The following is a 55718-nucleotide window of genomic DNA, read 5'->3' as shown; positions in this document are numbered from 1 at the left end:
CGCTGGCGATAATTATCGCGCCCTGCCTAAATTTGCGGCGAACGATTGAAATCACTTTAAAAACCGTTGACTCACTTTGAACTATCCCTATAATGCGACTCCAACAAGACGGGGCGATTAGCTCAGTTGGTAGAGCATCTCCTTTACACGGAGGGGGTCGGCGGTTCGAGCCCGTCATCGCCCACCATCTTGTTGAGAAAAAATGAGAACGAATGAGGGTGATTAGCTCAGTTGGTAGAGCATCTCCTTTACACGGAGGGGGTCGGCGGTTCGAGCCCGTCATCACCCACCATCATTATCTCGTTTAGCAGTACCTGGAAGTCCTGAAGTGGGTGATTAGCTCAGTTGGTAGAGCATCTCCTTTACACGGAGGGGGTCGGCGGTTCGAGCCCGTCATCACCCACCACTTCTGCGGGTCGTTAGCTCAGTTGGTAGAGCAGTTGACTTTTAATCAATTGGTCGCAGGTTCGAATCCTGCACGACCCACCAATTCAGAGAAAAGCGCCTTTTGGCGCTTTTTTCGTTTCTGCGCCACCTAAACCCGACTTCATCTTCTTGCCGACAGAGTTCACCGAGTCGTGCAGGATGAAGAGCCGTAGAGGTTCGAGCATCGCGCAGCGATACGACAACGCGCAGCGTTGCCCGCAGGGTGAGGCCACAGGCCGAATCAATCCTGCACGACCCACCAATTCAGAGAAAAGCGCCTTTTGGCGCTTTTTTCGTTTCTGCGGTTCGCCCCCCCCTTTTCTTCTTTATCCAGCCACCACGCGCTGAGATACGAATGGTTATCATTTTGGCGACTTGAATGGTAAATTAGCGGGCATCCACCACGCAGCCAATCCGCCGCCGGATTGATACGCCTTAGTTCAAGGAAAGAAAGAGCCCGCTCATGACCCTATCCTTACGCCAGCTGTTCATTGCATTTATCGCCACTTCCAGCCTGCTGCTCAGCGGCTGCGGCCCGGACGAGAAGAACGACGGGCAGAAACCGTCCGCCCCCGCTGCCGACAGCAGTTGGCCGCGCACCATCGACAGCGCCAAAGGGAAATTCACGCTGGAAAAACCACCGCAGCGCATCGTGTCCACCAGCGTCACCATCACCGGCACGCTGCTGGCGATCGACGCCCCGGTGGTCGCCAGCGCCGCCACCAGCCCGAATCCCCTGGTGGCCGATAAACAAGGCTTCTTTACCCAGTGGAGCGAGGTGGCCAAACAGCGCCACGTCGAACGGCTGTACCAGGTGGAGCCCAATGCCGAAGCCGTCGCCGCCGCCGCGCCGGATTTGATTGTCGTCGCCGCCACCGGCGGGGATTCGGCGTTGAAACTGTATGACCAGCTGTCGGCCATTGCGCCGACGCTGGTGCTCGACTATGGCGACAAGAGCTGGCAACAGTTGGCCAGCGAGCTCGGCGAGATCACCGGCCATGAAGCCGGCGCCAAACAGGCGGAAGATCGTTTCGAACAGCGCGTGGAGCAAGTGAAGCAGGCGATCGCGCTGCCGCCGCAGCCGACCACCCCGCTGGTGTATGCCGACAACGGCCGCGAGGCCATGCTGTGGACGCCGGGTTCCGCCCAGGGCAAGCTGCTGACCCAGCTCGGCTTCCAACTGGCCACCCCGCCGGAAAGCGCCAAAGGCAACGCCAGCATGGGTAAACGCCATGACATCATCCAGATCTCCGGCGAAAAAATGGCCGAGGGCCTGAACGGCAAAACGCTGATCCTGTTCGCCACCAACGAGCGTAAAGTGCAAGAGGTGCTGACCAACCCGTTCCTCAAACATCTGGAGCCGGTGGAACAGCGGCACGTCTACGCCGTCGGCAACGACACTTTCCGTCTCGATTACTACAGCGCCACCAACATGCTGAACCAAATCGAACGGCTGTTCAAAAAGCCCTGAACCACGCCGTCGGCGGGCCAACCTCCTGCCGACGTTTGCCATAAACAGGGCAACCGTTCACATTCAATCAATTGAAATATCAATAGTTATTAACATCGTCAATGCACCTGCGCCACCAACCGGCGGGTGCATGCGGGCGTAAACTCGTGCTACTATTAGCACCCGCATGAACGCAAATAACAATGAGAATAAAAATCATACAGGAGTTACCGGTGTGAACGTACCCACTCCGACTGAGCGGACGCTTTCGTCCGCACCGCACGCAGCTTACGCCAGTGGCTTCAAACGCATCGCCGGGTTCGGTATCGGCTTGGCGCTGTTGCTGCTGTGCATCATTGCCAGCCTGATGCTGGGTTCCAAAGCCATCCCCTTCCATACCGTCTGGCTCAGCCTGCAGGGCGCCGCGAGCGGTTCCGACAGCACCATCATTCTCAACGCCCGGGTGCCCCGTACGCTGGCCGGCATTTTGGCCGGCATGGCGCTCGGCGCCGCCGGCGCGCTGATTCAGGCGTTAACGCGCAATCCGCTGGCCGATCCCGGCGTGCTCGGCATCAACGCCGGCGCCAGCTTCGCCGTGGTCATCGGCATCATGTTTTTCGGCGCGGCCACCACCGAAAGCTATATGGCCTACGCCTTCGTCGGCGCTGCCCTCACCACCCTGCTGGTCTACCTGATCGGCACGCTGGCGGGCGGGCGCATCAACCCGGTGCGGCTGACGCTGGCCGGCGTGGCGATCGGCGCGGTGCTGATCGGCATCACCACCGGGCTGTCGCTGATCGATCCGCAAACCTTCGACCAACTGCGCTTCTGGCAGGCCGGCACACTGGATATCCGCACGCTGTCCACGCTGCCGGTTACCGCCCCCGCCATTTTGCTCGGCTGCCTGCTGACGCTGCTCATCGCCCGGCCGCTGAATACCATCGGCATGGGGGAAGATCTGGCTATCGCGCTCGGCGCACGCGTGGTGCTGACTCAGATCGTCGCGGTGATCGCCATCACGCTGCTGTGCGGCGCGGCAACCGCCACCGTCGGCCCAATCAGTTTCATCGGCCTGATGGTGCCGCATATCGCCCGCTGGTGGGTCGGCCCCGACCAGCGCTGGATCCTGCCCTACTCCATGCTGCTGGCGCCGATTTTACTGCTGTGCGCCGACGTGGTCGGCCGTCTGCTGGCGGCCGGTGAGCTGCGGGTATCCATCGTGGCGGCCTTCATCGGCGCGCCGGTGCTGATCTGGCTGGTGCGCCGCAAGAAAACGCTGGGGGGTCTGTGATGAGTCTGCCGCACACGCTGCATATCGGCCGCCCGGACGGCGTCATCAACTGGCGCATGCCGCTGCGCCTGCTGTTGGTCAATCTTTCGCTGCTGGCGTTGTGCCTGGCAATGGCCGTTGCCGCGCTGTGCTACGGCACGCTGCAGCTTTCGCTGGAACAGGTCTTTGCCGCGCTCAGCGGCGAGGCGCCGAAAAACCTGGTCACCGTGGTCACCCAATGGCGCTTGCCGCGTATCGCCATGGCGCTGTTGTTAGGCGCCGCACTCGGCATGAGCGGCGCCATCTTCCAGTCGATTATCCGCAACCCGCTCGGCAGCCCGGACGTGATTGGCTTTAACATGGGGGCTTACACCGGCGCGCTGATCGCCATCACCCTGTTCAACGGCGGCTATTACTACATCGCCGGCGGCGCGCTGGCCGGCGGCATTCTCGCCGCGCTGGCCATCTACCTGCTGGCCTGGCGCCAAGGCATCGCCGGCTTCCGGCTGATCATCGTCGGCATCGCCATCAGCGCGGTGCTGGTCTCCACCAATACCTGGCTGATCATCACCGCCTCGCTGGAGCGCGCCATGGACGCCGCCATGTGGCAGGCCGGTTCGCTCAACGGCATGACCTGGCAGAAAGCCCAGCCCGCCACGGCGTTCATCGTGCTGGCGGCCGCGGCCGCGCTGCTGATGGGCAAACGGCTGCAGCTGCTGGAAATGGGCGACGACACGGCGCGCGCGCTGGGCGTGAACGCCGAAGGCAGCCGGCTGTGGCTGATGCTGTTCGGCGTCACCCTCACCGCCGCCGTCACCGCCACCGCCGGGCCGATTTCCTTTATCGCGCTGGCGGCGCCGCAGATCGCCCGCCGCCTGGCCGGACAATCCTCGGTCACCCTGACGTCCTCGGCGCTGATGGGCGCGACGCTGCTGCTCGGCGCCGACGTGGTGTCCCAACATCTTTTTGCGCCGATCCAACTGCCGGTCGGGGTTGTGACCGTCTGCATCGGCGGCCTGTACCTGATTTGGCTGCTCATCCGTGAGGCCCGCAGATAATGAAAAGTGATAACGCCATGAGCCACCGCCTGCACGCCTCGCACCTGAAGCTGGGCTACGACAATAAAATCATCGCTGACGATCTGAGCGTAGCGATCCCCGACGGCGCCTTCACGGTGATCGTCGGGCCGAACGCCTGCGGCAAATCGACGCTGCTGCGCGCCCTGTGCCGCCTGCTGAAACCCAGCGCCGGCGAGGTAATGCTGGACGGCAAGAATATCAGCAACTTCGCCACCAAGGCGCTGGCGCGCGAGCTTGGCCTGCTGCCGCAAACCTCGATCGCACCGGACAGCATTACCGTGGCGGACCTGGTGTCGCGCGGCCGCTATCCGCACCAAAGCCTGCTGAAACAGTGGACGCAGGCCGACAAACAGGCGGTGGGAGCCGCCATGGCGGCCACCAACGTCAGCCAGTTGGCGGATCGCAGCGTCGACGAGCTGTCCGGCGGGCAGCGCCAGCGCGTCTGGGTGGCGATGGCGTTGGCGCAGCAAACGCCGCTGCTGCTGCTGGATGAACCGACCACCTATCTGGACATCGCGCACCAAATCGAGCTGCTGGATCTGTTCCGCCAGCTCAACCGCGAGCGCGGCCAAACCCTCATCGCGGTGCTGCACGATCTCAACCACGCCTGCCGCTATGCCGATCATATCATCGCCATGCGCGACGGCAAGATCGTGGCGGAGGGGAACCCGGCGGAAATCATCACCGCCGAGCTGGTGGAACGGGTGTTCGGCATGCCGTGCATGATCATCGACGATCCGCTGTCCCACACGCCGCTGGTGATCCCGCGCGGCCGCTACCACTGCGACGCGCCGCAGGCATGAAAAAGGCCGGGTTACCCCGGCCTTTTCGTTACTTCTCCAGCGACACCTGCTTGAAGATGTGTTTGCCGAACGGGTCTATCTCGTAACCTTTCACTTCCTTGCGCATCGGTTCGAAAATGGTCGAGTGCGCGATCATCAGCGCCGGCATCTGATCGTGCATCATCACCTGCGCCTGCTGGTACATCGCCACACGCTTGGCGTGATCGTTCTCCTCGCGCGCCTGCAGGATCAGCTGGTCGAACGGTTTGTAGCACCATTTCGCTGAGTTGGAGCCGCCGAGCGAAGCGCAGGTGAACAGCGGACCGAAGAAGTTGTCCGGATCGCCGTTGGCGGTGGTCCAGCCCATTAGCGCCGTCTGGTGCTCGCCGTTTTTAATCCGCTGCAAATATTCGCCCCACTCGAAGGTGACGATTTTGGCGCGCACGCCGATCTTGGCCCAGTCGGCCTGGATCATCTCCGCCATGCGCTTGGCGTTGGGGTTGTAAGGCCGCTGCACCGGCATCGCCCACAGGTCGATGTCAAACCCCTGCCCCAGCCCGGCTTCCTGCAACAGCTGCTTCGCCCGCTCCGGCGAATACGGGTAGTCTTCAAGCTGCGCGTTGCTGCCCCACTGGGTCGGCGGCAGCAGGTTCTTGGCCGGCTGGCCGGCGCCGTGGAACACCGCCTCGATGATCGCCGGCTTGTTGACCGCCAGCGCCAACGCCTGGCGTACCTTGACATTATCCAACGGTTTTTTCTGGGTATTGAACGCCAGGAAACCGATATTCAAGCCGGATTTTTCCATCACCTGAAGGTTGCCGTCCTGCCGCATGCGCGCCAGATCCGCCGGGTTGGGGAACGGCATCACCTGGCATTCGTTCTTTTGCAGCTTGGCGTAACGCACCGTCGCATCCGGCGTGATCGAGAACACCAGCCGATCGATCTTCGGTTTGCCTTCCCAGTAACGATCGAACGCCTTGTAGAGGATTTTCGCGTCCTTCTGGTACTGCACCAGCTGGAACGGCCCGGTGCCGATCGGATCGTTGTCCACCCGCTGCGGCGTACCGGCCTTCAGCATCGCGTCGGCATATTCCGCCGATAATATGGTGGCGAAGTACATGCCCAGATCGGCGACGAACGGCGCCTCGGCGCGGGAGAGCTCAAAGCGCACGGTGTGATCGTCCACCTTGACAATCCGGTCGATCAGCGTGCCGAACTCCATCGACTCGAAGTTGGTGTAGGCGCCGTTGGAGACCTTGTGATACGGGTTGTTGGCGTCCTTCTGCCGCATAAACGAGAAGATGACGTCATCGGCGTTGAAATCGCGGGTAGGCGTGAAATATTTATTACTCTGGAATGCCACACCCTTGCGCAGGTGGAAGGTATAGCGCTTGCCGTCTTCGCTCACTTCCCAGCTTTCCGCCAGGCTGGGTTGCAGCTCGACGGTGCCGGGTTTGAAGTCCACCAGCCGGTTGTAGATCGCCGCCGAACTGGCGTCCACCGTGGTGCCGGAGGTGAACAGCTGCGGGTTGAAGCCTTCCGGCGAGCCTTCGGAACAGTAGACCAGCGTATTGGCCCGCGCACCGCCGGCTATCGCCAACGCCAGCAGCCCGATCGTTATTGCTTTTCTTTTCATTGCGCTATCCCCAGTGGTGAAAAAACAGCCCAACGGATAGCAATAAATCATGCAGTTAGCGATGTAAAGGACAAAATCCGCGCATAAAAACGGGCAGACGCGCAAGCGGCCTGCCCCGGTGAAACCGCCCGATGATGATGAAATTAAATCATCTGGCTGAAGTTCATCTGCGCCATCAGCTTATAGTTGTCGGCGTAGTCGACCGGAATGGCCACCACCACCGGCCCCTGGATCGCCATCGCCTTACGCAGCATCGGGCGCAGATCGTCCACCGACTGCACGGCGAAACCGACCGCGCCACAGGATTCCGCGTAGGCCTTGAAGTCAATCGGCCCAAACTCAACGCCGGATTTGCGCTGGTATTTGTTCACTTCCTGCATCTCCACCATGTTGTAGGCGTTATCGACCCAGATGACGTGTACGATGTTGTTTTTCAGCCGCACCGCGGTCTCCAGCTCCATGCTCGACTGCATGAACCCGCCGTCGCCGGAGATAGACACCACTTTATCGCCGGGGCGAACCAGCGCCGCGCCGATGGCCCACGGCAGCGCCACCCCCATGGTTTGCTGGCCGTTGGAGATCAACAGCTGGCGGGCGCGGAAGCTGTACAGGTAGCGGGCGATCCAGATATGGAAACTGCCCATGTCCACGCACAGGGTTACGTCGTCGCTGACGATGTCCTGCAGCTCCTTGACGATGCGCAGCGGGTGGATCGGCATGCCGCCGCGGCGGGCGGCGCGCTCCGCCAGTTCGGTACGCTGGCGGCCGAGATCGGTGAGGATCAGCTCCACCTCCGGCGGTACGCAGACCGCCTCAGTGAACGTTTCGGTCATCATGTTCAGCGTGGCGCTTATGTTGCCCACCAGCTCGACGTCCGGCCGATAGCAGGTATCGATATCCGCCGGCAGCACGTCGATGTGCACCAGTTTCAGCCGCCCGTGGCTGTTCCACATGCAGGGATCGTATTCGATCGGATCATAGCCGACGCTCACCACCAGATCGGCCTTCTGCAACAGCTGATCGGCCGGCTGGTTGTTGAACAGGCCGACGCGGCCGGCGAAACGGGCGAAGTGGTTGACGTCGATCACCCCAGCCGCCTGATAGGTGCCGACCACCGGCATATGGGTGCGGTACAGCAGATGGCGCACCGCCTCGCTGTTCTCCGGCCGGCTGGCCTGCAGGCCGAGCAGCAATACCGGGCATTTGGCCTGGCGGATCAGTTTCACCGCCGCCTGAATGTCGTCCGCCGCCGCGGCCCCCATGCGCGGCAAGCGGCAGCCGGCCAGCACCGGCGCGCTGACCGGTTCATTGACGATATCCATCGGCAGGCTGACGAACGAGGCCCCCGGCCGGCCGAACTCGGCGCGGCGAAAGGCGTTGGCGATCACTTCGGAAATCGCCGAACCGGCATGCACTTCGGCGCAATACTTGGTCACCGGCCGGAACATGCTGACGGTATCCATGCTCTGGTGCGTCTGCTTCAGGCTGTCGGCGCGCTTCACCGCCCCGCCGAAGGCCACCACCGCGTCCCCTTCCGAAGTGGCGGTGGCCAGCCCGGTGATCAGGTTGGAACTGCCCGGCCCGGAGGTGACCAGCGCCACCCCGGCCTTACCGGTCAAGCGGCCGACCGCCGCCGCCATAAAGGCCGCGTTGGCCTCATGCCGCACCACCACCGTTTCAATCGATGGCGCGTCCTCCAGCGAGTCGAACACCCGGTCGATCTTGGCGCCCGGAATGCCGAAAACGTGTTTGACGCCCTGCGCTTCCAGGTTTTTCACCACCAAATCGGCGCCGCATTGCCAGTCATTGCCTGTTTTTTCCTGTGCCATGGTTCCACCTCCTAAGAAAACGATCGCCGGGGTTAGCCCTCGGCGGAACGAATCGCGCGATCCAAATCCTCTGGGCAGAGGTTGGCGCGCAAGAAATCCGCATCATGCGGTAACTGAAGATTGAGACGCGTGATGACGCCGAACTGCAGACGGCCATGATCGAGCTGGTAGTCCAGCACGTGGCCACCGCCGCTGCGGTCGTCGGTCACGAAGTGTTCGTGATAGCCGGCCACGCCGATGCCCTGCATGTAATCCGGCGAGCGAAAACCAACCAGCGTTCCGCGCCGCTGATGGAACGAGAAGGTCGGCTGCTCTTCTATCGCCTCCAGCATCGGGCGGTAGGGCCGCTCCTGGCGCGGCACGGTACGGGTTTCCACGTGGCTGAACTCGCCGTCGACCCGCACCGCGCAAAACAGGTTCGGCGAGGCGACCTGCTCGTCGATGCACTGGTGCAGCTGCGCCTTGGTGATTGGCCGGTCGAATTGCTGGCTGACGCTGGGCTGGAAAAAGGTGACGACGGCGAAGGGGGTTTTCTGCTGCAGGCCGGCCGGCCGGGCGCTGCCGTCGGCGCGCAGCTGGTGTATTTCCTGATCGAAGGCGATCAGTTCGCCGTCCAGGTGATTGAAGGTGCCAAGGCCGAAATCGCCGTGCTTGAGCAGCTCGGCAATGGTGGTATCCCCCTCGTAAACCCCGTCGATGAGCGCGCTCATCAGCGAGATTTGATAGATTTCGCCCTCCCCGGCGTTGATCGACTGCCTGGCAAAACCCTGCGCCAAATGGCGCGCACAGGAACACCCGTGTTTTTCGTTCATGACTGACTCCTCCACCAGCGCGGGATCGCGGTTCCGCGCGTTCAAAAGGCCCACCGACGGTGAGCCAAGATGTCCCCCAAGGCGCGTTCATCAGTTGGAACGATTCAGCCTAAGGCGACAAAAAAACCGGCACGGCTGGCCGGCCGATAACCAGGTATCAGATCAGAATGAGATAAAGTAAAGGCTTACTAATCATTGAGACTGAACCGGTTATCAAATTGAACGGTTAATCTGGTGTTGGAGCGACAATCAACTCCGCAGGCGGCTCGCGCAGCCTGGGAAAAACATCTGCTATTTAGTGCTAAGCGCCGCGAGGTTTATGCGTTTTCTCTCTATACGGCCGGGATGGGACGGCCTTGAAGCCCGTCGTCAACCCGCAGCCAGAGTAGCCGCCGCGCCGTCGGCAGAGAAGCGGGTATTCATAAGAAACGCTTTTGCATATAATGCAAAAATGAATGACGCCCGCTATGTAGAACATCTGCCAATTTTTCTCGACGTCGCCCGCCTGGGCAGCTTTTCCGCCGCCGCGCGCCGGCTGGGCATGGTGCCCTCCTCGCTGGTGCGCCACATCGATGCCCTGGAAAGCGCGCTCGGCGCCGCTCTGTTCGTGCGCTCCACCCGTGGCCTGCTGCTGACCGACGCCGGCGAACTGCTGCTGACGCGCGCCGCCGCGCTGATGACGGACATTACCGGCCTTCGCGCCGAGCTGAGCGCGTTGAACGAAACGCCGCAGGGCACGCTGCGCATCAGCTGCCTGCCGACCTTTGGCAAAACCTATGTGCTGCCGCTGCTGCCGACGCTGGCGGAACGCTACCCGCAGCTGTCGGTCGACCTCGATCTGACCGAACGCCTGACCGATCCGACGCAGGAACGGCTCGACGCCGCCCTCCGTATCGGTGAGCAGAAGGACAGCGCGCTGTATGCCAGCCGCATCGCCACCCAACGCTGGGTGATGTGCGCCAGCCCCGCCTACGTCGCCCGCTATGGCCTGCCGGACGATCTGGAAGCGCTGCCGCAGCATCGGCTGATCGCCCGCTACCACAAGCAGCAGCCGGCCTGTTGGGCGCAGATCCTCGACGCGGCGCTGATGAGCCGCTGCACCATGGCGCTGCGCTGCGACGACTTCACCGCGCAGCGCCAGGCCGCACTGCTCGGGCTCGGCATCGCCTTCCTGCCCAACTGGGTGGTGGGGCCGGACGTGCAACACGGGCAACTGGTGCAAATGCTGGAAGATCCGCGCCATGAGCGGCAAGGCATCTATCTGCTGCGCCCGATGGCGAAGGTGTCTGCCCGGCTGGCGGCCTTCACCGCCCTGCTGCAGCAAACCATCGGTCAACCGCCCAGCTGGGGATAAAGCGGCGTCACCCGGCCGTGCAGCGCCGGGTTGTCGCTCTCGTCCTTCAGCTCGATGCCGCTCAGCCGCCGCAGGAACGCCTGCTCCAGCAGCCAGGCCAGGCGGAACGCCGCCTGTGGGTAATCCAGTCCCTCGGGGCGCACGTTGGAGATGCAGTTGCGCTCGGCGTCCGTTCTGCCCGTGTTCGGCCCCCAGGTCAAATAAACGCCCAGGCTGTCCGGCGACGACAGCCCCGGCCGTTCGCCGATCAGGACCGCCACCGCCCGGGCCTGCAGGCATTCGCCGATCTCATCCCCCAGCGCCACCCGCGCCTGATGCGCCAGCACCACCGGTGCAACGGTCAGCCCCAGCGTATCGAGATAGGGGCGCAGCGCCTGCAGCAGCGGCAGCGCCTGGCGGTGCACCGCCTTGGAGGAAAGGCCGTCCGCCACGATCAGCAGCAGATCGACGCGGCGCGATGGCGAACCGAGCAGCAGGCTGCGGCTATCCGACGCCAACCACCGCCCCAGATCCGGTCGGCGCAGATAGGCGGCGCGGTCGGCGGCCTGGCTGTGCACCGCCAGCGTGGGCCAACCGGCATCGTGCAGATCCGCCGCCAGCCGCTCGCTGTCGAAAGGCTGATGCACCGCGTCGCGCGCCTGGGCATGGGCCAGCCCGAAGCGCAGCAGCTCGTCGGTCGGCAGGCTGGCGCCGGTGCGCCCCAGCGCGATGCGAGCGTCGGTAAAGGCGCGCAGCGTCTCCCAACTGTTGACGTGCACCGGTTTGCTCATGTGCGTTCTCCCTGCAGCGCCAGCAACAGCGGATGATTGGCGGCAGCGTCGCGCAGCCGCCCGCGTTCGTCGGTAATGTTCATCGTCGCCAGCCAGGCGGCGAACTCCGGCGCGTGCTTCAGCCCCAGCAGCTCGCGGATATAGAGCGCGTCATGGAACGACGTGCTTTGGTAGTTGAGCATGATGTCGTCCGCGCCCGGCACGCCGATCAGGAACGTCAATCCGGCGGCGGCCAACAGCGTCAGCAGCGTGTCCATGTCGTCCTGATCGGCTTCGGCATGGTTGGTGTAGCAGACGTCGCAGCCCAGCGGCAGGCCGAGCAGCTTGCCGCAGAAATGGTCCTCCAGCCCGGCGCGGATAATTTGCTTGCCGTCATACAGGTATTCGGGGCCGATAAACCCTACCACGGTGTTGATCAGCAGCGGCGAGAAATGGCGCGCCACCGCATAGGCGCGCGCCTCGCAGGTTTGCTGATCGACGCCGTGATGGGCGTTGGCCGACAGGCAACTGCCCTGCCCGGTTTCGAAATACATCACGTTGTCGCCCAGCGTGCCGCGCCTGAGGCTCAGCGCCGCCTGCTGCGCCTCCGCCAGCAGCGCCAAACTGATGCCGAAGCCGCGGTTGGCCGCTTCGGTACCGGCGATCGACTGAAACACCAGATCCACCGGCGCGCCGCGCTCCATCAGCCGCAGCGTGTTGGTCACGTGGGTCAGCACGCAGGATTGGGTGGGAATGGCGAAACGCTGGATCACGTCGTCCAGCATGTAGTTGAGCTTTTCCAGCAGCGGCAGGCTGTCGCTGGCCGGGTTGATGCCGACTACCGCGTCGCCGCTGCCGTACAGCAGGCCGTCCAGCATGCTGGCGGCGATACCCTGCAGGCTGTCGGTCGGGTGATTGGGCTGCAGCCGCACGCTGAGGTGGCCCGGCAGGCCAATCGTATTGCGAAAGCGCGTCACCACCCGGCACTTCTTCGCCACCAGGATCAGATCCTGATTGCGCATGATCTTGCTCACCGCCGCCGCCATCTCCGGCGTGATGCCGGCCGCCACCTGCGCCAGCATGGCGCTGTCCGCCTGCTCGCTCAGCAGCCAGTCGCGAAAATCGCCGACCGTGAGGTGCGAGATGGGCTCGAAGGCGGCACCATCGTGGCCGTCGATAATCAGGCGCGTCACCTCGTCCTGTTCGTAGGGCACCAACGCCTGCTGCAGGAACGCCTTGAGCGGCAAGTCCGCCAGCGCGAGGCGCGCCGCCATGCGCTCTTCGGCGCTTTGCGCCGCCACCTCTGCCAGATAATCGCCGGAACGCGCCGGCGAAGCCTTCGCCATCAGCTGACGCAGATCGCCAAAGCGATAGCCGCGTTGGCCCACCGTTGCCTGATACATAGCCCCCTCCCTTGCCCCGAGTGACGAGATAAAAGCCCTGCACCAAGTGTAGTCAGTGGGAAAAGAAAATTATTTTGCACGCGATCGCCGCCATCGCGCTTTCCCCCATTTCACCCGCCGCCGCTTCGGGTTACAGTAGCCGCGAAAACAGGAGGGGTGATGGATCCGCAACGGCAAATTATCGACTGGCTGCAACAAGATGACGCTCGCATGGCCGCTCTGCGCACCGTGCGCCGGCTCGGCCTGAATGACTGGTGCCTCGGCGCCGGCTTCGTACGCAACCTGGTGTGGGATCGGCGCCACGGCTATAAGGAACCCACGCCGCTCAACGATATCGACGTGATCCACTTCGATGCGCAGCGTGCGGACGCCGAGCGCGATCGCATGCTGGAGGCGCGGCTGCACCAAAGGCTGCCGCAGCCGTGGTCGGTCAAGAATCAGGCGCGCATGCACCTGCGCGGCGGCCGGGCGCCTTACCGCGACAGCGAAGAGGCCATCAGCTTTTGGACCGAAGTGGAAACGGCGATCGGCGCGCGCCTGAACGCCGACGACAGCATCACGCTGGTGGCCCCCTTCGGGCTCGCAGCGCTGTTCGACAACACCATCACCTTCAATGTGAAAAACGGCGATCGCGCGGCCTATGCCCAGCGGGTGCTCGACAAAGGCTGGCTGCAGCGCTGGCCGCACCTGCGGCAGGTAAAGATTTAGCCACCGCTGCCGATACCCTGAACAGCGATAGCCAGACTCAGGGAGAGCATCCATGTCGACCACCATCACCATGATCGTACCGATCAAAAATACCGTTCCCGGCGTCAGCAAGGTCTTCAGCGCGCCAGGCCATCAGGGCGAATTGCTGATGGCCAAACCGGTCAACAACCAGCCGGAAGGCGGCAAGGCGAAGAAAAGCGAAGGCGCCAACGGCAATGACGAACCGGCAAATCTCAACGAAAGCCGCGCCTCGGCGCGCATCAAGGCGCTGAACCGGCAGATTCAGGCTCTGCAGCAAAAGCTGGTGGAACTGAAGGACTCCAGCGCCGATCCCAAAGAGATCGAGAAGCAGAAACAGCTGATCGAAGCGCAGATCAAGATGTTGCAGGCCGAGATCGCGCGCATCCAGAAAGAAGAAATGGAAAAGCAGCAGCAGGAGCAAATGAAGAAAGCCGCGGCGCAAGCCGGCGACGGCGTAAACCGCCCGACGCCGCTCAACGCGGTGGACGTCTATATCTGAATCAATATTCCGCGTTTTCCTGCCGGCGCTGGTGCAGCGCCGCCGCCTGTTGACGCGCGACCTGCCAGATGGCCTCCGCCGCCGGCGTCAGCGAGCGATTCTTGCGCCGCACCAGCATCAGCGCGCGATTGATCTCCGGCACAAGCCGCCGCACCCGGAGCCGCCCCCCTTCCGGCAGCGGCAGCGCCAACGCCGGGAAGATGCTGATGCCAATCCCCTCCGCCACCATCGGGAACAGCGTGGCCGGATGGCCGATTTCCTGCACCACCTGCGCTTCCACACCCTGCTGCCTCAGCGCGCTGTCGATCAGCGGCCGGCTGCCCGACGCATAATCCTGCAACACCAGGCGGCAGCCGTTTAACGCCGACCAACGCACCTCTTGCTGCGCCGCAAACGGGTGGTCGTCGCGGCACAGCAGCAAAAACGGTTCATGCAGCACCGCTTCGCACTCCAGGTCCACCGCCTGCACCGGATCGACCACGATGCCGAAATCCACCTCGGCGTTGCGCACGCTGTGCAGCACCTGCTGCTGCGCCTGATCGCGCAGCATGATGCGGATCTCCGGGTATTCGCGCTCGCCGGCGGCGATGCACTGTGGCATCAGATGGGCGGAAATGGTCTGGCTCGTCGCTACCCGGACCGTGCCACTGCGCTGTACGCCAAAGCTGCGCGCATCCAGCAACGCGGCCTGCAGTTCGTCCAGCAGCCTTTCGACCCGGTTGGCCAGCCGCAGGCCGGCGTCGGTCAACACCACTTCACGCGTAGTGCGATCCAGCAGGCGCACGCCGACCTCCGCCTCCAGCTCTTTCACGCTGTGGCTGACCGCCGATTGCGTCAGGCCGATCGCCTCGCCGGCGCGGCTGAAGCTGCCGTGGCGGGCGACAGCGACGAACACCCGCAGCTGTTTGAGTGAGTAATTCATGTGTTTTATTCATAGATGAATTAAATAAATCAATTTAATTATTATATGCCCACGCGGGAGAATAGCCCCATCGATTTTCTACCCGAGCGCATCGCCATGAGATTCCTGCCCGATCGTTTTACCCTGACGCTGATTGCCACCGTGCTGCTGGCGTCGTTCCTGCCGGCGCGCGGCGAGTTCGTCGGCTGGCTCAACGCCCTGACCATCGCCGCCATCGCCCTGCTGTTCTTCATGCACGGCGCCAAGCTGTCGCGCGAGGCCATCCTGGCCGGCAGCAATAACTGGCGGCTGCATCTGTGGGTGATGTTCAGCACCTTCATCATTTTTCCGGCGCTGGGGATGCTGTTCGCCTGGTGGGCGCCGATCGACGTCAGCCCCGAGCTGTACGCCGGTTTCATCTACCTGTGCATTCTGCCCGCCACCGTGCAGTCGGCCATCGCCTTCACCTCGCTGGCGGGCGGCAACGTGGCGGCGGCGGTGTGCAGCGCCTCCGCCTCCAGCCTGCTGGGGATCTTCGTGTCGCCGCTGTTGGTCGGCCTGCTGATGAACGTACACGGCGATACCGGTAGCCTGCGGCAGGTGGGTTCGATCGTGCTGCAGCTGCTGGTGCCGTTCGTCGCCGGCCACCTGCTGCGGCCGCTGATCGGCGGCTGGATCGAGCGCCATCGCCCGCTGATCGGCAAAACCGACCAGACCTCGATTCTGCTGGTGGTGTACGCCGCCTTCAGCGAGGCGGTCACGCACGGTATCTGGTATCAGGTGGGGATCGGCTCGCTGGCGTTTATCGTCGGCGGCAGCATCGTGCTGCTGGCGATCGTACTGGTGGTGAACACCTACATGGCGCGCTGGCTGGGGTTCAGCAAGGCGGACGAGATCACCATCGTGTTCTGCGGCTCAAAGAAAAGCCTGGCGAACGGCATTCCGATGGCCAATATCCTGTTCCCGGCGGCGACGGTGGGGATCATGGTGCTGCCGCTGATGGTGTTCCATCAGGTGCAGCTGATGACCTGTGCGGTATTGGCGAAAAGGTATCAGCGCAAGCAGCGGGCGCAACAGGCGGTGCCTAACGCCAATGCGCAGGCGTCGCGCGGGTAAAAAAAGACGGGCCAAGGCCCGTCAGATCAGCTTTTCTTCAGCGGCTTGACCAGGTGGTCAAGCCCTTCGATTTTAATCGCCAACGTCATCTCCATCAGCATGCCGAGCTTGCCTTTGGGGAATTCGCCCTTGCGGGCGAACCACAGCAGGTACTCTTCGGGCAGGTCGATCAGTACCCGCCCCTGGTACTTGCCGAACGGCATCACGGTATTGGCGATCTCCAGCAGGTTTTCCTTTTCCATCAGTCACCCAGCAGGCGGATCATTTCCGCTTCGTCGATCACGGCGATACCCAGCTCCTGCGCCTTCGCCAGCTTGGAGCCGGCCGCTTCGCCGGCGATCACCAAATCGGTTTTCTTCGACACGCTGCCGCTGACCTTGGCGCCCAGCGCCGTCAGGCGATCTTTGGCCTCGTCGCGCGACAGCTGGCTCAGCGAGCCGGTCAGTACCACGGTTTTGCCGGCGAACGGGCTGTCTATCTCTTCGGCGACCACCACCACCGGCGCCGGCCAGTGGATGCCGATCTCGGCGCCCACCAGCTCGTTGATCACCTGCTGATTGAGCGCTTCATCGAGGAAATTGCGGGTGTGTTTGGCCACCACTTCGCCGACATCCGGCACCTCTTTCAGCGCCTCGATATCGGCGGCGAACAGTTTCTCGAGCGAACCGAAATGCGCCGCCAGGTTGGCGGCGGTCGCCTCGCCGACCTCGCGAATGCCCAGCGCATACAGGAAGCGAGCGAAGGTGGTCTGTTTGGATTTCTCCAGCGCATTGACCAGATTCTGCGCCGATTTTGGCCCCATGCGATCCAGGCCGGTCAGAATGCCGGCGGACAGGCGGAACAGATCGGCCGGGTTCTTCACGTACTCTTTGTCCACCAGCTGCTCAATGATCTTGTCGCCCATGCCTTCAACGTCCAGCGCGCGGCGGGAAACGAAGTGCTTCAACGCCTCTTTGCGCTGCGCGCCGCAGATAAGACCGCCGGTGCAGCGCGCTACCGCCTCGCCTTCCACGCGCTCAACGTCGGAGCCGCACACCGGGCAGTGCAGCGGGAACACCACTTCACGCGCATCCTGTGGCCGACGATCTTCCAGCACCCCCACCACCTGCGGGATGACGTCACCGGCGCGGCGCACGATCACCGTATCGCCGATGCGCAGCCCCAAACGCTCAATTTCATCGGCGTTGTGCAAGGTGGCGTTGCTGACGGTCACCCCGGCCACCAGCACCGGCTCAAGGCGCGCCACCGGCGTAATCGCGCCGGTGCGGCCAACCTGAAACTCCACTTCGCGCACCACGGTGATCTGCTCCTGCGCCGGGAATTTGAACGCCGTCGCCCAACGCGGCGCACGCGCCACAAAGCCCAGCGTTTCCTGCAGATCGATATCGTCAATCTTGATCACCACGCCGTCGATGTCGAAACCGAGCTGCGCGCGGTCCTGCTCGACCTGGCGATAAAACGCCAGCACTTCCTCGCTGCCGGTGCGGCGTTGGGCGCGATCGCTGACCGGCAGACCCCAGGCCTTGAACTGCATCAGGCGCTCAAAATGGCTGCGCGGCAGCTCGCCGCCTTCCAGCAGGCCGACGCCGTAGCAGAAGAAGGTCAGCGGGCGTTTGGCGGTAATGCGCGGATCGAGCTGGCGCAGCGAGCCGGCGGCGGCGTTGCGCGGGTTGGCGAACACCTTGCCGTCTTTGCGCCTCGCTTCTTCGTTCATCTGTTCAAAACCGGCCTGCGGCATGAACACTTCGCCGCGCACTTCCAGCCGGCGCGGAATATTGTCGCCGGTCAGGCGCAGCGGGATGGCGCGGATGGTGCGCACGTTAGTGGTGATGTTCTCGCCGGTGGTGCCGTCGCCGCGCGTCGCCGCGCGCACCAGCTCACCGTCTTCGTACAGCAGGCTGACCGCCAGGCCGTCCAGCTTCAGCTCGCAGCAGAAGGTCAGCGGATCGCTGCTTTTGAGCCTATCCTGCACGCGCTTGTAAAACGCCAGGAAGCTTTCTTCGTCGAACACGTTGTCCAGCGACAGCATCGGCACTTCGTGACGCACCTGGTCGAACGCCGCCAGCGGCGCCGCGCCCACGCGCTGGGTCGGTGAATCGGCGGTGACCCACTCCGGATGCGCGCTCTCCAGTTCGCGCAGTTCGCGCATCAGGCGGTCATATTCCGCATCCGGCACTTCCGGCGCATCCAGCACATGATACTGGTATTCATGATGGCGCAGTGTGGCTCGTAGTTGATTGATTTGTTGGATTATCGATTCCATGGCTCACCATCAAAGATAAAAAACCCCCGGCTAGCGGGGGCTTTGTTGTTACGGATGTTCAGTGCGCGCGGCAACCCGGTCAGACGTTGTTTTCCAACACTTCACGGATACGCGCTTTGTAGGTTTCCAGCTTCTGCGGCGTCATCATGCGGCGCTCGTCGTCCAGCACCACGCCGCCCACGTCGTCGGCGATGCGCTGTGCCGACTGCAGCATCAGCTTGAAGTTCTGATTGGCATCGCCGTAAGACGGCACCATCATGAACATCGACACGCCCGGCGTGGAGAAGTCGGACATCATGTCAGGATCGAACGACCCCGGCTTGACCATGTTCGCCAGGCTGAACAGCACCGGGCCGCTGCCGGCCGGGCTGATATGGCGGTGGAAGATGCCCATCTCGCCAAACTGGAAGCCCGCCTGCAACACGCTCTGCAGCAGCACTTCGCCGCCGATTACGCCGCCCTGATGGGCCGCGACGTGCAGCACCAGCACGGTCTCTTTCAGTTTAGCCTGAATGGGCGCAGCCGCCGGTTGCGGTGCGGGTTCCTGCGCCGGCTTCACTTCCGGCGCTTGCTGCACAGGGGCCGGATCGGCGTGGAATGCCGGTTCCGCCCCCTGTGGCGCCTCGTGTTCATGTTCATGCGGCAGATCGTCGACGCGCGGCTCACGGCGCGCGGCCGGTTGCTGCGGCTCGGCCTGTTCTTCGTCCGGCGCGTAGTTGTTCAGCAGGATGTCATCATACTCCGGCCGCTGAGACAGCGGAGGCGGCGTCTGATGGGCAGCCGGTTGAACGGCGCGGGGCGCTGGCGCAGCCGCCGGAGCGGGCTTCGGCGCGGCCACGGGTTCTTCGCGTGCGGCATCGAAATGGCCGAATGACGGCTCGTCTTGCGGGTGAGCGGCGCGTACGCGCACCTCACCGACGCCTTCTTCGAGATCGTCGATCGGAGTTTGTTCACGTTCCTTTTGGGAACGTTTGGCTGGGCGATCGCGGAAGAGCGCTGACCGTTCTTTGCGACTGGTCCACAGACCGTGCAATAACAGCGCTATTATGGCGATCGCGCCAACAACGATTAATATCAGACGCAAATCCTGCATCATTGCTATCTCTGTTGTTCCAATACATTGCCACCGCGGCAAACATTCACTCTTTAACTCTATTTGCCCGCGCACACAAGTGCAAGTCCGTGCTGAACTTTATGCCAATAAAGATGATTATACTGCCTTTTTCTGCTGGTTTTTCAGCCAACCCTACCCTAGCCAGTGGAAAATCATCCCTATATGATAATGATGCCTGTTCAGACAACGAGATAACTTAAGATATGTCCTATACGCAGCCCCCTTCCCGTTCGACCAGCGGCATTCACTATTTCGCCGAAGGTTGGCGCCTGATTTCGCGCCCGGGGATTAAACGCTATGTGGTCCTGCCGTTGCTGGTCAACGTGCTGCTGATGGGTTCCGCTTTCTGGTGGCTGTTCAGCCGGCTCGGCGACTGGATCCCGACGATGATGAGCCACGTTCCCGACTGGCTGCAATGGTTGAGCTACCTGCTGTGGCCGCTGGCGGTCATTTCGGTGCTGCTGGTGTTCAGCTATCTGTTCAGCACCCTCACCAACCTGATCGCCGCGCCGTTCTGCGGCCTGCTGGCCGAGCAGCTCGAAGGCAGCCTGACCGGCAAACCGCTGCCGGACACCGGCCTGCTCGGCATCGCCAAAGATCTGCCGCGCATCATGGCACGCGAATGGCGCAAGCTAATGTATTACCTGCCGCGCGCGCTGCTGCTGCTGGCGCTCTACTTCGTGCCCGGCATCGGCCAGACGGTGGCGCCGGTGCTGTGGTTCCTGTTCAGCGCCTGGATGTTGGCGATTCAGTATTGCGACTACCCGTTCGACAACCACAAGGTGAGCTTTGTCGACATGCGTCGCGCCTTGCGCCAGCACAAAACCGACAACCTGCAGTTCGGCGCGCTGGTCAGCCTGTTCACCATGATCCCGATCCTCAACCTGGTGATCCTGCCGGTCGCCGTCTGCGGTGCCACCGCGATGTGGGTCGATCGCTATCGCTCGCAATTCGTCCGATAACCGCCGTTTTTTACCGCCGATAGCGCGGAAATTTTCGACAGGGCGCGCATTTCGCGCCCTTATCATTGTGCTTAAAACTTATTTCCTAATAACATATAGATATACCAATTCTTTACTTCCCTGCCGGTACTGTTAGCGTATGCTTTCGATGTTCCCCACATTTTCATAGAGTTAAAGGACGGGCTATGAGCAAGATATATGAAGACAACTCATTAACAATCGGCCATACGCCGCTGGTTCGTCTGAACCGTATCGGCAACGGACGCATTCTGGCCAAGGTTGAATCACGCAACCCGAGCTTCAGCGTCAAATGCCGCATCGGTGCCAATATGATTTGGGATGCGGAACAACGCGGCGTGCTGACCGCCGGCAAAGAGCTGGTAGAGCCGACCAGCGGCAACACCGGCATCGCGCTGGCCTTCGTCGCCGCCGCGCGCGGTTACAAGCTGACGCTGACCATGCCGGAAACCATGAGCATCGAGCGCCGCAAGCTGCTCAAGGCGCTCGGCGCCAATCTGGTGCTGACCGAAGGGGCGAAAGGCATGAAAGGCGCTATCGCCAAAGCCGAAGAGATCGTCGCCACCGACCCGAACCGTTACCTGATCCTGCAACAGTTCAGCAACCCGGCCAACCCGGCCATCCATGAAAAAACCACCGGCCCGGAAATCTGGGAAGACACCGATGGCGACGTCGACGTGTTCATCTCCGGCGTCGGCACCGGCGGCACGCTGACCGGCGTCAGCCGCTACATCAAGAACACCAAAGGCAAGGCCATCACCACCGTGGCGGTCGAGCCGACCGACTCGCCGGTCATCAGCCAGGCGCTGGCCGGTGAAGAGCTGAAACCGGGCCCGCACAAGATCCAGGGCATCGGCGCCGGCTTCATTCCGGGCAACCTCGACCTGGACCTGGTGGATCGCGTCGAGAAAGTCTCCAACGACGAGGCCATCAGCATGGCGCGCCGCCTGATGGACGAAGAAGGCATTCTGGCGGGCATCTCCTCCGGCGCAGCGGTTGCGGCGGCGGTGAAACTGGCCGAAGAACCGGCGTTCGCCGACAAGACCATCGTGGTGATCCTGCCCTCTTCCGGCGAACGTTACCTGAGCACCGCGCTGTTTGCCGATCTGTTCACCGAGCAGGAATTGCAGCAGTAATTCCGCCACTGCACAAATCGCTAAAAAAGCACCCTGCGGGGTGCTTTTTTGTGGACTGGATCAAACTTTATAGCAGTCCAAGATTGCTTTTGCCCGTCGGCTTTAGTATTTAACGGTGCATTATTTCGATGCGCAAAATTAATCACCCCCCGAGCCCGGTCAAGGCTGAATCGATTTACTCATCTGTCGCCGACGCGTCGAATCGGGCATAATGGGGAGCGGATTGGAACGACGTCTAAAGCCGAGTTTTTTGATCTGAAGTGCCTAACGCGTCGTTTTCTGTTGCATCAACGTTCGCCCCTGTCCATAGTCAGGCGCTATAACCAGACAAGCTAAAGTCAGGCCCCTGGGCTAAACTTTAGCTCCACAACATTAATCCAATAAGTTGGGGAAACATCAATGTTCCAGCAAGAAGTTACTATTACCGCTCCGAATGGTCTGCATACTCGCCCTGCCGCTCAGTTCGTTAAAGAAGCCAAAGGCTTCGCGTCTGACATCACCGTGACCTCCAACGGCAAAAGCGCCAGCGCTAAAAGCCTGTTCAAACTGCAAACTCTGGGGCTGACTCAAGGGACCGTAGTGACCATCTCAGCTGAAGGTGAAGACGAGCAGAAAGCCGTTGAACACTTGGTAAAACTGATGGCAGAGCTTGAGTAATCGGCCCGTCTTTTTAGTTAACACCAGTCAAGAGTAAGGTAGGGTTATGATTTCAGGCATTTTAGTATCACCGGGCATCGCTTTTGGTAAGGCTCTCTTGCTGAAAGAAGACGACATCGTCATCAACCGGAAGAAAATCTCTGCTGATCAAGTAGAGCAGGAAGTCTCGCGTTTTCTGGCCGGCCGCGCGAAAGCGTCCGAACAGCTGGAAGCGATCAAGACCAAAGCTGGCGAAACCTTCGGCGAAGAGAAGGAAGCTATCTTCGAAGGCCACATCATGTTGCTGGAAGACGAAGAGCTTGAGCAGGAAATCATAGCCCTAATCAAAGACGATCTGGCCTCCGCAGACGCCGCCGCCTACACCGTGATCGAAGGTCAGGCGAAAGCGCTGGAAGAGCTGGACGACGAATACCTGAAAGAACGCGCCGCCGACGTGCGCGACATCGGTAAGCGCCTGCTGCAGAATATTCTGGGCATGCCGATCGTCGATCTGGGCTCCATTCAGGACGAAGTTATCCTGGTGGCCACCGATCTGACTCCGTCAGAGACCGCGCAGCTGAACCTGGACAAAGTGCTGGGCTTCATTACCGATCTCGGCGGCCGGACTTCCCACACCTCTATCATGGCGCGCTCCCTGGAGCTGCCGGCGATCGTCGGTACCAGCGACGTGACCAAGCAGGTGAAAAACGACGACTACCTGATTCTGGATGCGGTTAACAACAAAATTTACGTTAACCCGACCGCTGACGTTATCGATCAGCTGAAAGCCGCCCAGAACCAATACATCACCGAGAAAAACGATCTGGCCAAGCTGAAGGATCTGCCGGCGATTACGCTGGACGGCCATCAGGTTGAAGTCTGCGCCAACATCGGCACCGTGCGCGACGTCGCGGGTGCAGAGCGCAACGGCGCGGAAGGCGTCGGCCTGTATCGTACCGAGTTCCTGTTCATGGACCGCGACTCGCTGCCGACCGAAGACGAGCAGTTCCAGGCTTATAAAGCCGTGGCGGAAGCCATGGGCTCGCAGGCCGTGATCGTCCGCACCATGGACATCGGCGGCGACAAAGACCTGCCGTACATGAACCTGCCGAAGGAAGAGAACCCGTTCCTCGGCTGGCGCGCCATCCGCATCGCGATGGACCGCCGTGAAATCCTGCACGCCCAGCTGCGCGCCATCCTGCGCGCCTCGGCGTTCGGCAAACTGCGCATCATGTTCCCGATGATCATCTCCGTGGAAGAAGTGCGCGATCTGAAAGGCGAAATCGAGACGCTGAAAGCGCAGCTGCGCGAAGAAGGCAAGGCGTTTGACGAGAGCATCGAAGTGGGCGTGATGGTGGAAACACCGGCTGCGGCGGTCATCGCTCACCACCTGGCGAAAGAAGTCGACTTCTTTAGTATTGGGACAAACGATCTAACCCAGTATACTCTGGCGGTAGATCGCGGCAACGAGCTGATTTCTCATCTCTATAACCCGATGTCCCCATCAGTGCTTGGCCTGATCAAACAGGTTATTGATGCATCTCACGCGGAAGGCAAGTGGACCGGCATGTGCGGCGAACTGGCTGGCGATGAGCGTGCTACACTGTTGTTATTGGGCATGGGGCTGGATGAGTTCAGCATGAGTGCGATTTCAATCCCGCGCATCAAGAAAATTATTCGTAACACGAATTTCGAAGATGTGAAGGCGTTGGCAGCGCAGGCCTTGGCACAGCCAACGGCACAAGACCTGATGAATTGCGTCAATAAATTCATCGAAGAAAAAACGCTCTGCTAAACTTCCACGACACTGGAACGCCGCCCAATTTAATGCTTAGGAGAAGATCATGGGTTTGTTCGATAAACTGAAATCTCTGGTTTCTGATGACAAGAAAGACACGGGCACTATCGAGATCGTCGCTCCCCTTTCTGGCGAAATCGTCAATATCGAAGATGTGCCGGACGTAGTGTTCGCTGAAAAAATCGTTGGCGACGGTATCGCCATCAAACCGGCCGGCAACAAAATGGTTGCTCCGGTCGACGGCACCATCGGCAAGATTTTCGAAACCAACCATGCATTCTCTATCGAATCCGACAGCGGCATTGAGCTGTTCGTCCACTTCGGCATCGATACCGTAGAACTGAAAGGCGAAGGCTTCAAACGCATCGCCGAAGAAGGCCAGCGCGTCAAGAAAGGTGACGTGGTTATCGAGTTCAACCTGCCACTGCTGGAAGAGAAAGCCAAGTCTACCCTGACGCCGGTCGTTATCTCCAACATGGACGAGATCAAAGAGCTGATCAAACTGTCCGGTAGCGTGACCGTTGGCGAAACCCCGATCATCCGTATCAAGAAGTAAGCGCGGATGAGCAAGAAAAACGGCGCCCTCGGCGCCGTTTTTTTATCCCCTTCGTCTTTCGAACCGCAGCGTTGTTGGCCGCACGTGCTCACCCCGGTCACTTACTGGAGTAAGCTCCCGGGGATTCCCCCCGAAACCCTTTGGGTATACCGCGGATAATAGACATTATCGGCGCAGGCAGTTTGAACATGGACAGCGCGCAACCTTCGGAGCGTACACGCAGTACGTGACGAAGGCGAGCACTGCCCTAGTTCAAAATGGCAAGTAAGATAGTCTATTATTGCCAGCGCGGGATGCGCAGGGTAATGACAAGCCCCTCTTTATCGCCGTTGCGCGCCTCAACCTGGCCGCCGTGCGCCAGCACCACTTTGCGGGTAATCGCCAGCCCCAGGCCGTAGCCCTTGCCCGACAGCGCCGACTTCACGCGCACGAACGGATCGAAGATGCTCGACAGCTTCGCCTCCTCGACCCCCGGCCCCTGATCGCTGACCGCGATCTGAAACTGGTTATCGACGCGCGTGAGCGCCACCGTCACCCGCTGGCCGTGGCTGGAAAAGCGCAGCGCATTACGCACGATGTTGTCCACCGCTCGCCGCATCAGCTCCGCATTGCCCTTGACGGTGTACTCCACGTCCGACTCGGCCTGCAGCACGATATCCACGCCGGGCACCTGCGCCTCGTAGCGCGCATCGCTCACCACCGCATCCACCAGGCCGTACAGATCGAAATACTCCTCGTCCGGCAGGCTGCTGTGTTCGGTACGCGACAGCGCCAGCAGCTCGCCGATCATTTTGTCCAGCCGCCCCGATTCGTGTTCGATGCGCTTGAGCGAGGTTTCAACGTTGCCGGCATTCTGCCGCGCCAGGCCGATCGCCAGCTGCAGGCGCGCCAGCGGCGAACGCAGCTCGTGCGAAACGTCGTGCAACAGCTGCTCGCGGGCGCTGACCAGCAGTTCCAGCCGCTCGGCCATGGTGTCGAAATCGCGCGCCACGTCGGACAGCTCGTCATGGCGGCGCCGCATCTTCGGGAACAGCCGCACCGACAGATCGCCCTGCGCCACCCGATCCAGACCGCCGCGCAGCTGACGCATCGGCCGGGTCAGGTTCCAGGCCAGCACGGCGCTGAACAGCAAACCGCCCAGCCCGCCGACCCACAGCATCGGCGCAGGAATGTTGAAGAAATGGGAGCGCCGCTCCGGCCGATACTCTTCCCGCAGCCCGCGCACGTTATAACTCAGCCAGTATCCCTGCCCTTCCCCGGTCTGCACCCAGGCAGTGATCTCTTTCGGCATCCGCCGCCCTTCAAATGCCGGTTCTTCCGGCGTGGGCGGCGGCGGTTGGGTCATTGGCGTCACGGACAGCAAACGCCTGTCGTCCTCGGGCCAGTCGCGCATCAGGGCTTCCAGCGCCGGCATGCCGCCGCTGCGCAACTGGGTGGCGGCCGAGGTCAGCTGCAGGCCGATCACCCGCCGCGCCATGGCGTTCTCCGGCGGCACATAGCGATCGCCATAGAGAGAAAACGCCACCCACAGCGCCTGCGTCATGATGAGAAAGGTCAGCCAAAAGCCGAGCAAAATTTTCCAGAACAGTCTTCCGCGCATGTCAGTTTACCGAATGCGATAGCCGATGCTGCGCACCGTCTCAATGCTGAGCTTACTGCCGGCCAACGCGCTCAGCTTCTGGCGGATATTGCTGATGTGCACGTCCACGCTGCGATCATAGGCCTCACGCGGGCGCCCCAGCCCCTTCTCAGACAGCTCGTCCTTCGACACCACGCGATCCGGCGCGCGCAGCAACAGCTCCAGCAGATTGAACTCCGAAGCGGTCAGATCAAACGCCTTACCGCGCCATTCGCTGCTGCGGGTTGAAGGGTTAAGCGTCAGCTCGCCGAAGCTGATGGCGGCCTCGTCGTCCGCCTCTTGCGGCCGCTCTTCGAAACGGCGCAGCACCGCGCGCAGACGCGCCACCAATTCGCGCGGATAGCACGGTTTGGGCATATAATCGTCGGCGCCCATCTCCAGGCCAATCACCCGATCGATGTTGTCGCCTTTGGCGGTCAGCATGATGATCGGCAGCCGGCTCTTTTTGCGCACGTCGCGCAGCACGTCGATGCCGCTCATGTCCGGCAGCATGATATCGAGGATCATCGCGGTATAATCGCCCGACAGCGCGCCCTCTACCCCCGCTTTGCCGGTCAGCACCAGCGTGGCGTCGAAACCTTCGCCCGTCAGGTATTCGCTCAGCATGGTGCCAAGCTCCAGGTCATCGTCGACCAGTAAAATTTTCATGCCTTGCTCCTTCACCGATTTTCGTTATTTTCCCGCCAATTCCGCCGGCCCGCAGCCGGTTTTACTCAATCCTTACACATCGCGGTTCGCGTCTCGCCACCGTTATTGTGGCTGCTGTCGCGCAATTTCTCTACTTCAGTCAGGGTATTGGCGCACAGGCAGGCGGGGCGGCTATGCCGTCAGTCAAAAGGAAATGGGAAGGGTTTTCCCGGCGGAACGCGCCGCCGGGAGGGCACATTCAGTCGAAAACGCCGGTGGAGAGGTAACGGTCACCGCGATCGCAGACGATCGCCACCACGACGCTGCCGGGGTGGGCCGCCGCGACGCGCAGAGCGCCGGCCACCGCGCCGCCGGAGCTGACGCCGCAGAAGATGCCTTCACGCTGCGCCAGCTGGCGCATGGTCTGCTCGGCATCGCGCTGCTCGATATCCAGCACCTGATCCACCAGCTCCGGGCGGAAAATGCCCGGCAGGTAAGCGGGCGCCCAACGGCGAATGCCGGGGATGCTGCTGCCTTCTGCCGGCTGCAGGCCGATGATCTGTACCTGCGGATTCTGGCTCTTCAGATAACCGCCCACGCCGGTAATGGTACCGGTGGTGCCCATGCTGGAAACGAAGTGCGTGATGCGTCCTTCGGTCTGGCGCCAAATCTCCGGGCCGGTGGTGGTGAAGTGGGCGTAGGGATTGTCGAGATTGTTGAACTGATCCAGCACCTTGCCCTGCCCCTGACGCTGCATCTCCAGCGCCAGATCGCGCGCCCCTTCCATCCCCTGCTCACGGCTGACCAGGATCAGCTCGGCGCCGTAGGCGCGCATCGCCGCCTGCCGCTCCAGGCTCATGTTCTCCGGCATCAGCAGCTTCAGCGTATAGCCTTTCAATGCAGCAATCATCGCCAGCGCAATGCCGGTGTTGCCGCTGGTGGCCTCGATCAGCACGTCGCCGGGCTTGATCTCACCGCGCAGCTCCGCCTGCTGGATCATCGCCAACGCGGCGCGATCCTTCACCGATCCCGCCGGGTTATTGCCTTCCAGTTTGACCCATACCTCGCTGCCTGCCTGGGCGGCCAGCCGTTGCAGTTGTACCAGCGGGGTGTTCCCGATGCATTGTTCGAGCGTTGTCACGATCTTTGCCTGTGTTGGTGTGCGTAAAGTAAAAAGGCAACCCGGGGGTTGCCTTGAAGAAAAGGGCTGCTAAAACCTATCAGGCGCTTTTGGCTAACGCAACAGGTTGCAGCAACCGATCGCCGGCATACAGCCGCGCATTGAGGCTGCCGACGTAATAACGGCCGCCGCGCACCGGCGTGGCGTTGCCTTCCGGCAGCACTAGGCTTATCGGTTCCTGATGCCAGCCGATTGGCTGCACCGTCAGCTGCCAGAAGTGGCCGCGCGGGCTGACTTCCAGCACCTGCACCGGCAGCGGGCAGCGCTCGCTGCTCTCGGTCGCCACTTCCATTTCCCACGGGCGCAGGAACAGCTCGACGCTGCCCTGGTGCATCGGCTGGAACGACAGCGGCCACTGGTGCGCGCCAACGAACAGCTGGGAGCCGCGAATTTCGCCGTTCAGGCGGTTCACTTCCCCCATGAATTCCAGCACGAAGCGGCTGGCCGGCTCGCGCATAATCTCTTCCGGCGACCCGACCTGTTCGATATTGCCCTGGCTCATCACCACGATGCGGTCGGCCACTTCCATCGCCTCTTCCTGATCGTGGGTGACGAACACGCTGGTGAACTTCAGCTCTTCGTGCAGCTGACGCAGCCAGCGGCGCAGCTCTTTGCGCACCTGCGCATCCAGCGCGCCGAACGGTTCGTCCAGCAGCAGAATTTGCGGTTCCACCGCCAGGGCGCGCGCCAACGCCACGCGCTGTTTCTGGCCGCCGGACAGCTGAGACGGATAGCGGTTGGCCAGGTGGCCCAGCTGTACCATTTCCAGCAGTTGGGTGACTTTCTGTTTGATCGCCGCGGCGTTCGGCCGCTCGCGGCGCGGCAGCACGGTCAGGCCGAAAGCGATGTTGTCGAACACCGTCATATGGCGGAACAGCGCATAGTGCTGAAACACGAAGCCCACGCGCCTGTCGCGCGCGTGCATGTGGCTGACGTCGGTGCCGTGGAAGCCCAGCTTGCCGCCGCTCTGGCTTTCCAGCCCGGCGATGATGCGCAGCAGCGTGGTCTTGCCGGAACCGGACGGCCCGAGCAGCGCCACCATCTCGCCGGAAGCAATATCGAGCGAGATATCGTTCAATACCTTGGTGCGACCGAAGTACTTGTTGATGCCGTTAATCTCAATGCTCATGATTTTCCTCCCGCTCGAGACGCGCGTTTTGACGTTCCAGACGCCACTGCAGCGCGCTCTTCAAAAATAGGGTAACGATCGCCATCAGGGTCAACAGGGCGGCAGCGGTAAAGGAGCCGACGGTGTTGTAATCCTGCTGCAACAGCTCGACCTGCAGCGGCAGGCTGTAGGTTTCGCCGCGAATCGAACCAGACACCACCGACACCGCGCCGAACTCGCCGATGGCGCGCGCGTTGGTCAGCACCACGCCATACAGCAGCGCCCAGCGAATGTTGGGCAGCGTCACGCGGCGGAACATCTGCCAGCCGGACGCCCCCAGCAGAATGGCGGCCTCGTCTTCCTGGCTGCCCTGGCTGAGCATCATCGGCACCAGCTCGCGCACCACGAAGGGACAGGTGACGAAAATGGTCACCAGCACCATGCCCGGCCAGGAGAACATGATCTGGATGTTATGTGCATCCAGCCAGCCGCCCAGCAGGCCGTTGCTGCCGTAAAACAGCAGGTAAATCAGCCCCGCCACCACCGGTGAAACGGCGAACGGGATATCGATCAGCGTCAGCAGCAGCTGGCGGCCGGGGAAGGCGAAGCGCGTCACCAGCCATGCCAGCAACGTGCCGAACACCAGGTTGAACGGCACGGTGATCAGCGCGATCAAAACCGTCAGCCAAATGGCGTGCAGCATGTCCGGATCGAGCAAGTTGTTCCACATCGCGCCGAATCCTTTGGAAAAGGCCTCGGCGAAAATCGACATCATCGGCACTACCAGCAGCAGCACCGAGAACAGCGCGCCGATGGCGATCAGCGTCCACTTGCCCCAGTTGACGCGCGGGCGCTCGGCGCCGTTGAAGGCGGAAACATCGGCCATCAGTGCCCTCCTCCCAAACGTCTGCCGAAGCGGCTTTGCAATACGTTAATGCTGAACAGCAGCAGCAGCGACGCCGCCAGGATCACCGAGGCGATGGCGCTGGCCGCCGGGTAATCGAACTCCTGCAAACGCACGAAAATCATCAGCGAGGTCACTTCCGTCTTCCAGGCGATGTTGCCGGCGATGAAAATCACCGCGCCGAACTCGCCCAGGCTGCGGGTAAAGGAGATGGCTGTGCCGGCCAGCAATGCCGGTGCCACCTCGGGCAACACCACGCGGCGGAAACTCTGCCAGCGCGTAGCGCCCAGCGTCTCGGCTGCCTCTTCGTATTCCGGCCCCAACTCTTCCAGCACCGGCTGCACGGTGCGCACCACAAACGGCAGGCTGGTGAACGCCATCGCTACCGCGATCCCAAGCCAGGTGAAGGTGACCTTGATGTCGAAGTGCGCCAGCCACTGACCGTACCAGCCGGTGGTAGAAAACAGCCCCGCCAGCGTCAGGCCGGCCACCGCGGTCGGCAACGCGAACGGCAGATCGATCAGGCCATCCAGCAGCGAACGGCCGGGAAAACGGTAGCGCGTCAGGATCCAGGCCATCAGCATGCCGAACACCGCGTTGAACAGGCTGGCGACGCCGGCCGCCAGCAGCGTCACTTTATACGCCGCCACCACCTGCGGGTTGGAAATCACTTCCCAGTATTGCGCCAGGCTCATCTGGGCCAGCTGCATCACCAGCGCGGTGAGCGGCAGCAGCAGGATCAAACAGGTATAAAACAGGCTGCTGCCGAGGCTTAGGCCAAATCCGGGCAGCACCCGCTTACTGGACGACAACGCCAACATTTACTTGCGCCCTGCAGCTAACAGCTGATCCAGCTCGCCGCCGGTGGCGAAGTGGGTTTTCATCACCTGCGGCCAGCCGCCGAATTGATCTTCCACGCGGAACAGTTGGGTGTCCGGGAATTGCCCCTTCGCCGCCGCCATCGCTTTCTGGTCATACACGCGGTAGTAGAAACTGGTGATCACCTGCTGCGCCGCCGGGCTGTAGAGATAGTTCAGATAAGCTTTGGCCGCCTGTTCGGTGCCGTTGCGCTCGACGTTTTTGTCGACCCAGGCCACCGGGAACTCCGCCAGAATATCGACCGGTGGCACGATCACTTCGTACTTGTCTTCACCGTATTGCTTGCGGATGTTGTTCACTTCGGACTCGAAGCTGATCAGCACGTCGCCCAAGCCGCGCTCGACGAAGGTGGTGGTCGCGCCGCGGCCGCCGGTATCGAACACCAGCACGTTTTTCAGGAAGCGGGTCATGAAGGCGCGGGTCTTGGCCGCGTCGTTGCCGTCGGCCTGGCTGGCGGCGCCCCAGGCGGCCAGATAGGTGTAACGGCCGTTGCCGGAGGTTTTCGGGTTCGGGAACACCAGCTTCACGTCGTCGCGCACCAGATCGTTCCAGGTGTGGATGCCCTTCGGGTTGTCCTTGCGCACCAGAAACGCCATGGTGGAATAGAACGGTGAGCTATTGTTCGGCAGGCGCGCCTGCCAGTCCGCCGGGATCAGCTGCCCGCGATCGTGCAGGATCTGCACGTCGGTCACCTGGTTGTACGTCACCACGTCGGCGCGCAGGCCCTGCAGGATCGCCAGCGCCTGCTTGGAGGAACCGGCGTGCGATTGTTTGATGGTCAGCTTGTCGTTCGGATGCTGTTGATTCCACTGCTGTTCAAAGCCGGGATTCAGCGCGACGAACAATTCACGGGAAACGTCATAAGAGCTGTTCAGCAATTCCGCCGCCGACGCGGCGCCGCTCGCCAACAGCGCAGCCGCCAGCCAACCTTTCAGCACGAGATTTTTAACCCGGTTTTGTTTCATTCTGCACCTTATCACTGAGTCATTCCTTCAGGCTTTCGCCTTATTGACGACCAGTGTATTTATAACTCGGTGCGGAGCTGTAACGCTTTTATATACCGTTTAGTGATTTACAAGCATCAAACGCTATAAGGCAGGGAATGCGAGGTGTTTTCGGGGCGGGAAAACGGGCCGAAGCCGGCACACCGGCTTCGGCAACGGCGTCAAAGTGACAGCAGGCGCGTCAGCGATGGCGCAAAGTAGTAGCTGCCGGTGACCGCGCGGCTGAAACGCAGCATCGCGTCGCGTTTACCGTCCAGATCGCCGAACATGCTCAGCAGCTGCTGCTCGATATTGTGCAGGCGCGCACAATAGGCGATGAAGAACAGGCCGTGCTTGCCGCTGGCGGTGCCGTAAGGCAGGCTCTGGCGCAAAATTTTCAGGCCCTTGCCGTTCTCTTTCAGATCGACGCGGCTGACGTGCGAGGTATCCGGGCGCTGATCGGCCGGCAGTTCTTCGCTGTCGTGCTTGGTACGGCCGATGATCTGCTCCTGCTGTTCGGTGGTAAAACGCTGCCACTGGCGCAGGTTGTGCTCGTAACGTTGCACCAGCACGTAGCTGCCGCCTGCATCTTCTTCACCTTCGGCAATCGTCGCCACTTCCGGGCGCTGCTCGCCCTGCGGGTTTTCGGTACCGTCGATGAAACCGCTCAGATCGCGCTCTTCCACCCAACGGAAACCGTGGGTTTCTTCTTCAATCTTGATGGCGTTGCCGAACGCCGCCAGTGCCGCCTGCGCCAGCGTGAAGTTGACGTCGTGACGCAGCGACTGGATGTGGATCAGCATATCGCGCTGGGTGGCCGGCGCCAGCCCTTTGCCGAGCGGCGTGAACGGTTTCAGCTCTTGCGCGCCCTGGCCGCTGGAGAGATCGTGCCAAACGTCGTAGCCGAAAGCGATCACCGCGCCGAGGCGCGCATCGGGGAACTGCTGCTGCAGCTCGCTCAGCGTCTGACAAAACTGCTTGCAGCCCTGGCGCAAGTCGGCGAATTCACCCTGTACGGTGGCTTCCATAAAAATGGCGAAACGGCAGTGCTCCAGCAGAATGCCGCTCTGAACCTGTGTCATGTTGTTATCCTCAATACCAGAATCCGGCAACAGGTAAGGTATGGCGGTTGACGCGCGGGTTCCCTGTTACAAACGCGCGCTATCATACCGCAAGCACGGGCGATTGCCTTGCAGCAGCGCAAAGAAAATAGGGGTAATGGCTTGAAAAGGCAGGCGCCGTGAACCGGCGCCCGTTGAACATGTTACTGCTGCGGCTTGGCGTGCCAGATGATTTTGCTGACCGTCCAGCTTTTCAGGGTGTCGTCCGGCGGGATGATGTCCTGCGCCCCGGCCCACTTGCCGCTGAAGATGTAGGTAACGTACTTGCTCTGCTCCGCCACGCACTCCACTTTGCCGGCGTCTTCGCCGCTGCCCGGTTTACAGGAGCCGAACGCCTTGCTGTACATATCGCCGAACGGCGTGCCGAGCTTGTTGCCCCACTCCGTCGCCACTTTCGGATCCAGCACGTCCACCCGCTGCAGGCGCCCTTTCGGTTCACCGGTGATCACCAGCTTCACGTCGTCGCCGGACAGCGCCTGATAATAAGAGACGATCTGACCGTTGCTGGTCGCCATGCCGCCGCGCAGGCGGTAGTTGCCGTCCAGCCCGTCATTGATAGCGCTTTCCGACATCGGCGTGCCGGCGTTGAGCTTGCCGACGCCCTTGGCGCCGACCTCCAGGCTGCTGCCAAACCAGTTGAACGGCGACAGGCTGGACCAGGAGAAATTGGACATGCTCGAACAGCCGGTGAGTAACAGCGGAAGCCCTAACAACAGGGGGCGAATATTCATCTCTAGCTCCTTAAACATCAATGGCGCGGGGCGGTAGCCCGCCCTTGCCGCACTCGGCGTTTTGCTGCGTGCCAGCCTCTCACAACGGGCCGCACTACGCCAACGGTTGCCAGCTTGGAGTGCGGAAAATGCGAAAAGTGCCGCACTTCTCGGCAATTAGTCGGCGTGCTCCGCCGGCGCAAAGCAGGCTTTCAGGCGCGCATTCAACAGCAGATAGCTCAGCGCCAGCGCATCGAGCAGCGCCAACGCCAGCTCCAGCCCCGGCGCATCGCCGTCCTGGCGCCACAGGCTGAACAGCGAGCCGCCGAGCGACGCCAGCACGGAGACAACCAGCCCCCAGCGCCAGCCGCGCCACAGCCGCGGCCATTGGTGGCGGCGGCCGCTCAGCAAAAACGCCAGCGCCGCCGGCAGACCGAGCAGCATGCCGTACCAAAAGCGTTGGGTATCCGGATAAAACAGCGCCAGCAAGCTTTCGCCCTGCTCACGCGAAGCGCCGGCCATCACGAACAGCAGCCAGGTGCGCGCCTGCAGAACCAGCACGGCCCAAAATCCCAGCGGCAGCCGCAGCGCGCCGTGCTGGTCGTAATCATCCGGGGAAAACCGGGGTGAGAATGGCTTCAACGATCGTTCCTTGCCAACAGAATAAAGACTATGGCTACAGATGGGCGCCGGCGGCGTGAATTTCAATGCGTCGGCTTAAGAAGCTCTTAAGATCGGCGTGTTTTAATGCTTATCACTCAGCAAGCAACCCGATATCAGCGGGATGTGATTTTCGATAACGATAAGGAAGCGCAACATGAAAAAACTGACTCTGGCCACTCTGATCGCGCTGTGCAGCGCACCGGTACTGGCGCAACAAGGCGGGTTCCTCGATCCGGCCGCGCCGCAGGCCCAAACGCAAACCACCGCACAAGGCGGTTTCTCCGGCCCCAGCGCGGCGCTGACCACCGTGGACAAGGTGAAATCGCTGAGCGACGACACCTGGGTGATGCTGCAGGGCAACATCGAACAGCGCATCGGCGACGAAACCTATACCTTCCGCGACGCCACCGGCACCCTGACGGTCGATATCGACCGCAAACGCTGGAACGGCCAAACCGTTACGCCGAAAGACAAGGTGCAGTTGGAAGGCAAAGTGGATAAAGACTGGAACAGCGTCGAAGTGGACGTGAAAACCGTCAAAAAGCTGCCGTAATGCACTGCGACGGGCGGTGCAATGCCGCCGCCCGTCGCTCGATCAATATTCCTGATCTTCGATCAGTCGCTTGCCCAGGCTGGTGATGCCCTGGATCTCGTAGCCGAGCTTCTCGTACATTTCGACCACCGTGTCATTGTCTTCACGCACCATAATCTGGATTTTCGGGCAGCCGCGGGCGATCAATTTCTTCTCCAGACGGTTGATCAACGCATTGGCGATGCCGCGCCCGCGATAATCGGGATGCACCCCGAGGTAATACGCCGAGCCGCGGTGGCCGTCATAACCGCCCATCACCGAACCGACCACTTCGCCGCCGACTTCCGCCACCAGGAACAGCTCCGGATCGTGGTTCAGCTTGCGCTCGATGTCCATTTCCGGATCGTTCCAGGGCCGCAGCAAATCGCAGCGCTCCCACAGGGTAATGACCTCTTCAAAGTCGTCTTGTCGAAATACGCGAATTTCCATCGATGTTGGCCGCTGTTAATTAAGGTGTTTATCTGATTATCGCGTGATTATTCACTTACGCAATATCAAACTGCGATTTACCGCGCTATTTGCCCAGAAATCGCCGGTAACAGGCGTAATAAATGGAAATAGTTATCGGGTCGATTAATGATTATCAATACGATATAACGTCGCAAAATAGAAACGTCGATGGAGCGTTGCGTAATGAAAAAGCAGGGTAAACAATTCCTCAATTTTAAGCCGCTTGCCGTTTCCCCGACGCGACGCCAACTTTTGCTTTCCGGCTTGACGGTAGCGCTGTTCGGCGTGAAAAACCGCAGCGCCAGGGCGGAAGGCCTGCTGCGCAATCAGCACAGCAAACCGGCGGCGAAACCGGCCGGCGGCAAAAAGCGGGTGATGATCGATCCCGGCCACGGCGGCATCGACTCCGGCGCGGTCGGCCACGAAGGCTCACAGGAAAAACACATCGTGCTGGAAATCGCCAACCACGTGCGCCGTTTTCTGCATGAGCATGACCACGTGGAGGCGCGCCTGACGCGCGAAGAAGACGAATTCATTCCGCTGTTCCAGCGGGTGGAGATCGCCCACCAGCACCAGGCCGACCTGTTCATTTCGATTCACGCCGACGGCTTCACCAGCCCCTCGGCCTCTGGCGCTTCGGTGTTCGCCCTCTCCAACCGCGGCGCCAGCAGCGCCATGGCGCGCTACCTGTCCAACCGTGAAAACGCCGCCGACGACGTGGCGGGCGGCAAGTACAAGGATCAGGACAACTACCTGCAGCAGGTGCTGTTCGATCTGGTGCAAACCGACACCATCAACAACAGCCTGACGCTCGGCCGCCACGTGCTCGGCCAGATCCGCCCGGTACACCACCTGCACAGCGACAGCACCGAACAGGCGGCGTTCGCGGTGTTAAAATCCCCGTCCATCCCCTCGGTGCTGGTGGAAACCTCGTTCATCACCAACCCGAACGAAGAGCGGCTGCTGGGCACCACCGCGTTTCGCGAGAAAATAGCCCGCGCCATCGCGGACGGCATCGTCAACTTCTTCGACTACTTCGACGCCCACCAGCGCAAACCCCGCTGATGCCGCGGGCGGCGAATAAGAGTATACTCAGCGCCTTGTTCAGCCAGACGCTATAAAGACCCCGCATGAGTTTACCTAACATCGCTGAAGTAAAATCCTTCCTGCTGGCGCTGCAGGATCACATCTGCGCGCAGCTCGCCCAGGCCGACGGCGGCGCCGTGTTCACCGAAGACCAATGGACGCGTGAAGAAGGCGGCGGTGGCCGCAGCCGCGTGCTGACCAACGGCGCGGTGTTCGAACAGGCGGGGGTCAACTTCTCGCACGTCTCCGGCGCCACCCTGCCGGCCTCGGCCACCGCGCACCGTCCGGAACTGGCCGGGCGCAGCTTCCAGGCGATGGGCGTCTCATTGGTTATCCATCCGCTCAGCCCTTACGTGCCCACCAGCCACGCCAACGTACGTTTCTTCATCGCCGAAAAGCCAGGCGAAGCGCCGGTGTGGTGGTTCGGCGGCGGCTTTGATCTGACGCCGTTCTACGGCTTCGCAGAGGATGCCGTGCACTGGCACCGCACCGCGGCCGATCTGTGTGCGCCGTTCGGCGACGACGTCTACCCCAAATACAAACAGTGGTGCGACGATTACTTCTTCATCAAGCATCGCAACGAAGCACGCGGCATCGGCGGCCTGTTCTACGACGATCTGAACACTCCGGACTTCGACCACTGTTTCGCCTTCACCCGCGCGGTGGGCCAGGGCTTCCTCGACGCCTATCTGCCGATCGTCGAAAAACGCAAGGCCTTGAGCTGGGGCGAGCGCGAGCGCCAGTTCCAGCTGTATCGCCGCGGCCGCTACGTGGAGTTCAACCTGGTGTGGGATCGCGGCACGCTGTTCGGGCTGCAAACCGGCGGGCGCACCGAGTCCATTCTGATGTCGATGCCGCCGCTGGTGCGTTGGGAATATAACTACCAGCCGGAAGGCGGCAGCCCGGAAGCGGCGCTGGCGCGCGATTTCCTGCCGGTGCGCGACTGGCTGCAGGGGGCGAAATGATGCAGATTTGGGTCGATGCGGACGCCTGTCCGAACGTGATCAAAGAGGTGTTGTTCCGCGCCGCCGATCGTACCGCCATCACCGTGACGCTGGTGGCGAATCAGCCATTGCGCACGCCGCCCTCGAAGTACATTCGTTCGCTGCAGGTGGCGGCCGGCTTCGACGTGGCCGACAACGAGATCGTGCGCCGCTGCGAAGCGGGCGATCTGGTGATCACCGCCGATATCCCGCTGGCGGCGGAGGTGATAGAGAAAGGCGCGGTGGCGCTGAACCCGCGCGGCGAGCGCTATACGCCGGACACCATCCGCGAGCGCCTCAACATGCGCGATTTTATGGATACCCTGCGCGCCAGCGGCATCCAAACCGGCGGCCCGAACGCGCTGAACCAGCGCGACCGCCAGCAGTTCGCCAACGAGCTGGACAAATGGCTGCTGCAGGCGAAACGGGCGCAGTAACTGCGCCCTGCCTCGCTGCGGTTTAGAAGCGCACCTCCCCGCCGAAGATATAGGTGCGTCCACGGGCAGTGTTGGTCGGCGTGAAGTCCTGCGACTGCGACGGCAGCGAGTTCATCTTGTTCAGCGCGTCCGAGTAGTCTTTGTCCATCAGGTTTTGCACACTGAGCTTCAGCAGCAGATTGCGATTCACCTGATAGGTGCCGTACAGATCGATAATGGTCGGAATATGCGGCGCTGGCTCCTTCATCAACTGTTCGTTTTCATCGCGAATGGAATCAGGCGACAGGCGCACCGATTTGCCGGTGTATTTCACCACCCCGCCCAGCGTTAACGTCTCGTCCAGCAGGCGCACCCCGCTGTCCAGCGTGAAGTAGAATTCCGGCAGTTCGCTGACATCGCCCGCGCCGAATTCGTTGCTGGCCTGGTTGGTCGGCTGGGAGGTATGTTCCTTGCTTAACGACAGCTTGGTGAAAGCGAAACCGGCGTCGTACAGCGCTTCCAGCTCCACCCCGCGCATTTTGACCGGTTCGGGAGCGTTGCTGTACATGGTCATGCTGACGTTGACGTCCGCGTTATCCCACTCTTCCTGCGTCGCCTGCGAACGGTTGCACTTCTGGCGGTTTTTACACACCAGGTAGGATTGGCTGGATATGTAGTTTTTGATTCTGGTTTCGAAATAGACCGCTTTCAGCTGGAAACTGTCCTGCTTGAACAACAGATCGTGGGCATTGGCATTGAAACCGCCCTGCCAGGTCTCCGCTTTTTCGCCCTTCAGGAACGGGTTCATCGACTGGCCGCCGCTGTTGGCGAAGAACACCTCCTGGATATTCGGCCCGCGCATCGACTTGCTGTAGCTGACGAACGGTTGCAGCCACGGCGTCACCTGCGCCGACAGCATGACCGACGGGTTGAAACCCTGTTCGTTGCGGTTGATATTGCCGGCGCCCTGCGGGAAGCACTCTACGCGCTCGTCACAGGCCGGCTTATAGCCGGAGAGGCGATAGGCGGTGTAGTTCAGATCGAAATTCCCCTGCCAGATGCCGTAGTTGGCCTGCAACCCGCTGTACAGGCTGGAGATATCCTGCTTGCCCGATATTCCCACCGGCATGCTTTCCGCCTGATTGTCATCCGTCACCAAACCGGAGGCCTTTTTCTTATACTCGTTGCGCACCAGCTTGCCGCCGTAGCTGAAGGCGAAATCGACATCCTGCAGACTGAAACGGCTGGTGTTGTTGATATCCAGCGCATCGGAGATGTTTTTCGCCGTGCTGTCGCTGAATCCCGCCATGTTGTCGGACATGAATTTCTGCTCACCCCGGCTGGTGCTGGCGGTCAGGTTGAAATCGATCAGTTCCGAGAACGGCGCGTAGTGATATTTAAGGTAAAAATCGTCGCTGTCGATGTGGCGGCGGGTGATTTTATTCTGGTAGCTGCGCGCCGACAGTTCGATGCTGTTGAAGGCATCCGGCTTGATGTCCACCTTGAACAGCTGGGATTTCGGGTTCTGGCGGTAGGTTTTATCGACGTTGAACATCTCGCTGTCGAAACCGGCGCCGTTTTTGTAGTTGGAGGTGATGGAACTGCCGCTGATCGCCGCCATCGCCCCCAGGCTGCCGCCGTCGGCAAAGGCGGCGGTTTTGGCGCCCACGGCGATCATGCCGCTGCGGCCGATGCCGTTATTGCCCACCGAGAATTTGGTGCGCACGCCGAACGGGTTATCGGAAAACACCACGTCGTCCACGCCGATAGTGCGGAAGTTGGCGCTGCCCGCCAGCGCGTTCACCCCAGCGGAGCCGGTGGCATTGCCGCGCGCCACGTCGACGCCGACGATAAAGTTAGGATCGATCAGCGCCCCGAACTGGCTGGTGGGCAATCCCCCGTGCGCTGCGTCGCTCGGCGAGTTGCCGTAGTAGTTTTGCGTGATGCCGTCGACCATGGTGTTGACCCGGCCAAAGCCGCTCAGGCCGCGAATATTGACGCTGACCGATCCCTGGCCGGGATCGATCTGGGTATAGGTGCCCGGCATGCTGCGCAGAATGCTGTCCACCGACTCCAGATTCTTGTTTTCATCGCGCGAGCTGAACGCGCCCGGCCTCGCCAACGCGTCTTTTTCGCTGCTTTTGCCGCTGTCGGCGGCCGAGACGTTGAGCGGGCTGAACGCCACGCTGCCTTTATTATTTTCCGCCTGTTCCTGCGCGGCCGCAGCCGGCCCGTACAGCGCCAGTCCCGCGCCGATCAGGCTCGCTATCATTTTGATTTTCATATATCCCCAGAAATAGCCAATAAGGTTTGATGGCCGACAATGCCCAGCAAAAAGCCCGCCGAAACGCGCGGTAAAAGGTTGTTATTGTTTTATTGCGCCGCAGCGTGCCGCGGCGCTAAAGGTTATTTCTGCGCCTGCCGATCCGCCGCCAGAATAAAGGCGTACTCCAGCGCGCCGTTTTCCAGCCGCGCCAGGCGGCCCGATTTGCCGCCGTGGCCGGCGGTCATGTCGGTGGAGAGCAGCAGCAGCGAATCGCCCTGCTTGAAGCGCCGCAGCTTCGCCACCCATTTGGCCGGTTCCCAATACTGCACCTGCGAGTCGTACAAGCCGCTGGTAACCAGCAGGTTCGGGTAACGCTGCTTGCGCACGTTGTCGTATGGGCTGTAGGACTTCATCAGCGCATAGGCGGCCGGCTGGTGCGGGTTGCCCCACTCCTCGTATTCGCCGGTGGTGAGTGGAATGCTGTCGTCCAGCATGGTGGTCACCACGTCGACGAACGGCACCTGCGCCACTACCGCGTTGTACAGCTGCGGCGCCTGATTGATCACCGCCCCCATCAGCAAGCCGCCGGCGCTGCCGCCCATGGCGTAGATGCGCCCCGGTTGGCCGTAGCCGTCTTTGATCAGCGCCTGGGTGGCGTCGATGAAGTCGTTGAAGCTGTTCGGTTTGTGCGTCAGCTTGCCCTGTTTGTACCAGCTCTGCCCCAGTTCGCCGCCGCCGCGCACGTGGATCAGCGCATAGACGAAGCCGCGATCCAGCAGGCTGATGCGGTTGGCGCTGAACGCCGGATCCATGCTCATGCCGTAAGCGCCGTAGCCGTACACCAGCAGCGGGTTATGCCCGTTTTTGAACAGCGATGTGCGGTACACCAGCGAGACCGGCACTTTCACGCCGTCGCGCGCCGTGACCCAGATGCGCTTGCTGTGATACAGGCTGGGATCGACACCTTTCACTTCCTGCTGCTTCAGCAGGGTGCGCTCGCCCTTGTTCAGATCCCACTCATAGGTGCGGGTCGGCGTGGTCATCGCCGAATAGCCGTAGCGCAAGCGATCGCTGTCCGGCTCCGGGTTATAGCCCAGCCAGGCCATGTAGCTGGCGTCGTCGAACGGGATGGCGCGCTCGGTTTTGCCGTCCCAGCTGATTTGCCGCAGCTGCACCAGCCCGTTGGCACGCTCCTGCACCACCAGCCAGTCGCGGAACAGGCTGAAGTTCTCCACCTCGTGCTGCGCCTGCGGTGCGATCAGCGTCTGCCAGGGTTTGCCCGCCGCCGCCGTGCGGTACAGGCCGAAGTTCGGATCCTGATGGTTGGAACGCAGGTAGAACTCGCCCCGGTAGTGATCGAGATAATACTCGCGGCCGTTCTGCCGGGCGGCGAACAGCTGCGTCTCGCGCTGCGGCTGGTTGGCGTCGATCAGGCGCACTTCGGAGGTGGTATTGCCGCTGATGGTCAGAATCAGGTAATCACGCGAGGACGAGCGGCCGAGGCTGAGGTAGAACGCCGGGTCGTTTTCCTGGTACACCAGCTTATCTTCCGCCGTCGGCGTACCGTACTGATGGCGATAGACCTGGTATGGCAACAGCGTTTGCGGGTGGTTGCGCACGTAGAACAGGGTTTGGTTGTCGTTGGCCCACACCATGTTGCCGGAGGTGTTTTCCAGCGTTTCCGGCGACCAGCGTTCGCTGCCTATCTCGCGCAGGGAGATGCGGTATTGGCGGCGGCCCTGCAGATCTTCGGCCACCGCCAGGCGGCGGTTGTCCTGGCTGACATCCATCGCCCCCAGGCGATAGTAGGCGTGGCCGGCCGCGCGCTGATTGGCGTCCAGCAAGGTTTGCCACGGCGCGTTGGCGGTGAGCGCCTGGCGCTGATACAGCGCGAAATCTTTACCGGCGGCGTAGCTTTCCTGATAGCGATAGCCATTGAGCTGATACGGCACTGAACGATCGTCAGGGTTCATGCGGCCCACCATCTCCTGATACAGCGTGGCGCGCAGCTTCTGGTACGGTGCCATCATCTGCTCGGTGTAGCGGTTCTCCGCCTTCAGGTAATCCAACACCTTCTGCTCTTTTCGGCTGTCGTCGCGCAGCCAGTAGTAATCGTCGGTGCGCGTCTCGCCGTGCGCCGTCAGCGCTTTCGGCGCGCGCTCCGCCAACGGCGGCTGCGGTTGAGGTTGCGCCAGCGCGGCGCCGGCGATGCCTAAAGAAAGCCAGAGCGCGGCCGCGATGCGACGGCGCGGGGTGAATAACAGCGGATTCATAATCCCTCACGAAGTTTGAAGAGGCGCACGACGGCGATGCGGCGCCTGCGGGCATTAACGGCGGGCATTCAGCTCCGCCAGATTGAAATCGATCGGCATCGTCACCTTGACGGCCCCCTGCTGCAGCATCTCCGGCGGCGGCGGCGGCAACGGCTGGGCGCGTGACACCACCGCCACCGCTTCCCGATCCAGCGACGCGGTGCCGGAACGCACCTGCAGCATGACGTTCGAGACCCGCCCCTGCGCGTCGACGCTGAAGCTGACCTGCGGCATGCCGCTGCGCCGGCGGCTGCGGGCATCCAAAGGGTAATCCTTGATGCGGTTCAGTTTGCCTTTCACCAGACTCTCCCACGACAGTTTGGCCTGCGCGTTGCTGTTGGCGTCGCTGTTGATCGGTGCGGCGGTCTGGTGGGAAAGCGTCTGCGCCTGCGGCGCGGCGGCGCTGGACGCGGCGGCATTGCGCGTCTCTTTGGCCTGTTCCTGCGGCTTCGGCTGCGATTTTTGCGGGGGGCGGTGTTCGGCGCGCTTCTTCTGCGCCGTCACGATTTTTGCTTTATCGGCGCGCGCCAGCTTGGGCAGATCCGGCTGTTGCTGCTGCTCCGCCGGCTGCGCCGCGGCGGACTCCGCCTGCTGTACGCCCAGCGGCAGCGGCTTGCTTTCCGGCGCTTCAATCTGCGCCGCCCAGCTCATCATCACCGCCGGCGGTGGCAGTACCACCGGCTCCAGCGCCGTCTGCGGCCAGTAAAACAGCAGCACCAACGCTGCATGTGCCGCCAGAGCGAACAGCAGGCCGCGCGCCCAGCGCGGCTGCGGCAGTTCAAAGGCCGGGAGGGAGTAAGACTGACTTAACATAGGGGCATTAGCTTGCTTAATTGCGAATGATTGCAGATCACATTTACTAATGATAATCATTTGCAACTATAATTAACACCCCTTTTCACTGTCTTAACGTATTCATTTCACTGATGGTGTGATCCACAGGTAGTCTGCGGTGTTCACATCAACCTGTACGCCCGGCTCCGCCAGCATCAGCACCGTCGGGGCCGCCGCCGGTTGCAGATCCCGCACGTGCAGCGGCACCCCCACCGATTTGGCGGCGTGATAGCCGCCGGCGATCAGCAGCGCGGGCGTCGGCGCCGCCAGCAGGCGCTCAGCCATGCGCCGGTCGCGCTGCTGCTGGATCGCCAACATCGCCTGTAGCTGGTCGGCCCCAATCTGGCCGCCGTGCGAAGTGCGGATGGTCTCTTCCAGCGCCTTGCGCACCGCCGGCTGCGCCGATAGCTGCCCCGCCGGGAACTGCGGCTGCTGATAGAACGCCGTAATCTCGCTGCGATCCAGGTTGGCCGACCACAGCGGGTAAGGCGCGCGCATCGCCGCCATCGTCACCCCGCCATACAGCGCCCACTTCCAGCCCGGCTGCCAGGCGATCAGCTCCGCTACGCGGCCGTCACGCACCGTGGGATCGCTCTGCAACCACTGCTTGACCTTGTCGACCTGCGCCTGTTGGTTCGGGTTGATCATCTCCATCAGCACGCTGCCCTGCGGCCGCCGCAGCGGCAGCTGCTGCACCAGCCATTGCTCAATCTGATGGTGGTAAGGATTGTCATGCTTCTCCCCCAGGATCACCCGCGGCTACTGTGCCAGTCGCGTCAACAGCTGCTCCGGCGTCAGGGTCGCGCCGCTGTGCAGATCGGTGATGCTCCCCAAACTCGCGACGTCGTTGGCCGGCGCCTTCACCGGCGCCTGGCTGCAGGCGCCGAGCGCCAACGCCGCCAATAAAATCAGGTATCTCATCATGTTGCCCCATTATCGAAAATGGCGACATTATAGATAATAATTATCATTTGCATATAGATCCGGCTTAACGATTTTTTTACGCGCCGATCGCCGGCTGCGCATTGCGTTGAAAAAGCATTGCGGGTATAACCAATAGCCATTCAGATATTTAGACGTCTATATGGATAGATTATTATGCAACCATCGGCACCCGCCGCAGGACAGTTCAAACGCAGCATGAAGGCCCGGCACCTGGTGATGCTGTCGCTGGGCGGCGTGATCGGCACCGGACTGTTTTTCAACACCGGCTACATCATCTCCACCACCGGGGCGCTCGGCACGCTGCTGGCCTACCTGATCGGTGCGCTGGTGGTGTATCTGGTGATGCTGTGCCTGGGCGAGCTGTCGGTGGCGATGCCGGAAACCGGCGCTTTTCACGTCTATGCTTCGCGCTATCTGGGGCCGGCCACCGGCTATGCCGTCGCCTGGCTGTATTGGCTCACCTGGACGGTGGCGCTCGGCTCCAGCCTGACCGCCGCCGGATTCTGCATGCAGTACTGGTTCCCGCAGTCGCCGGTGTGGCTGTGGTGCCTGATCTTCTGCGCGGCCATTTTCCTGCTCAACGTGGTGACCACCCGCTTTTTCGCCGAAAGCGAATTCTGGTTTTCGCTGATCAAAGTAGTGACCATTCTGGCGTTTATCATTCTGGGCGGCGCCGCCATGTTCGGCCTGCTGCCGATGAAAGACGGCACCCCAGCGCCGTTCCTGCATAACCTGACCGCTTCCGGCTGGCTGCCGCACGGCACGCTACCGATCCTGATGACCATGGTGGCGGTGAACTTCGCCTTCTCCGGCACGGAGCTGATCGGCATCGCCGCCGGTGAAACCGAGAACCCGGAAAAAGTCGTGCCGCTGGCGATCCGCACTACGGTGATCCGCCTGATGCTGTTCTTTATCGGCACGGTCTTCGTGCTGGCGGCGCTGATCCCGATGGATCAGGCGGGGATCGTCAAAAGCCCGTTCGTGCTGGTGTTTGAACGCATCGGCGTGCCTTACGCCGCCGATATCTTCAACTTCGTGATCCTGACCGCCATCCTGTCGGCGGCCAACTCCGGCCTGTACGCCTCGGGGCGCATGCTGTGGTCGCTGGCCCACCAGCGCACCCTGCCGGCCTACTTTGCGCGCGTCAATGCGCGCGGCATTCCGATCAACGCCCTGACCTTCAGCATGCTCGGCGGCGTGCTGGCGCTGTTGACCAGCGTGATCGCGCCGGACACGGTGTTCGTCGCCCTGTCGGCGATCTCCGGTTTTGCGGTGGTGGCGGTGTGGCTGAGCATCTGCGCGGCCCACTTTGCTTTCCGCCGCGCCTACCTGCGCAGCGGCCAGCCGATAAGCGGCCTGAAATACCGCGCGCCCGGCTACCCGCTGACGCCAATCCTCGGCTTTGCGCTGTGCCTGCTGGCCTGCATCGGGCTGGCGTTCGATCCGGAGCAGCGCATTGCGCTCTACTGCGGGCTGCCGTTCGTCGCCCTGTGTTACCTCACCTATTTCCTGACCCGGCGCGCCGGGCAAAAAACCGCTTTGGGAGAACAACATGTCGGTTAACAACCCCGTCGCCCGCCTGCTGGCCGAACACCCCACGCTGATCCTGGACGGCGCGCTGGCCACCGAGCTGGAAGCGCGCTGCTGCGATCTGACCGATCCGCTGTGGTCAGCCAAGGTGCTGATTGAAAATCCTGAGCTTATCTATCAGGTGCATCTCGATTATTTCAACGCCGGCGCCCACTGCGCCATCACCGCCAGCTATCAGGCCACGCCGCAGGGCTTCTTGCGCCGCGGCCTGGATCAGGAGCAATCGCTGGCGTTGATCGCCAAAAGCGTGCAGCTGGCGCAGCGGGCGCGCCGCGATTATCTGGCCGCGCACCCGCAGGCCGCGCCGCTGCTGATCGCCGGTTCGGTGGGCCCGTACGGCGCCTATCTGGCCGACGGCTCGGAATACCGCGGCGACTACCGGCTGGCGCAGGACGACATGATTGCCTTCCACCGCCCGCGCATCGCCGCGCTGGCCGCCGCCGGCGTCGATCTGCTGGCCTGCGAAACGCTGCCGTCGTTCGCCGAACTGCAGGCGCTGCTGACGCTGCTGCAGGAATTCCCGACGCTCGGCGCCTGGTTCGCCTTCACCCTGCGCGACAGCCAACACCTCAGCGACGGCACGCCGCTGACGGAGGTCCTGTCCGCGCTGCGCGGCAACCCGCAGGTGTTGGCCATCGGCATCAACTGCATCGCGCTGGACAAGGTCGCCCCGGCGCTGCGCCAGCTGGGCGCGCTGGCCGATAAACCGCTGCTGGTCTACCCGAACTCCGGCGAGCACTACGATGCGGTGAGCAAAACCTGGCACGCCTGCGGCGGCGAGCACGGCAGCCTGGCCGATCAGGCGACGGAGTGGCGCACGCTCGGCGCACAATTGATCGGCGGCTGTTGCCGTACCACCCCGCAGGATATCCGCGCCATCGCCGCACGCTGCAAGGCATAAAAAAGCCCCCAGCACCAGCGGCGCAGGGGGCCAGTCACTCAACCCGGGCTTACAGCGGTTCGGTCTGGGCTTCCACCACCGCCAGCGCCACCATGTTGACGATGCGGCGCACCGAGGCGATCGGCGTCAGGATGTGCACCGGCTTGGCGACTCCCATCAGCACCGGCCCGACGGTCACCCCTTCCGAGCAGGAGACGCGCAGCAGGTTGTAGCTGATGCGCGCCGCTTCCATGTTCGGCATGATCAGCAGGTTGGCCGAGCCTTTCAGCGGGCTGTCCGGCATCAGATCGTGGCGGATGCTCTCCACCAGCGCGGCGTCGCCGTGCATTTCGCCGTCGATCTCCAGCTCCGGCGCCAGCTCGTTCACCAGCTCCAGCGTTTTGCGCATCTTGCGCGCCGCCGGGCAGTCGGAAGACCCGAAGCTGGAGTGAGACAGCAGCGCCACCTTCGGCTCGATGCCGAAGCGGCGCACGGTTTCCGCCGCCATCAGGGTGATCTCCGCCAGCTGTTCCGGGGTCGGATCGTCGTTGACGTAGGTGTCGGCGATAAAGGTGTTGCCGCTCGGCAGCAGCAGCGCGTTCATCGCGCCGGCGACGTGCGCGCCTTCACGGAAGCCGAACACGTTCTTCACCACGTCGTAATGCTCGTGGTAGCTGCCGATGGTGCCGCAGATCATCGCATCCGCTTCGCCGCGGTGCAGCATGATGGCGGCGATCAGCGTCGGGTTGCCGATCACCGCGCGGCGCGCCTGTTCCTGCGAGACGCCGCGACGTTTCATGATCTGGTAGTACTCGCCCCAGTATTCGTTAAAGCGCGGATCCGACTCGTTGTTTACCACTTCGAAATCTTTGCCCGGCGTCAGCTGCAGACCCAGTTTTTTCAGGCGCATCTCGATCACGCTCGGGCGGCCGACCAGGATCGGGAAGGCCAGCCCCTGCGACACCAGCTCCTGCGTGGCGTGCAGCACGCGCTCTTCCTCGCCTTCCGCCAGCACCACCCGCTTCACCTCTTTGCGCGCCTGCGAGAAGATCGGTTTCATGAACAGGTTGGTTTTGTAGACGAACTCCGCCAGCTTCTCCACATAGGCGTCGAAGTCTTCGATCGGGCGCGTCGCCACGCCGGAATCCATCGCCGCCTTGGCCACCGCCGGCGCGATCTTGACGATCAAACGCGGATCGAACGGTTTCGGAATGATGTATTCCGGCCCGAAGGAGAGATCCTGATCGTCATAGGCGGAAGCCACCACGTCGCTCTGCTCCGCCAGCGCCAGATCGGCGATGGCATGCACGCAGGCCAGCTTCATCTCTTCGTTGATGGTGGTGGCACCCACGTCCAGCGCGCCGCGGAAAATGAACGGGAAGCACAGGACGTTGTTCACCTGATTCGGGTAGTCGGAACGGCCGGTACAGATGATGGCGTCCGGGCGCACCGCTTTGGCCAGCGGCGGCAGAATTTCCGGTTCCGGGTTAGCCAGCGCCATGATCAGCGGATCGCGCGCCATGGTTTTCACCATATCCTGCGTCAGGACGCCCGGGCCGGAGCAGCCGAGGAAGATGTCGGCGTTCGGGATGGCGTCGCCCAGCGTGCGCTGGCCGTTATCCTCGATGGCGTAGGCGGCTTTGGTCTGCTCCATGTTGGCGTCGCGGCCTTTATAGATGACGCCCTTGGAGTCGCAAACGGTGATGTTCTGTTGACGCAGCCCCAGCGCCACCAGCAGGTTCAGACAGGCGATGGACGCCGCGCCGGCGCCGGACACCACCAGGCGCACGTCGGAGATATTCTTCTTCACTACGCGCAGGCCGTTGAGCACCGCCGCAGTGGTGATGATCGCCGTACCATGCTGGTCGTCGTGGAACACCGGGATCTTCATGCGCTCGCGCAGTTTCTGTTCGATGTAGAAACACTCCGGCGCCTTGATGTCTTCCAGGTTGATGCCGCCGAAGGTCGGTTCCAGCGCGGCGATAATGTCGATTAATTTGTCAGGGTTATGCTCATCCACTTCGATATCAAACACATCGATACCGGAAAACTTCTTGAACAAAACGCCCTTGCCTTCCATCACCGGCTTACCGGCCAACGCGCCGATATTGCCCAGACCCAGTACCGCCGTGCCGTTGGAGATCACCGCCACCAGGTTGCCGCGCGCGGTGTACTTGTAGGCCGCCAGCGGATCTTCGGCGATCTCGAGGCAAGGCGCGGCGACGCCCGGCGAATAGGCCAGCGCCAGATCGCGCTGGGTCGCCAACGGTTTGGTAGGGGAAACCTGGATCTTCCCTGGGACAGGAAACTGATGGAAATCAAGGGCACTCTGTTTGAGCTGTTCGTCCATTATGGATTCCTTTGTTTTTTGCTTTTATGTTGAGGTAAGGCTTTGAGGCTGCGCCCTGCCGTGGGCCGTGGCGCCCAAGTACAATGACAGGGCACAGCCTTGAAGTATAGTGAGAGAAACATCACAAACTTTGAAGCACGCCATAACCTTGGCCGAAAGGCCGTTTTAAAAGTAAAAAAAGAAGGTCTGCGGGACGAGCAGAGAAACGTCGCCGTCAGTGCGACGGCAGCGTGGCGCGCCAGGCGTTGAGCGTCTCCACCTGGCTGGCGCAAATGTGTAACGAGGTTTGTAACGCCAGGGTATAGCTTACCGCATCGCCCCAGGTCTCCCCTTGCAGCTGCGGTTGCTCACAAGGCGCAAACACCGACTCAGGGGGCAGCAGCGGCACGGCCTGCGGCGCCGGCGGCCGGGCGCAGGAGCTCAAACACAGCGCCAGGCAGAGGCTGAGCGGCGCAGGGATCGTTTTTAATCGCTTCACGGTATTTCCTCTGATAAGCCTCGTGTTGTTGGCGCAGCTGCCGTTCCTGCCGCTGCTGCGCCGCCATCAGCGCGCGGTTTTGCGCATCCTGGGTCTGCAGGGTGGCGATCAGCCCGGCCTGCTGCGCCAGGCTTTTCTGTAGTTCTGCCGCCTGTTGCCGCGCGAACGCCAACTGGTGCGACAGCAGCGAGCTGTAGCCGCCGAGGCAGATGGCCGCCAGCAACAGCAGCAGCAACCCGCCCTGCATCAGTTTTTGCAGCCAGCCGCTCATGCCGGGTAATCCCGGAACGCCAACTGGAAATGCGGGCCATCCTTGAGGGTTTTCCACTCGCCGCCCCATTCGACGTTAACCCCGCATTCACGCGCCGCGCGCCGCACCGCCACCGCAATCTGCGCGTAGTAATCCCACTCCCAGGAGACCACGCCCGCCGGCATCGCCACCACGTCCACCGCATGACCGGTCAGGTGGCGACTGCGCAACGTTTGGCTACTGCCGGCGCGCAGCATTTCCCGCTGGCGCGCCATGCTGCGCAGCCCCTCGCTGACGGAGAACGGCACCAGCGAATAACGCAGCGCCAAACGAATAACGCGCACCAGATCCGGGTGCACGCCGCGCAGGTTCTCTTCGCTGCGGGCGGTAAAACGAATATCTTCGATGTCATTTAACATTTTTAAACCCCGTTTTTTTGCCAATGAATTTCTTAATTAAGGCGTTGATGTAATCCGCCCCCATAAAGCCAATCAGCACGCTGGCTAAATTCGCCCACTTTAATTCCAGGCCCATCAGCGCCAGCGCATCACGCACCGTCCAGGCCAATAACGCGCACATCGCCGCATTCAATAAACGCCGCCGAATGCCCACGTTGCGATAGGCGCCGTGCAATAACGCCATTACGCCGGCCAAAATGGCGTTTAATACCGGCTGAAGATATTCACATACTCGCTGGACTATTAAGCCAACAGCGTCAGGCTCTATGCTGGACATAGCTCATCTCCTTTTTTATTTTTAATTAAATGCCAATCACGGCCGGTGGGTCATCGGATAATCAGAATCTAGTTAAGGATGCTATGACAAAGCAAATGAATAAATACAGACCCTATGGTCGAATTCATTCATGCTGAGCGCTGGCACAACGCATAACCGCCAATTTGTACGGCAGTGAATAAAAATTCATTGTTATCGTGATTTATTTCGACTTTTGTTTTCATGGAAAATAAACATTAATGGCTGCGGGAAATAGTTCCCTATCATAAAAACATCCACTTTGGAGAAATGCCATGTCCACACGCAAAGCCGTTATTGGGTATTATTTTATTCCGACCAACCAAATCAATAATTACACCGAGTCCGATACGTCCGTCGTGCCGTTCCCGGTTTCCAACATCACGCCGGCCAAAGCCAAACAGCTGACGCACATCAACTTCTCGTTCCTGGATATCAACAGCAATCTGGAATGCGCCTGGGATCCGGCCACCAACGACGCCAAGGCGCGTGATGTGGTCAATCGCCTGACCGCGCTCAAAGCGCACAACCCCCGCCTGCGCATCATGTTCTCCATCGGCGGCTGGTACTACTCCAACGATCTGGGCGTGTCGCACGCCAACTACGTCAACGCGGTGAAGACCCCGGCATCGCGCACCAAGTTTGCCCAATCCTGCGTGCGCATCATGAAGGATTACGGCTTCGACGGCGTGGACATCGACTGGGAGTACCCGCAGGCCTCAGAAGTGGACGGTTTCATCGCCGCGCTGCAAGAGATCCGCACCCTGCTGAATCAGCAAACCGTCGCCGACGGCCGCCAGGCGCTGCCGTATCAGTTAACCATCGCCGGCGCCGGCGGCGCTTTCTTCCTGTCGCGTTATTACAGCAAACTGGCGCAGATCGTCGCGCCGCTCGATTACATCAACCTGATGACCTACGATCTGGCCGGCCCCTGGGAGAAGATCACCAACCACCAGGCGGCGCTGTTCGGCGATGCGACCGGGCCGACCTTCTACAACGCGCTGCGCGAAGCCAATCTGGGCTGGAGCTGGGAAGAGCTGACCCGCGCTTTCCCCAGCCCGTTCAGCCTGACGGTCGACGCCGCGGTGCAGCAGCACCTGATGATGGAAGGCGTGCCGAGCGCCAAGATCGTGATGGGCGTCCCCTTCTACGGCCGCGCCTTCAAAGGCGTCAGCGGCAGCAACGGCGGCCAGTACAGCAGCCACAGCACGCCGGGCGAAGATCCGTATCCGAGCACCGACTACTGGCTGGTGGGCTGCGAAGAGTGCGTGCGCGACAAGGATCCACGCATCGCCTCCTATCGCCAGCTGGAGCAGATGCTGCAGGGCAACTACGGCTATCAGCGGTTGTGGAACGACAAGACCAAAACCCCTTACCTGTACCATGCGCAGAACGGGCTGTTCGTCACCTATGACGATGCTGAAAGCTTCAAATACAAAGCGAAGTACATCAAGCAGCAGCAGCTGGGCGGCGTGATGTTCTGGCATCTGGGGCAAGACAACCGCAACGGCGATCTGCTGGCCGCGCTGGATCGCTATTTCAACGCCGCAGACTACGACGACAGCCAGCTGGATATGGGCACCGGCCTGCGCTACACCGGCGTCGGCCCCGGCAACCTGCCGATCATGACGGCACCGGCCTACGTGCCGGGCACCACTTACGCGCAGGGCGCGCTGGTGTCCTATCAGGGTTACGTCTGGCAGACCAAGTGGGGCTATATCACCTCGGCGCCCGGTTCCGACAGCGCCTGGTTGAAGGTGGGCCGCGTGGCCTAAGCCATAAAAAAACCCCGTAGCCGAACGCTGCGGGGTTTTCATTGAGTTAACCGTTTGATTTTCGCGTCCCTTCGTTTCTATCCCTTCAGTTGTGGCACCAAGGATAGCCGCCATCCCGCACCACTTCCCGGCCCATCAGGCTGTAAACATCGCTTTTGCGCGTCAGCCGCTCATGCCACCAGTTAAACCCGGCGCCCTTACTGGCCGGATGCCACGCCAGCCAAATCATTTCGTCGCCCTTCTGCATCTCCACCGGCACCGTCACCAGTTCGCCGCTGGCCAGCTCCTTTTCAATCAGCGACGGCGGCAGAAAAGCGTGGCCGATGCCGCGTTTGAGCAGCGCCAGGTTGCTTTCCACGTCGCACACCACCAGTTGGCGCTGCAGAGGCAGCGTACCGTGATTGCGTTTGGGCAGTTCATGGCTGCTGTCGGCGATCGCGACCACGATGTCGTTCAAGCGCTGCTTCTTGCACACCGGCTTTCTCTGCGCCGCGAACGGGTGCGAAGGCGACACGCACAACACAAAGTTGAGCTTGCCGAGCATCAGGGTTTTGGCCTGTACGCTGTCGGGAATTTGGCCGATGGCGATGATCAGATCCGCCCGGTTGTTCTTCAGCGCATCCCAGGTGCCGTTCAGCGCTTCCCGCTGCACCGAAATATTGGCATTCGGGCAATGCTGAATATAGTCGCGGATATCCTGCGTCAGGGTCTCCAGCGGGAAGAAGGTGTCCACCGCCAGGCGGATATTATTGTCCAGCTTGGGGATGTTTCTTACCCGACTTTCCAGATCCTGCACCGCATTTAATATCCAACTGCCCTCCTGCAGAAGAAACTCCCCTTCATCCGTCAGGGTAATCATGGGGCCATTGCGATGAAAAAGTTTCACGCAGAGTTTGCTTTCAATATTGGAAACCCGATAAGAGATCGCCGAAGGCGTTTTATGCAGCGCCTCCGCCGCCATAGAGAAAGAGCCGGTGCTCTTGATGGTGCTGATTATTTTAATCGCGTCCAGGGATAATCTAGTCATACAAATTCCTCTTTAAAATAAAATAAGAAAAATGACACTAAATCCCCAAGGTGGTGGCGCACAAAAATCGATCAAGTCGAACAAGGGTGCTCAAGGCAACAAGCAATATACTTCATAAATGAGAGCGCTATCTTAAATACTATTCATCACTACCTGATATAAATTTCATCATAGCGCCGTGCTTTTACATTGTGAAAGTTAAATAAATTCGGCCTAACGATCAAAGATCGTCATCATAATATTTTTCGTTAATAGCCGCTAAAACATTCCGCTCTGCTGCACAACCAGAATGATAAAAATAAAACAAGCCGACAGAAATGGTTATTTCCAATTACGTTATTAGCCTCTCATTTTGTCGGTGAAATACGCTCAACTTACAACATAATTTCAGTCAGGAGTGACTTATGAACAAAACTTCCCGTACCCTGCTTTCTCTGGGCCTGCTGAGCGCGGCCATGTTCGGCGTTTCGCAACAGGCGAATGCCCACGGTTATGTCGAATCGCCGGCCAGCCGCGCCTATCAGTGCAAACTGCAGCTCAATACCCAGTGCGGCAGCGTGCAGTATGAACCGCAGAGCGTCGAAGGCCTGAAAGGCTTCCCGCAGGCCGGTCCGGCTGACGGCCATATCGCCAGCGCCGACAAGTCCACCTTCTTCGAACTGGATCAGCAAACGCCGACGCGCTGGAACAAGCTCAACCTGAAAACCGGCCCGAATTCCTTTACCTGGAAGCTGACCGCGCGTCACAGCACCACCAGCTGGCGCTATTTCATCACCAAGCCGAACTGGGACGCTTCGCAACCGCTGACCCGCGCCTCCTTTGACCTGACGCCGTTCTGCCAGTTCAACGACGGCGGCGCCATCCCTGCTGCGCAGGTGACCCACCAGTGCAACATACCGGCAGATCGCAGCGGTTCGCACGTGATCCTTGCCGTGTGGGATATAGCCGACACCGCCAACGCCTTCTACCAGGCGATCGATGTCAACCTGAGCAAATAATCGGCCAAATGAGGCGATCTTTGAGGGTTCAGCCTGGCGCTGAACCCTTCTTTTTTTGGTTCTCTCGCTACCGCCCCTTCGCCTGCCACCGCCGCAAGCCGCGCCCCGCCTGGGTTTATTCGGCATTCATTGTTATTATCCATCGCAACAATCAGAAAAAGCGCATTTTCATTCCCAACCCGATGATGCAGTGTGTTCCCCCTACGATGAAAAAGGTTCTCATTTCCCTACGTTGAGCTTGGTCAAGGAGCTTATCAATGAATCAATTAGACGCACTCAAGCAGCTGACCACGGTAGTCGCCGACAGCGGCGATATCGAATCCATCCGCCAGTTCGAACCCCAGGACGCCACCACCAACCCTTCGCTGATCCTGAAAGCCGCCGCGCTGCCGCAGTATAAAGCGCTGATCGCCGAAGCGCTGGAGTATGCCCGCCGCCAGGGCGGCAGCAAGGAAACCCAGCTGATCAACGCCAGCGATAAGCTGGCGGTCAATATCGGCGTCGAGATCCTCAAAAGCGTGCCGGGCCGCATCTCCACCGAAGTGGACGCCCGCCTGTCGTTCGATCGCGGCATGTGCGTCGCCAAAGCGCGCAAGCTGATCGCCATGTATCAGGAACAGGGCATCGACAAATCGCGCATCCTGATCAAACTGGCTTCCACCTGGGAAGGCATCAAAGCGGCCGAAGAGCTGGAAAAAGAAGGCATCAACACCAACCTGACGCTGCTGTTCTCCTTCGCCCAGGCCCGCGCCTGCGCCGAAGCCGGCGTGTATCTGATCTCGCCGTTCGTCGGCCGCATCTATGACTGGTACCAGGCCAAACAGCCTGCCGCCGACTACGATGCCGATCAGGATCCGGGCGTGAAGTCGGTGCGTGCCATCTATGAATACTACAAGCGTCATCGTTACCAGACGGTGATCATGGGCGCCAGCTTCCGTAAGGTTGAGCAGATTTTGGCGCTGGCCGGCTGCGATCGCCTGACCATCGCGCCGAACCTGCTTGAACAGCTGAAAAACAGCGACCAGCCGGTCGAGCGCAAGCTGACCCCGTCTACCGAGGGCTTCCATCAACCTGCCCCGCTGGCCGAAGCGGAATTCCGCTGGCTGCACAATCAGGACGCCATGGCGGTGGAAAAACTCGCCGAAGGCATTCGCCTGTTCGCCGTCGACCAGCAGAAGCTGGAAGACATGTTGGTCGCTCAACTGTAACCGTACTGGAGTTTCGTTATGTCTTCTCGTAAAGAGCTTGCCAACGCCATCCGCGCACTCAGCATGGACGCCGTACAAAAAGCAAATTCCGGCCACCCGGGAGCCCCTATGGGCATGGCGGACATCGCCGAAGTCCTGTGGCGTGACTACCTCAACCACAACCCGACTAACCCGCACTGGGCTGACCGCGACC

52 protein-coding genes, 4 tRNA genes, 1 other RNA gene and 1 pseudogene are annotated in these 55718 nt (G+C 61.3%); 28 read left to right on the top strand and 30 right to left on the bottom strand.

The window, feature by feature from the left end:
- Positions 1 to 111 precede the first annotated feature (111 nt).
- From ACUTSC_RS11345 to ACUTSC_RS11305, 9 genes are all read left to right on the top strand, one after another.
- Positions 112 to 187, top strand: a tRNA-Val gene (locus ACUTSC_RS11345).
- 29 nt (positions 188 to 216) lie between these two features.
- Positions 217 to 292: transfer RNA gene (locus ACUTSC_RS11340), tRNA-Val, on the top strand.
- Positions 293 to 330: 38 nt separating this feature from the next.
- Positions 331 to 406 (top strand) — tRNA-Val (locus ACUTSC_RS11335).
- Between the two features lie 7 nt (positions 407 to 413).
- A tRNA-Lys gene (locus tag ACUTSC_RS11330) sits at positions 414 to 489 on the top strand.
- Between the two features lie 75 nt (positions 490 to 564).
- A non-coding RNA gene (locus ACUTSC_RS11325) (RtT sRNA) lies at positions 565 to 688 on the top strand.
- A 201-nt stretch (positions 689 to 889) separates the two neighbouring features.
- Positions 890 to 1897: a Fe2+-enterobactin ABC transporter substrate-binding protein gene (gene fepB / locus ACUTSC_RS11320; RefSeq protein ID WP_197768981.1), complete on the top strand. Its 1008-nt coding sequence runs from the start codon at positions 890 to 892 to the stop codon at positions 1895 to 1897.
- 214 nt (positions 1898 to 2111) lie between these two features.
- Entirely contained in the window at positions 2112 to 3167 is a 1056-nt protein-coding gene (gene fepD / locus ACUTSC_RS11315; protein ID WP_197768982.1) for a Fe(3+)-siderophore ABC transporter permease, read from the top strand.
- Positions 3167 to 4204 (top strand): iron-enterobactin ABC transporter permease, encoded by a 1038-nt coding sequence (gene fepG, locus ACUTSC_RS11310; RefSeq protein WP_049233553.1) that lies wholly within the window; start codon positions 3167 to 3169, stop codon positions 4202 to 4204. The genes fepD and fepG overlap by 1 nt, the downstream gene beginning before the upstream one ends.
- Positions 4205 to 4221: 17 nt before the next feature.
- The gene (locus ACUTSC_RS11305; protein ID WP_197768993.1) at positions 4222 to 5028 is read left to right on the top strand and encodes an ATP-binding cassette domain-containing protein; all 807 of its coding nucleotides are present in this window, start codon (positions 4222 to 4224) and stop codon (positions 5026 to 5028) included.
- A 28-nt stretch (positions 5029 to 5056) separates the two neighbouring features.
- Here the strand turns inward: ACUTSC_RS11305 and ACUTSC_RS11300 are convergent, their stop codons facing one another.
- From ACUTSC_RS11300 to budA, 3 genes are all read right to left on the bottom strand, one after another.
- Positions 5057 to 6643, bottom strand: coding sequence for an ABC transporter substrate-binding protein (locus tag ACUTSC_RS11300; protein ID WP_197768983.1), 1587 nt, complete (start codon positions 6641 to 6643; stop codon positions 5057 to 5059).
- A gap of 143 nt (positions 6644 to 6786) precedes the next feature.
- Complete coding sequence (gene alsS, locus ACUTSC_RS11295; RefSeq protein ID WP_033635442.1) at positions 6787 to 8472, bottom strand: acetolactate synthase AlsS; 1686 nt, start codon at positions 8470 to 8472, stop codon at positions 6787 to 6789.
- A 32-nt stretch (positions 8473 to 8504) separates the two neighbouring features.
- The gene (budA, locus tag ACUTSC_RS11290) at positions 8505 to 9284 is read right to left on the bottom strand and encodes an acetolactate decarboxylase (protein ID WP_087762638.1); all 780 of its coding nucleotides are present in this window, start codon (positions 9282 to 9284) and stop codon (positions 8505 to 8507) included.
- Between the two features lie 451 nt (positions 9285 to 9735).
- Between budA and ACUTSC_RS11285 the strand changes: the two genes are divergently transcribed.
- Positions 9736 to 10638 carry a LysR substrate-binding domain-containing protein gene (locus ACUTSC_RS11285; RefSeq protein ID WP_197768984.1) on the top strand — a complete coding sequence of 301 codons (903 nt, stop codon included), beginning with the start codon at positions 9736 to 9738 and terminating at the stop codon, positions 10636 to 10638.
- Here the strand turns inward: ACUTSC_RS11285 and eutC are convergent.
- Complete coding sequence (gene eutC / locus ACUTSC_RS11280; protein WP_197768985.1) at positions 10617 to 11408, bottom strand: ethanolamine ammonia-lyase subunit EutC; 792 nt, start codon at positions 11406 to 11408, stop codon at positions 10617 to 10619. The genes ACUTSC_RS11285 and eutC overlap by 22 nt on opposite strands.
- Positions 11405 to 12790 (bottom strand): ethanolamine ammonia-lyase subunit EutB, encoded by a 1386-nt coding sequence (locus tag ACUTSC_RS11275; RefSeq protein WP_197768986.1) that lies wholly within the window; start codon positions 12788 to 12790, stop codon positions 11405 to 11407. Before ACUTSC_RS11275 ends, eutC begins: the two co-directional genes overlap by 4 nt.
- 159 nt (positions 12791 to 12949) lie before the next feature.
- Here ACUTSC_RS11275 and ACUTSC_RS11270 point away from each other — a divergent pair, with 159 nt between their 5' ends.
- Positions 12950 to 13498: a nucleotidyltransferase family protein gene (locus tag ACUTSC_RS11270; protein ID WP_445653333.1), complete on the top strand. Its 549-nt coding sequence runs from the start codon at positions 12950 to 12952 to the stop codon at positions 13496 to 13498.
- A 52-nt stretch (positions 13499 to 13550) separates the two neighbouring features.
- On the top strand, positions 13551 to 14018 hold the full coding sequence (locus ACUTSC_RS11265) for a FlxA-like family protein (RefSeq protein ID WP_197768988.1): 468 nt from the start codon (positions 13551 to 13553) through the stop codon (positions 14016 to 14018).
- A gap of 1 nt (position 14019) precedes the next feature.
- Here ACUTSC_RS11265 and ACUTSC_RS11260 read toward each other — a convergent pair whose 3' ends face one another.
- Positions 14020 to 14940 (bottom strand): LysR substrate-binding domain-containing protein, encoded by a 921-nt coding sequence (locus ACUTSC_RS11260; RefSeq protein WP_197768989.1) that lies wholly within the window; start codon positions 14938 to 14940, stop codon positions 14020 to 14022.
- 96 nt (positions 14941 to 15036) lie between these two features.
- On the opposite strand from ACUTSC_RS11260, the gene ACUTSC_RS11255 reads away from it, so the two are divergent.
- Entirely contained in the window at positions 15037 to 16035 is a 999-nt protein-coding gene (locus ACUTSC_RS11255; RefSeq protein WP_197768990.1) for a bile acid:sodium symporter, read from the top strand.
- A 26-nt stretch (positions 16036 to 16061) separates the two neighbouring features.
- Here the strand turns inward: ACUTSC_RS11255 and ACUTSC_RS11250 are convergent, their stop codons facing one another.
- The 3 genes from ACUTSC_RS11250 to zipA form a co-directional block, all read right to left on the bottom strand.
- Complete coding sequence (locus ACUTSC_RS11250; protein ID WP_004936441.1) at positions 16062 to 16277, bottom strand: DUF3820 family protein; 216 nt, start codon at positions 16275 to 16277, stop codon at positions 16062 to 16064.
- A complete protein-coding gene (ligA, locus tag ACUTSC_RS11245) occupies positions 16277 to 18298 on the bottom strand; it encodes an NAD-dependent DNA ligase LigA (RefSeq protein WP_187322652.1) in 2022 nt (673 codons plus the stop codon). Before ligA ends, ACUTSC_RS11250 begins: the two co-directional genes overlap by 1 nt.
- A gap of 79 nt (positions 18299 to 18377) precedes the next feature.
- On the bottom strand, positions 18378 to 19394 hold the full coding sequence (gene zipA / locus ACUTSC_RS11240; protein WP_197768991.1) for a cell division protein ZipA: 1017 nt from the start codon (positions 19392 to 19394) through the stop codon (positions 18378 to 18380).
- Between the two features lie 221 nt (positions 19395 to 19615).
- Between zipA and cysZ the strand changes: the two genes are divergently transcribed.
- The 5 genes from cysZ to crr all read left to right on the top strand — a co-directional run bounded on the left by cysZ (position 19616) and on the right by crr (position 24518).
- Positions 19616 to 20374 (top strand): sulfate transporter CysZ, encoded by a 759-nt coding sequence (gene cysZ / locus ACUTSC_RS11235; RefSeq protein WP_197768992.1) that lies wholly within the window; start codon positions 19616 to 19618, stop codon positions 20372 to 20374.
- Between the two features lie 185 nt (positions 20375 to 20559).
- The gene (gene cysK, locus ACUTSC_RS11230) at positions 20560 to 21528 is read left to right on the top strand and encodes a cysteine synthase A (RefSeq protein ID WP_033635454.1); all 969 of its coding nucleotides are present in this window, start codon (positions 20560 to 20562) and stop codon (positions 21526 to 21528) included.
- 399 nt (positions 21529 to 21927) lie between these two features.
- Positions 21928 to 22185, top strand: a complete 258-nt coding sequence (gene ptsH / locus ACUTSC_RS11225) for a phosphocarrier protein Hpr (protein ID WP_033635455.1) — start codon at positions 21928 to 21930, stop codon at positions 22183 to 22185.
- Positions 22186 to 22231: 46 nt separating this feature from the next.
- Positions 22232 to 23959: a phosphoenolpyruvate-protein phosphotransferase PtsI gene (gene ptsI / locus ACUTSC_RS11220; protein ID WP_015378671.1), complete on the top strand. Its 1728-nt coding sequence runs from the start codon at positions 22232 to 22234 to the stop codon at positions 23957 to 23959.
- Between the two features lie 49 nt (positions 23960 to 24008).
- Complete coding sequence (crr, locus tag ACUTSC_RS11215; RefSeq protein ID WP_004936467.1) at positions 24009 to 24518, top strand: PTS glucose transporter subunit IIA; 510 nt, start codon at positions 24009 to 24011, stop codon at positions 24516 to 24518.
- 277 nt (positions 24519 to 24795) lie between these two features.
- On the opposite strand, the gene ACUTSC_RS11210 is transcribed toward crr, so the two are convergent.
- From ACUTSC_RS11210 to ACUTSC_RS11165, 10 genes are all read right to left on the bottom strand, one after another.
- Positions 24796 to 26118 carry an ATP-binding protein gene (locus tag ACUTSC_RS11210; RefSeq protein ID WP_197768950.1) on the bottom strand — a complete coding sequence of 441 codons (1323 nt, stop codon included), beginning with the start codon at positions 26116 to 26118 and terminating at the stop codon, positions 24796 to 24798.
- A gap of 6 nt (positions 26119 to 26124) precedes the next feature.
- The gene (locus ACUTSC_RS11205) at positions 26125 to 26805 is read right to left on the bottom strand and encodes a response regulator transcription factor (protein ID WP_025303784.1); all 681 of its coding nucleotides are present in this window, start codon (positions 26803 to 26805) and stop codon (positions 26125 to 26127) included.
- A 238-nt stretch (positions 26806 to 27043) separates the two neighbouring features.
- Complete coding sequence (gene cysM / locus ACUTSC_RS11200) at positions 27044 to 27925, bottom strand: cysteine synthase CysM (RefSeq protein ID WP_033638551.1); 882 nt, start codon at positions 27923 to 27925, stop codon at positions 27044 to 27046.
- Between the two features lie 79 nt (positions 27926 to 28004).
- Positions 28005 to 29093, bottom strand: a complete 1089-nt coding sequence (gene cysA / locus ACUTSC_RS11195) for a sulfate/thiosulfate ABC transporter ATP-binding protein CysA (RefSeq protein ID WP_061872530.1) — start codon at positions 29091 to 29093, stop codon at positions 28005 to 28007.
- The gene (gene cysW / locus ACUTSC_RS11190; protein ID WP_197768951.1) at positions 29083 to 29958 is read right to left on the bottom strand and encodes a sulfate/thiosulfate ABC transporter permease CysW; all 876 of its coding nucleotides are present in this window, start codon (positions 29956 to 29958) and stop codon (positions 29083 to 29085) included. Before cysW ends, cysA begins: the two co-directional genes overlap by 11 nt.
- On the bottom strand, positions 29958 to 30797 hold the full coding sequence (gene cysT / locus ACUTSC_RS11185; protein WP_019453852.1) for a sulfate/thiosulfate ABC transporter permease CysT: 840 nt from the start codon (positions 30795 to 30797) through the stop codon (positions 29958 to 29960). The genes cysW and cysT overlap by 1 nt, the downstream gene beginning before the upstream one ends.
- The gene (locus ACUTSC_RS11180; protein ID WP_033632428.1) at positions 30798 to 31820 is read right to left on the bottom strand and encodes a sulfate ABC transporter substrate-binding protein; all 1023 of its coding nucleotides are present in this window, start codon (positions 31818 to 31820) and stop codon (positions 30798 to 30800) included.
- A gap of 200 nt (positions 31821 to 32020) precedes the next feature.
- A complete protein-coding gene (locus tag ACUTSC_RS11175; RefSeq protein WP_197773407.1) occupies positions 32021 to 32920 on the bottom strand; it encodes a Dyp-type peroxidase in 900 nt (299 codons plus the stop codon).
- 182 nt (positions 32921 to 33102) lie between these two features.
- Entirely contained in the window at positions 33103 to 33690 is a 588-nt protein-coding gene (locus ACUTSC_RS11170) for an RpoE-regulated lipoprotein (protein ID WP_197768953.1), read from the bottom strand.
- A 156-nt stretch (positions 33691 to 33846) separates the two neighbouring features.
- Positions 33847 to 34311 (bottom strand): DUF2919 family protein, encoded by a 465-nt coding sequence (locus ACUTSC_RS11165; protein WP_197768954.1) that lies wholly within the window; start codon positions 34309 to 34311, stop codon positions 33847 to 33849.
- Positions 34312 to 34486: 175 nt separating this feature from the next.
- Here ACUTSC_RS11165 and ACUTSC_RS11160 point away from each other — a divergent pair, with 175 nt between their 5' ends.
- Complete coding sequence (locus tag ACUTSC_RS11160) at positions 34487 to 34885, top strand: YgiW/YdeI family stress tolerance OB fold protein (RefSeq protein WP_197773408.1); 399 nt, start codon at positions 34487 to 34489, stop codon at positions 34883 to 34885.
- Between the two features lie 42 nt (positions 34886 to 34927).
- On the opposite strand, the gene ACUTSC_RS11155 is transcribed toward ACUTSC_RS11160, so the two are convergent.
- Complete coding sequence (locus ACUTSC_RS11155; RefSeq protein ID WP_004936504.1) at positions 34928 to 35353, bottom strand: GNAT family acetyltransferase; 426 nt, start codon at positions 35351 to 35353, stop codon at positions 34928 to 34930.
- A gap of 204 nt (positions 35354 to 35557) precedes the next feature.
- Between ACUTSC_RS11155 and amiA the strand changes: the two genes are divergently transcribed.
- From amiA to ACUTSC_RS11140, 3 genes are all read left to right on the top strand, one after another.
- Positions 35558 to 36439: an N-acetylmuramoyl-L-alanine amidase AmiA gene (amiA, locus tag ACUTSC_RS11150; protein WP_197768956.1), complete on the top strand. Its 882-nt coding sequence runs from the start codon at positions 35558 to 35560 to the stop codon at positions 36437 to 36439.
- Between the two features lie 65 nt (positions 36440 to 36504).
- Positions 36505 to 37425 (top strand): oxygen-dependent coproporphyrinogen oxidase, encoded by a 921-nt coding sequence (hemF, locus tag ACUTSC_RS11145; RefSeq protein ID WP_445653332.1) that lies wholly within the window; start codon positions 36505 to 36507, stop codon positions 37423 to 37425.
- On the top strand, positions 37425 to 37880 hold the full coding sequence (locus ACUTSC_RS11140; protein ID WP_004936514.1) for a YaiI/YqxD family protein: 456 nt from the start codon (positions 37425 to 37427) through the stop codon (positions 37878 to 37880). Before hemF ends, ACUTSC_RS11140 begins: the two co-directional genes overlap by 1 nt.
- Positions 37881 to 37902: 22 nt before the next feature.
- On the opposite strand, the gene ACUTSC_RS11135 is transcribed toward ACUTSC_RS11140, so the two are convergent.
- The 4 genes and pseudogenes from ACUTSC_RS11135 to ACUTSC_RS11120 all read right to left on the bottom strand — a co-directional run bounded on the left by ACUTSC_RS11135 (position 37903) and on the right by ACUTSC_RS11120 (position 44192).
- A complete protein-coding gene (locus tag ACUTSC_RS11135) occupies positions 37903 to 40143 on the bottom strand; it encodes a TonB-dependent receptor domain-containing protein (protein ID WP_197768958.1) in 2241 nt (746 codons plus the stop codon).
- A 122-nt stretch (positions 40144 to 40265) separates the two neighbouring features.
- A complete protein-coding gene (locus ACUTSC_RS11130; RefSeq protein WP_445653331.1) occupies positions 40266 to 42398 on the bottom strand; it encodes a S9 family peptidase in 2133 nt (710 codons plus the stop codon).
- Positions 42399 to 42452: 54 nt separating this feature from the next.
- Positions 42453 to 43250, bottom strand: a complete 798-nt coding sequence (locus ACUTSC_RS11125; RefSeq protein WP_197773409.1) for a TonB family protein — start codon at positions 43248 to 43250, stop codon at positions 42453 to 42455.
- A gap of 102 nt (positions 43251 to 43352) precedes the next feature.
- Positions 43353 to 44192: pseudogene (locus ACUTSC_RS11120) on the bottom strand (ChaN family lipoprotein).
- A gap of 177 nt (positions 44193 to 44369) precedes the next feature.
- Between ACUTSC_RS11120 and mmuP the strand changes: the two are divergent.
- Positions 44370 to 45779, top strand: coding sequence for an S-methylmethionine permease (gene mmuP / locus ACUTSC_RS11115; protein ID WP_047730133.1), 1410 nt, complete (start codon positions 44370 to 44372; stop codon positions 45777 to 45779).
- A complete protein-coding gene (gene mmuM, locus ACUTSC_RS11110) occupies positions 45769 to 46707 on the top strand; it encodes a homocysteine S-methyltransferase (RefSeq protein ID WP_445653330.1) in 939 nt (312 codons plus the stop codon). The genes mmuP and mmuM overlap by 11 nt, the downstream gene beginning before the upstream one ends.
- A gap of 49 nt (positions 46708 to 46756) precedes the next feature.
- Here the strand turns inward: mmuM and maeB are convergent, their stop codons facing one another.
- The 5 genes from maeB to ACUTSC_RS11085 all read right to left on the bottom strand — a co-directional run bounded on the left by maeB (position 46757) and on the right by ACUTSC_RS11085 (position 50499).
- Complete coding sequence (gene maeB, locus ACUTSC_RS11105) at positions 46757 to 49036, bottom strand: NADP-dependent oxaloacetate-decarboxylating malate dehydrogenase (RefSeq protein ID WP_016926766.1); 2280 nt, start codon at positions 49034 to 49036, stop codon at positions 46757 to 46759.
- 214 nt (positions 49037 to 49250) lie between these two features.
- On the bottom strand, positions 49251 to 49424 hold the full coding sequence (gene lysC / locus ACUTSC_RS11100) for an Rz1-like lysis system protein LysC (RefSeq protein WP_197768962.1): 174 nt from the start codon (positions 49422 to 49424) through the stop codon (positions 49251 to 49253).
- Positions 49405 to 49785 (bottom strand): DUF2570 family protein, encoded by a 381-nt coding sequence (locus ACUTSC_RS11095; protein ID WP_197773410.1) that lies wholly within the window; start codon positions 49783 to 49785, stop codon positions 49405 to 49407. Before ACUTSC_RS11095 ends, lysC begins: the two co-directional genes overlap by 20 nt.
- Positions 49782 to 50183 carry a M15 family metallopeptidase gene (locus ACUTSC_RS11090; RefSeq protein ID WP_174158531.1) on the bottom strand — a complete coding sequence of 134 codons (402 nt, stop codon included), beginning with the start codon at positions 50181 to 50183 and terminating at the stop codon, positions 49782 to 49784. The genes ACUTSC_RS11095 and ACUTSC_RS11090 overlap by 4 nt, the downstream gene beginning before the upstream one ends.
- On the bottom strand, positions 50173 to 50499 hold the full coding sequence (locus tag ACUTSC_RS11085; protein WP_004936551.1) for a phage holin, lambda family: 327 nt from the start codon (positions 50497 to 50499) through the stop codon (positions 50173 to 50175). Before ACUTSC_RS11085 ends, ACUTSC_RS11090 begins: the two co-directional genes overlap by 11 nt.
- Before the next feature lie 293 nt (positions 50500 to 50792).
- Between ACUTSC_RS11085 and ACUTSC_RS11080 the strand changes: the two genes are divergently transcribed.
- Entirely contained in the window at positions 50793 to 52292 is a 1500-nt protein-coding gene (locus tag ACUTSC_RS11080) for a glycosyl hydrolase family 18 protein (RefSeq protein ID WP_445653329.1), read from the top strand.
- 85 nt (positions 52293 to 52377) lie between these two features.
- Here ACUTSC_RS11080 and ACUTSC_RS11075 read toward each other — a convergent pair whose 3' ends face one another.
- On the bottom strand, positions 52378 to 53319 hold the full coding sequence (locus ACUTSC_RS11075) for a LysR family transcriptional regulator (protein WP_063988884.1): 942 nt from the start codon (positions 53317 to 53319) through the stop codon (positions 52378 to 52380).
- 404 nt (positions 53320 to 53723) lie between these two features.
- Between ACUTSC_RS11075 and ACUTSC_RS11070 the strand changes: the two genes are divergently transcribed.
- The 3 genes from ACUTSC_RS11070 to ACUTSC_RS11060 all read left to right on the top strand — a co-directional run.
- Complete coding sequence (locus ACUTSC_RS11070) at positions 53724 to 54317, top strand: lytic polysaccharide monooxygenase (RefSeq protein ID WP_004936574.1); 594 nt, start codon at positions 53724 to 53726, stop codon at positions 54315 to 54317.
- A gap of 257 nt (positions 54318 to 54574) precedes the next feature.
- Entirely contained in the window at positions 54575 to 55525 is a 951-nt protein-coding gene (gene tal / locus ACUTSC_RS11065) for a transaldolase (RefSeq protein WP_197768965.1), read from the top strand.
- Positions 55526 to 55543: 18 nt separating this feature from the next.
- A partial coding sequence (locus ACUTSC_RS11060) for a hypothetical protein (protein ID WP_440492577.1) occupies positions 55544 to 55718 on the top strand: 175 nt, incomplete at its 3' end.

The organism is Serratia sp. TSA_105.2 (assembly GCF_052692115.1).
This window is presented reverse-complemented; position numbering and strand designations above follow the sequence as displayed.

Bases quoted from the DNA above. Each gene is read 5' to 3' on its own strand.
- fepB (WP_197768981.1), top strand. From the start codon at position 890: ATGACCCTATCCTTACGCCAGCTGTTCATTGCATTTATCGCCACTTCC.
- fepG (WP_049233553.1), top strand. From the start codon at position 3,167: ATGAGTCTGCCGCACACGCTGCATATCGGCCGCCCGGACGGCGTCATC.
- ACUTSC_RS11305 (WP_197768993.1), top strand. From the start codon at position 4,222: ATGAGCCACCGCCTGCACGCCTCGCACCTGAAGCTGGGCTACGACAAT.
- ACUTSC_RS11300 (WP_197768983.1), bottom strand. From the start codon at position 6,643: ATGAAAAGAAAAGCAATAACGATCGGGCTGCTGGCGTTGGCGATAGCC.
- alsS (WP_033635442.1), bottom strand. From the start codon at position 8,472: ATGGCACAGGAAAAAACAGGCAATGACTGGCAATGCGGCGCCGATTTG.
- budA (WP_087762638.1), bottom strand. From the start codon at position 9,284: ATGAACGAAAAACACGGGTGTTCCTGTGCGCGCCATTTGGCGCAGGGT.
- ACUTSC_RS11285 (WP_197768984.1), top strand. From the start codon at position 9,736: ATGAATGACGCCCGCTATGTAGAACATCTGCCAATTTTTCTCGACGTC.
- eutC (WP_197768985.1), bottom strand. From the start codon at position 11,408: ATGAGCAAACCGGTGCACGTCAACAGTTGGGAGACGCTGCGCGCCTTT.
- ACUTSC_RS11275 (WP_197768986.1), bottom strand. From the start codon at position 12,790: ATGTATCAGGCAACGGTGGGCCAACGCGGCTATCGCTTTGGCGATCTG.
- ACUTSC_RS11270 (WP_445653333.1), top strand. From the start codon at position 12,950: ATGGATCCGCAACGGCAAATTATCGACTGGCTGCAACAAGATGACGCT.
- ACUTSC_RS11265 (WP_197768988.1), top strand. From the start codon at position 13,551: ATGTCGACCACCATCACCATGATCGTACCGATCAAAAATACCGTTCCC.
- ACUTSC_RS11260 (WP_197768989.1), bottom strand. From the start codon at position 14,940: ATGAATTACTCACTCAAACAGCTGCGGGTGTTCGTCGCTGTCGCCCGC.
- ACUTSC_RS11255 (WP_197768990.1), top strand. From the start codon at position 15,037: ATGAGATTCCTGCCCGATCGTTTTACCCTGACGCTGATTGCCACCGTG.
- ACUTSC_RS11250 (WP_004936441.1), bottom strand. From the start codon at position 16,277: ATGGAAAAGGAAAACCTGCTGGAGATCGCCAATACCGTGATGCCGTTC.
- ligA (WP_187322652.1), bottom strand. From the start codon at position 18,298: ATGGAATCGATAATCCAACAAATCAATCAACTACGAGCCACACTGCGC.
- zipA (WP_197768991.1), bottom strand. From the start codon at position 19,394: ATGATGCAGGATTTGCGTCTGATATTAATCGTTGTTGGCGCGATCGCC.
- cysZ (WP_197768992.1), top strand. From the start codon at position 19,616: ATGTCCTATACGCAGCCCCCTTCCCGTTCGACCAGCGGCATTCACTAT.
- cysK (WP_033635454.1), top strand. From the start codon at position 20,560: ATGAGCAAGATATATGAAGACAACTCATTAACAATCGGCCATACGCCG.
- ptsH (WP_033635455.1), top strand. From the start codon at position 21,928: ATGTTCCAGCAAGAAGTTACTATTACCGCTCCGAATGGTCTGCATACT.
- ptsI (WP_015378671.1), top strand. From the start codon at position 22,232: ATGATTTCAGGCATTTTAGTATCACCGGGCATCGCTTTTGGTAAGGCT.
- crr (WP_004936467.1), top strand. From the start codon at position 24,009: ATGGGTTTGTTCGATAAACTGAAATCTCTGGTTTCTGATGACAAGAAA.
- ACUTSC_RS11210 (WP_197768950.1), bottom strand. From the start codon at position 26,118: ATGCGCGGAAGACTGTTCTGGAAAATTTTGCTCGGCTTTTGGCTGACC.
- ACUTSC_RS11205 (WP_025303784.1), bottom strand. From the start codon at position 26,805: ATGAAAATTTTACTGGTCGACGATGACCTGGAGCTTGGCACCATGCTG.
- cysA (WP_061872530.1), bottom strand. From the start codon at position 29,093: ATGAGCATTGAGATTAACGGCATCAACAAGTACTTCGGTCGCACCAAG.
- cysW (WP_197768951.1), bottom strand. From the start codon at position 29,958: ATGGCCGATGTTTCCGCCTTCAACGGCGCCGAGCGCCCGCGCGTCAAC.
- cysT (WP_019453852.1), bottom strand. From the start codon at position 30,797: ATGTTGGCGTTGTCGTCCAGTAAGCGGGTGCTGCCCGGATTTGGCCTA.
- ACUTSC_RS11180 (WP_033632428.1), bottom strand. From the start codon at position 31,820: ATGAAACAAAACCGGGTTAAAAATCTCGTGCTGAAAGGTTGGCTGGCG.
- ACUTSC_RS11175 (WP_197773407.1), bottom strand. From the start codon at position 32,920: ATGACACAGGTTCAGAGCGGCATTCTGCTGGAGCACTGCCGTTTCGCC.
- ACUTSC_RS11170 (WP_197768953.1), bottom strand. From the start codon at position 33,690: ATGAATATTCGCCCCCTGTTGTTAGGGCTTCCGCTGTTACTCACCGGC.
- ACUTSC_RS11160 (WP_197773408.1), top strand. From the start codon at position 34,487: ATGAAAAAACTGACTCTGGCCACTCTGATCGCGCTGTGCAGCGCACCG.
- ACUTSC_RS11155 (WP_004936504.1), bottom strand. From the start codon at position 35,353: ATGGAAATTCGCGTATTTCGACAAGACGACTTTGAAGAGGTCATTACC.
- amiA (WP_197768956.1), top strand. From the start codon at position 35,558: ATGAAAAAGCAGGGTAAACAATTCCTCAATTTTAAGCCGCTTGCCGTT.
- hemF (WP_445653332.1), top strand. From the start codon at position 36,505: ATGAGTTTACCTAACATCGCTGAAGTAAAATCCTTCCTGCTGGCGCTG.
- ACUTSC_RS11140 (WP_004936514.1), top strand. From the start codon at position 37,425: ATGCAGATTTGGGTCGATGCGGACGCCTGTCCGAACGTGATCAAAGAG.
- ACUTSC_RS11135 (WP_197768958.1), bottom strand. From the start codon at position 40,143: ATGAAAATCAAAATGATAGCGAGCCTGATCGGCGCGGGACTGGCGCTG.
- ACUTSC_RS11130 (WP_445653331.1), bottom strand. From the start codon at position 42,398: ATGAATCCGCTGTTATTCACCCCGCGCCGTCGCATCGCGGCCGCGCTC.
- ACUTSC_RS11125 (WP_197773409.1), bottom strand. From the start codon at position 43,250: ATGTTAAGTCAGTCTTACTCCCTCCCGGCCTTTGAACTGCCGCAGCCG.
- mmuP (WP_047730133.1), top strand. From the start codon at position 44,370: ATGCAACCATCGGCACCCGCCGCAGGACAGTTCAAACGCAGCATGAAG.
- mmuM (WP_445653330.1), top strand. From the start codon at position 45,769: ATGTCGGTTAACAACCCCGTCGCCCGCCTGCTGGCCGAACACCCCACG.
- maeB (WP_016926766.1), bottom strand. From the start codon at position 49,036: ATGGACGAACAGCTCAAACAGAGTGCCCTTGATTTCCATCAGTTTCCT.
- ACUTSC_RS11095 (WP_197773410.1), bottom strand. From the start codon at position 49,785: ATGAGCGGCTGGCTGCAAAAACTGATGCAGGGCGGGTTGCTGCTGCTG.
- ACUTSC_RS11090 (WP_174158531.1), bottom strand. From the start codon at position 50,183: ATGTTAAATGACATCGAAGATATTCGTTTTACCGCCCGCAGCGAAGAG.
- ACUTSC_RS11085 (WP_004936551.1), bottom strand. From the start codon at position 50,499: ATGTCCAGCATAGAGCCTGACGCTGTTGGCTTAATAGTCCAGCGAGTA.
- ACUTSC_RS11080 (WP_445653329.1), top strand. From the start codon at position 50,793: ATGTCCACACGCAAAGCCGTTATTGGGTATTATTTTATTCCGACCAAC.
- ACUTSC_RS11075 (WP_063988884.1), bottom strand. From the start codon at position 53,319: ATGACTAGATTATCCCTGGACGCGATTAAAATAATCAGCACCATCAAG.
- ACUTSC_RS11070 (WP_004936574.1), top strand. From the start codon at position 53,724: ATGAACAAAACTTCCCGTACCCTGCTTTCTCTGGGCCTGCTGAGCGCG.
- tal (WP_197768965.1), top strand. From the start codon at position 54,575: ATGAATCAATTAGACGCACTCAAGCAGCTGACCACGGTAGTCGCCGAC.